Here is a 57,671-nt window from a genome sequence, read left to right on the forward strand (position 1 = left end):
CCTGCGGCCCGTGGACGCCGAGATTGTCGAGGGCGCGGGCACCGCAACGGTCGGCGTCCTGGCCGAACTGTTCCCCAGCCTCCTGCCGGCCGGCCGTCGTGTGTGCTGGAAGCGCCGTACGAAGGTCACCGCGAGTTCTGGGTCGCCGGTGGCGAGTCCGGACAGCAAGGCCTCGTCCGGGATGCGGCCCACTGGGAACCCAAACCCCTGCATACCCGTATATACGGACCGTCCCGGCCCGGGGATTCCCTGGCGACGGCGGAAGCCCACCTCCCCATTGTCAGCCCGAACCGGGACCGGCCGTGCCGTCCCGGGCCCGACCGCCGGCCCGCAGCCGGAGGGCCGCGCGCCTCAACACGGTGGTCGTCATGGTCACGGAGCGTGGCCGGACATGGCTCGCCGCACCCGGCGCAGGCGGCACGAAGTGGCCCACAAATATGACGCCTGATTGTCCTGCAGGCGTGCGCCACTGTCTGTGTACGGTCAGGTCATGTCCACGCTGCTCCCGCCTGCGGGCCCCCAACGCATGCTTGCCCTCGCCCAGTTGAGCAATTCCGTGGGTGACGGCGCGTACTACGTCACCTCGGCGCTCTACTTCACCCATGTCGTCGGTCTCGCACCCGCCAGGATCGGCCTCGGCCTCACCCTGGCCTGGGCGGTCGGCTCGGTCGTCGGGGTGCCGCTCGGCCGGATCGCGGACCGGCGCGGCCCGCGGGGCACGGCGGTGCTGCTCGCCCTCGCGACCAGCGCCGCGGTCGCGTCCTTTCTGGTCGTGCGGGACTTCGTGCCGTTCCTCGCGGCCGCCGTCCTCTACGCCACCGCGCAGTCGGGCCTCGCCGCCGCCCGGCAGGCGCTGCTCGCCGGCCTGGTCTCCAAGGAGGAGCGCACCCGTGCGCTCGCCCATCTGCAGTCGACGCTCAACGCGGGCCTCGCGGTCGGTGCCGCACTCGGCGGGCTCGCGCTCTCCGCGGCGACCCGCTCGGCCTATCTCGCGGTCTTCGCGATAGACGCCCTGAGCTTTCTGCTCTGCGCGCTCCTCCTACTGAGGCTGCCTGTAGTCGCGCCCGCCCCCTTGGTCCGCGGTGCAAAACTCGAAGTCCTTCGGGACCGGCCGTACGCCGTCGTGACGCTGCTCAACACCGTGCTGCTGCTGCGGATGCCGCTGCTCAGCCTCGGCCTGCCCCTGTGGATCACCGAGCGCACCGACGCCCCCGAGTGGCTGGTCTCCGGGCTCTTCATCCTCAACACCGGTGCGGTGATGCTCTTCCAGGTCCGTGCCGCTCGCTCGGTCACCGGACTGTCCACGGCAGCCCGTGCCCTCCGTCGATCCGGTGCGCTCATGCTCCTGACCTGCGGGGTCTTCGCGTTCTCGGGTGGCCGTTCGCCCTGGGTCGCGGTCGCCGCCCTGGTCGGCGGCTCGGTGCTGCTGGTCGCCGCCGAGATGCTCCAGTCCGCCGGTTCCTGGCAACTCGGCTTCGACCTGGCACCGGCGGGGCGCATCGGTGAGTACCAGGGCTTCTTCGGCACCGGCACCACCGTCGCCCGCACGCTCGGGCCGGTGATGCTCACCGGGCTGCTCCTGGGAATGGGCGCGACAGGCTGGCTGCTGCTCGGCGGTCTGTTCCTGCTGGCGTCGTACGCGTTGGGCCCGGTGGCGCGGTGGGCGGCGGGAACCCGCGGCGAGCACTCCCTCGCCGCCGCGGCTGCCCGGACCGTCTGACGCGCAGGCGTGCGTCCGACTGCCTCATCTGCGGCGAAAGGCCTGGCGATAGGCGCTGGGCGAGATGCCGACCGTGGTGGTCAGGTGCTGGCGGAGCGAGGCGGCGGTGCCGAAGCCCGCGTGGGCGGCGATGTGATCGACCGACAGATCGGTGGTCTCCAGGAGCCGTCTGGCGTGATCGACCCGCTGCCGGGTGAGCCACTGGCCCGGCGGCATTCCGACCTCGTCGCGGAATCGCCGGCAGAACGTGCGGAGGCTCATCCGGGCATGCGCCGCCAGCTCGGCCAGGGTGAGCGGCCGGTGCAGTTGTTGCAGGGCCCAGGCGCGGGTGGCGGCCGTGGTGGCGGCCGAGGGCTCCGGCACGGGGCGGTCGACGTACTGGGCCTGGCCGCCTTCGCGCCACGGTGGCACCACACAGAGCCGGGCCACCCGGTTGGCGACCTCGCTGCCGTGGTCGCGGCGCACCAGATGCAGGCAGAGGTCGACGCCGGCCGCGACCCCCGCCGCCGTGAGGATCTGGCCGTTGTCGACGAACAGCACATTGGCGTCCACCTGGACCTGCGGAAAGGTCTGCTGGAAGTGGTCGGCCTCGTTCCAGTGCGTGGTGGCCGGGCGGCCGTCGAGCAGTCCGGCGGCGGCGAGGACGTAGGAGGCGGTGCAGATCGAGACGATGCGGGCGTCGGCGGGCAGGAGGGCGAGAGCCTCGGCCAGTTCGTCGGGCAGCCAGTCCCGTTGATCGTCGGGCCCGCAGGTGAACGGCGGGATGACGAGGGTGTCCGCCGTGCGCAGCGCCTCCCTCCCGTGGGCCACGGTGATGGCGAAGTCCGCGCTGGTGAGGACCGGGTCGCCGGCCAGGCTGCAGGTGGCGACCTCGTACAGCGGCTCCCCGTCGGGCCCGGCCGCCGTGCCGAAGATCCGTACCGGAATGCTGAGTTCGAAGGGGTAGACGCCTTCGAGGGCCAGGACCACGACACGATGCATGGCAAGATTCTTTCAGATCATGGCAGTCATGCCACTCGTCGTCTGGCCCGGAGGACGAGAACCTTGATCCATACGGGCCGGAAGGGCCCAAGGAGAGCAGGGGGATGACGATGCGTGCGATCGGCCAGGACGGCTTCGGCGGGCCCGGCGTACTGAAGGTGATCGAGGCGGAGCGCCCGGCGCCGGGGCCGGCCGAGGTGCTGGTGCGGGTCCACGCGGCCGGGGTCAATCCGACCGACTCCTGGCACCGGGCCTCCGGCGGACTGGCCGGCGCCGTGGTCCGGCTCGGCTGGGACGTCTCCGGTGTCGTCGAGGAGGTCGGCCCGGGAGTGACCCTACTGGCCCCCGGCGACGAGGTGTTCGGCCTGCCGCGCCACCCGCTCCCCGCGGGCACCTACGCCGAGTATGTGACCTCCCCGGCCCGGCACCTGGTCCGCAAGCCCGCCGGGCTGACCCATGTGCAGGCCGCCGCGCTGCCGCTGGCCGCGCTCACCGCCTGGCAGGCCCTGGTCGACGTCGCCGAGGTGCGCCCCGGCCAGCGAGTGCTGATCCACGCGGCGGCGGGCGGCGTCGGCCACCTCGCCGTACAGATCGCCAAAGCCCGCGGCGCCCATGTGATCGGCACCGCCCGCTCGGCCAAGCACGCCTTCCTGCGCGGACTCGGCGCCGACGAACTGGTCGACTACACCGAGGCCGACTTCGAGACGGCCATCGAACCCGTCGACGTGGTCATCGACACGATCGGCGGCGACTACGGGCCGCGCTCACTGCGCACCCTGCGCCCCGGCGGCGTCCTGGTCTCGCTCGCCTCCCCGGCCGAGGCGTACCTGGCCGACGAGGCCGGCCCCCTCGGACTCCGCGCCGCCTTCATGATCGTCGAAGCCGACCGGGCGGGCATGCGGGAGATCGCCGCCCTTGCCGACGCGGGTCTGCTCCGGCCCGAGATCGACACCGTGCTCCCGCTCGACCAAGCCGCCAAGGCCCACGAACTGGGCGACGGCCGCCGCACCACCGGCAAGATCGTCCTCTCCCTCACCGACTGACGGAAAGACACTCCCACGATGACCACCTTCGTCCTCATACCCGGCGCCTGGCACGGTGCCTGGACCTACGAACCGCTGGCCCGGCAACTGCGCGAACACGGACACCAGGTCCACCCCCTCACCCTCACCGGGGTGGGGGACCGCCGGCACCTGCTCACCTCCACGGTGAACCTCGACACCCACATCGCCGACGTCGTCAACCTCCTGACGGACCAGCAGATCACCGACGCCGTTCTGGTCGGCCACAGCTACGGCGGCATGGTGATCACGGGCGCCGCCGACCGCGTCCCCGAGCGGGTGGCCGGACTGGTCTACGTCGACGCCATGGTCCCCGAGGACGGGGACTCGTGCTGGTCCCTCGTCACCGACCAAGAGCGCGCCTGGTACCTCGAAGGCGTGGGCGAGACCGGCTACACCAGCGCACCGCTGCCGTTCTTCGACCCCCGGGCCACCCCTCACCCGCTGGCTTCCCTGCTCCAGTCCGTCCGCTTGCAGGGCGGGCTCGACCGCTACCGCAGCAGGGACTACGTCTACGCCACCGGCTGGCCCGGGCGGTCCCCCTTCACCGCGCTCCACGAACGACTGCGGAGCGACCCCGCCTGGCGCACCCACGCCGTGGCCTCCGGCCACAACGTGATGCGGGACGCCCCTGACGAACTGCTGAAGATCCTGCTGACGGCTGCGGGGGAGTGATGAGGTAGCCGCCGGGGCGCGGAAGGAGGGGGGACCGGGGGCCGGGAGGCGGCCCCGGACCGTCGCGGCTCCCGCGCCCTGTTACTTTCTCTGGCGTGAGCAGGTCAAACGAATTCCCTCCAGGCCCGTACGGCGGTCCGCCAGGCCCGTACAGCAGTCCGCCGCCGGGTTCTCCTGTGGCTCCCGCGGCTCCCGCGGCTCCCGCAGCCCCCGGCGCCGCGCCCGAAGTCGCTGCCGAGCCCGCGGCCCGTAAGCGGAAGCTCCCCAAATCGCCCGTCAAGAAGCCCAATTGGGATGCCTGGTCGGCCGGGAAGTCAGTAGGCATGATCCTGCTGATGCTTCCGGTGCTGGCCGTGGTGGCCTTTGTCGCGCAGATCATCGAGGCGCTGTACTACGCGGCGGTGTGCCTCTTTTACGTGGTCACCAGCCCGTACTGGATCACCCGGACCATCTGGCGGGCCCTCCGCCCGGTGGAGACGGCGGAGCATGCGGCCCGCCGGGCCGAGGCCCGAGAGGTCATCAGCGTCACGTCGAAGGGCTGCGGCTGTGTGGTGGCCGTCCTGGCGATTCTCGCGGCGATCATCGTCGTGGTGGCGCTGGCCAACTACTGACCAGCGGCGGGTGAACGGGCCGCGGACCCGCAGCCCGGCCGAGCTCACGCTCACGCCGTGAGCTCGGCCAGGACCTCCTCCAGCCAGCGCACATGTGCGTCCAGCGCGCGGCCCTTGTAGTCATGGACGTGATCGAGGATCCGTGCCATCCGTGCGCGGTCCACCTCCGGCAGCCACGGCTCCTCGCGGATCTCCCGCGCCCGGAACCGCTCCGCCTGGGCGTGCCGGGCCGCCAACTCGGTGCGGACGAGACGTACCTGCTCCGCCTCGCTCAGGAAGATCGCGAAGGTGTAGCGGATCACGAATTCGGGGTCGCCGAAGTCGGGCGACGGCGTGTACGGCTCGGCGAGGCGCTCCCGCAGCACCAGCCGGCCGGCGTCCGTGACGCGGTACACCTTCGAGTCCGGACGCCCTTCGTTGCGCTCCACGGTGTAGTCGATCCAGCCGTCGGCGCACATACGGCCCAGCGTCCGGTAGATCTGGCTCTGCTGGGTACGCGGGCGGATCATCCGGCCCATCTCACTGTCCAGCCAGCGCTTCAGGTCGTAGCCCGTACAGGGACGCATCGCCACGAATCCGAGCAGCACATGCTCGATCTTCATCTCCGACTCATCACCTCTCACCTATGCCACTAGTCACCTATGGCACTCGGCATCTATGCTCTGCGCGCCCGGAGCCGTATCCGGGCGCGTCCCTGCCGTCAGGAGACCCTATGCCTCTGCCTGCGAGAGTCCTGCGCCGAGCGCGCAGGATCGTGCTGTCCCTCACCGTCGCCGCCACCGCCCTCGCCCCCGTGTCCGCCCAGGCCGATCAACCCGGCCAGCCCGCAAGCCGGACCCTCGTCGTGCGCACCGAGAACGGCTGGGTGCGCGGCGAGGCCACCGCCGACGGGCGGCAGTTCCTCGGCATTCCCTACGCCCAGGCGCCCGTCGGCGATCTGCGCTGGCGGGCGCCGCGGCCCGCCGCCGACTGGCACGGGGTCAGGGACGCCACCCGGTACGGCAACTACTGCGCGCAGAACACCTACTGGGCACCCGGCTACGAGAAGCGGCACACCACCGAGGACTGCCTCGGCGTCAACGTCTACACGCCGAGCCCGGCCGCCGGCCGCCACCGCGGCAAGCTCCCCGTCATGGTCTGGATCCACGGCGGCGGCAACATCGGAGGCGCCGGCCGCGACATCGTCCCCGACACCTTCGCCCGCCGCAGCAAAACCGTCGTCGTCACCCTCAACTACCGCCTCGGTGCCCTCGGCTTCCTCGCCCTCCCCGGCACCAAGGGCAACTTCGCCCTGCTCGACCAGCAGCAGGCGCTGCGCTGGGTGCGGGCCAACATCGGCCGCTTCGGCGGCGACCGCACCCGGGTCACGCTCGCCGGTGAGTCGGCGGGCGGCAGTGCGGTCTGCGCCCAGCTCGCCTCACCGGGCAGCCGCGGTCTCTACCGGGCCGCCATCATCCAGAGCGGCGCCTTCGGCGACTGCGCGGGCAGCACCCGTGAGGAGGCCGAAGCCGCCGGTACGGCCTTTGCCGCAAAGCTGGGCTGCGACCAGCCGGCGACCGCGGCCGACTGCCTGCGCGCCAAGCCCGTGCGGGAGATCCTCGACGCCCAGAGGGGCACCGGCCCCGACACCTGGCGCTACACCGTCGGCGGCCGCGAACTGCCGCTCCAGCCCGCGTACGCCTTCACCACCGGCCGCGCCTCCCACGTCCCCGTCATGAACGGAGCCAACAGCAAGGAGGGACTCGTCTTCGCCTACGACACCTTCGACCGCTGGGGCACCCCGCTGACCGCCGGCGCCTACCCGAAGGCCCTCACCTCCGCCTTCGGCGAGCGGACCGGGGCAAGAGCCCGCGACCGCTACCCGCTCAGCGCCTACGAACGACCTGGCTACGCCTACGCCGCAGCCTTCGGCGACCACCTCTTCGCCTGCCCGGCGCTACGGACCGGTCCGCGCCTCGCCCAGCGCGGCCGGGTCTACGGGTACGAGTTCGCCGACCGCACCTCCCCGCGGTTCGCCTCGCTCCCGCAGCATGCCGACTTCGACTTCGGCGCCACCCACGCGGCCGAGCTGAACTACCTGTTCAAGCCGTACGGGCGCCGAGCGGACCTCAACGCCGAGCAGCGTGCCCTGTCCGCGCAGATGACCGCGTACTGGGGCTCGTTCCTCCACGGCTCGGCACCGCGCGCCAACGGGCAGCAGGCCATGCCGGAGCAGGGCTCGCGGCCGGGCCGGGTGCTGCGGCTGCGCACCGCCTCCGAGGGCGGCAACGCGATCACGACGGCGCTGCGGGCCGAACACCGCTGCGACATGTGGGACGCGGCCGACTCCTGACAGGGATCAGGCAGTCGGCCCCGGAGCCGGGCGAGCGCGCTAGGGCTTTTCCGATCCTGACCCGTCGGACAGGCCCTGGCGTCCTTCGTGCTGGCGCGCGTCGTCCTCCGCGCGCGGCCAGTGCCGTCCCTCAAGTTCCTCGGCGCTGCGGTTGAGCCGGACCAGTACGTCCTCCAGCTCCCGCACCTCCTCGGCCGACCAGCCGGCGACCACCCGGGCCAGGCACGAGCGGTTGACTTCGCGGTCGGCGGCGAGCCGGTGCCCGCCCTCCTCGGTGATCCGCAGCTTGCGGGCCATACCGCCCTCGGGGTCCGCGACGCGTTCGGCCAGACCGCAGCGCAGCAGCGCCGCCGTCTGGCGGTTCACGGTCGAGGTGTCGAGCCCGAACGCCTCCGCCAACTGCCCGATGGACATGGGGCCTTGGGTGTCGATCCGGCTGAGCAGCAGATAGGCCGAACGTTCCAGACGCTCGGGGTCCCGCTCCCGGCGATTCATCACCTGGTGCCGCGAGAGCAGCATCAGCTCCCGCTCCAGTCTCTCCAGCACCACGCTTCCCGCTCTCCTTCCCGGCACTGCATCGTCCCGAGTCCAGGGCTCATAAGCTCCCGAGCCCAGGACTCATAAGCTCACGGGCCCCCGGGCCCTGGCCCGGATCCGCGACACAGGGGACGCAGGGACAACTCAGGCATTCCGGCCCTCGCCCGGCAATGTGCATGATACACATCCCGGTGCGATGTGCATGATGCACATCGTGTGTACTATGCATATCTGCCCATGGGTCCCCGGGCCGTTCCCCCAGACCCCGGACCCCGGACCCCGGGCATCGAGCGAGCCCGAGCCTGAACCTCTAGGCGGTATACGTGTCATCCCCTCACCGAGCCCTCCAGGCGCGTTCGCGCACCGGAGGCCCGATCGTCGCGGTGCTCGCGTTCGCGGGCATCGTCGTCGCCGTGATGCAGACCCTCGTGGTGCCGCTAATCGCCGAGCTGCCGCACCTGCTGCACACCACGACCTCCAACGCCTCCTGGGTGATCACCGCCACACTGCTCGCCGGAGCCGTCGCCACCCCCGTCATGGGGCGCCTCGGCGATATGTTCGGCAAACGGCGGATCCTCTTCTGCAGCCTCGGACTGCTCATCGTCGGCTCGCTGATCTGCGCGTTCACCTCGGATCTGGTGCCGATGGTGGTGGGCCGCACGCTGCAGGGCGGGGCGATGGGGGTGATCCCGCTCGGCATCAGCATCATGCGCGACGAGGTGCCCGCCGAGCGGATGGGCTCGGCCATGGCGCTGATGAGCTCCTCGCTGGGCGTCGGCAGCGCGCTCGGCATGCCGGCCGCCGCCTATGTGGCCCAGCACGCCGACTGGCACGTGCTGTTCATGGGGTCGGCCGGGCTGGCCGCGCTCGCGCTGCTGCTGGTCGCGCTGTTCGTCCCGGAGTCGCCGCTCCGCGCTCCCGGGCGCTTCGACCTCATCGGCGCGGTCGGGCTCTCCGCGGGGCTGGTCTGTCTGCTGCTCGGGATCTCCAAGGGCGGCGACTGGGGCTGGGGGAGCGGCACCACGCTCGGCCTGTTCGCGGCCTCGGCGCTGATCCTTCTCGCCTGGGGCGCCGTCGAACTGCGCGTGGAGCAGCCGCTGGTCGACCTGCGGACCACCGCACGCCGCCAGGTGCTGCTGACCAACCTCGCCGCGATCGCCATCGGCTTCGCGATGTACGCGATGTCGCTGGTGCTCCCGCAGCTCCTGCAGCTGCCGAAGGCCACGGGGTACGGGCTGGGGCAGTCCATGGTGGTCGCGGGGCTGTGCGTGGTGCCCGGCGGCATAGTGATGATCCTGCTCAGCCCGGTCTCCGCCAAGATCTCGGCGGCCCGCGGCCCCAAGGTCTCCCTGATGCTGGGCACCGTCGTCATCGCCATCGGCTATGTGTCGGCGCTCGGGCTGGTGCACGCGGTCTGGCAGACGCTGATCGTCTCCGCCCTCATCGGCGGCGGCATCGCACTGGCCTACGCGGCCATGCCCGCCCTGATCATGGGTGCGGTGCCCCCCTCGGAGACGGCCGCCGCCAACGGCCTCAACACCCTGATGCGCTCGATCGGCACCTCAACGGCCAGCGCGGTCCTCGGTGTCGTGCTCTCCCATATGACCCAGCCGCTGGGCGGTGTGCCGCTGCCGTCCATGGACGGATTCCGCACCTCCTTCATCATCGCCTGCGCGGCCTGCGTGGTGGCCCTGCTGATCGCGGCGTTCCTGCCGGGACGGGGCTCGGGCGCACATACCCCGTCAACTCCGCTGGCCGGTACGGCCGTTGGTGATACGGCCCCGGATCCGGCGGCTCCGGCCGAGACGGCCCTGGCCGAGACGGTCCCGGCTGACGCGGTCCCGGCCGAGGCGGTCCCGGTCGAGACGGTCCCCGCTGACGCGGTCTCGGCCGATGCCGTCCCGTTCGACGCCGTCCCAGCCGGGGCCGGGTTCCACGGCCTGGTGCGGGACGCCGACGGCGAGGTGCTGGGCGGCGCCGCCCTCACCCTCATCTCGACGGACGGACGGCAGCTGGGCCGCACGGTCTCCCGCCCCGACGGCCGGTACGCACTGGACGCCCCGACCGCCGGCCCGTACGTCCTCATAGCGGCCGCCGACGGCCACCAACCGCAGGCCGCCGCGGTCACGGCGGCGGCAACCCCGGTCCCGTACGGCATCGTGCTGCCCCGCGCGACCGGACCGGCCGGTTCGCGGGTGCGGGGCACCGTACGTGCCGGGGAGGGGCGCCGTCCGCTGAAAGATGCCCGGCTCACGCTGCTGGACGCCACCGGGGACGTGGTGCGCACCACCCTCACCGACGCCGACGGCGCCTACACCTTCACCGACCTGACCGCGGGTGAGTACTCCCTCATCGCCAGCGGCTACCCGCCCGTGGCCTCGGCGCTGACCGTCGAGGGCCGAGGCACGGACGGCTTCGACATGGAACTGACGCACCCCACGGCGCAGTAGGCGACTCACCGCACGGCCGGAATGCCATGACCGGCCGGACGGCTTACCCCTACACGGTCACTAACTGCCCACCACACCGGTCACCACCTGCTAACCACACCGGTCACCACCTGCCAACGCCCCCACCGACTCCGACTCTTACCTACAAGGAGCACCCCATGACCACCACCCCCGCCTCCCGCGCGGCCGAGATCCTCTCCCGGCCCGTCGCGCTGAACGGACTGACCGTCCCCAACCGCATCGTGATGGCGCCGATGACGCGCATGTTCTCCCCGGGCGGTGTCCCCGGTGAGGACGTGCGGTCGTACTACGCCCGTCGCGCCGCCGCGGGTGTGGGCCTGATCGTCACCGAGGGGACCTACGTCGGCCATGAATCGGCCGGGCAGAGCGACCGTGTGCCGCGGTTCCACGGCGAGGAGCAGCTGGCGGGGTGGGCGAAGGTCGCCGAGGACGTGCACGCGGCGGGCGGCACCATCGTTCCGCAGCTGTGGCACATCGGCATGGTGCGCAAGCAGGGCGATGCGCCCTACGCCGACGCCCCCGCCGTCGGCCCCTCCGGCATACGCGTCGACGGCACCGAGGGCACCGGCAAGGCGATGACCCAGCGCGACCTGGACGACGTCATCGGCGCCTTCGCCGAGGCCGCCGCGGCCGCCGAGCGCATCGGCTTCGACGGCGTCGAACTGCACGGCGCCCACGGCTACCTCCTCGACCAGTTCCTGTGGGCGAGGACGAACCGCCGCAGCGACGCCTACGGTGGCGACGCGGTGGCACGTACGAAGTTCGCGGCGGAGATCGTGGCCGCGGTCCGTGAGACCATCTCGCCCGACTTCCCGGTGATCTTCCGCTACTCGCAGTGGAAGCAGGAGGCCTACGACGCCAGGCTCGCCGAGACCCCGGAGGAGCTGGAGGCGATCCTGGCCCCGCTCGCCGCGGCCGGTGTCGACGTCTTCCACGCCTCCACCCGCCGCTACTGGAACCCGGAGTTCGAGGGCTCGGACCTGAACCTGGCGGGCTGGACCAAGAAGCTCACCGGCAAGCCCACCATCACCGTCGGCTCGGTCGGCCTCGACGGTGACTTCATCCGCGCGTTCGCCGGCGAGGGGGCCGCGGTCGGCAGCATCGACAACCTCCTCGACCGCCTGGAGCGCGACGAGTTCGACCTGGTCGCCGTGGGCCGCGCCCTGCTCCAGGACCCCCAGTGGGCGGCGAAGGTCCTGGGCGACCGGGCCGAGGAGCTGAAGCCGTACGACGCGTCCGCGGTGAAGACGCTGAGCTAGGCGTACCCCGCGGGCCCCGTCAAGGGGCAGCGGCCCCGGATGCGGGAGGGCACCGGTTCGCGCCGGTGCCCTCCCGCCGTTCCAGTTCGGCCTACGCACACGTGCGTACGGGCAGTTGGCAGGTCTTCGGACTCGCGGGCAAGTCTGCCGTGCAGACACCTACTGGCCGTCGCTTCCCGGACCACTGCGTGGGTCCATTGCGTATGACGGCGGTCGTTCCCGCTCACCGCTGCGGGGCAGTCCCGGATTCCCACCGGGTTCCCTCTTACGACGCGTCCGTCTGGCTGACGGTGCGAACCAGCTGCGGATCACAGACTAGCTGTACCGGCCCGGAGCGTTCGGCGCGCGCCGAGGTCAGCGGCGCGCGCTACACCAGCGCGATCACCAGCGTCTGGACCGGCGCCTGCCGTCTGTCCGGCGGTCAGCGCGCGGATGGTGCGCAAGGGGCCAGTGGGGTGGTCTTTGCGTCCGTGCCTTATCGAAACGGCGGTGAAGGGAAGGACAGAGGCTGATCACTGTCTCTGTCTTCAGGAGGATTCATGCGCATCCGCGCCACGCTCTTCGCAGTAACCCTGGCCGGCGCCGCTCTGCTCGGCGGTGCGGCCACCGCCGCCGCCGACCCCGGCCCGAGCGACTCCCGCCCCGGTTCGGGCTTCGAGGCGGACGTCTCCGACGCCCCCATGGGCAAGGACCCCATGGCCGCAGAATCGAAGGCGTCGGGTCGCGAGGCGGCGGATGACGGCGGGCTGCTCGGCCGCCTCGCGGGCATGTGACCTCGGGTTCTCTGAGTTCCGGGAGTTCCCCGAGGGTGTGAGCCGCGCCGGGCGCCGACGGGACTGTTCCGTCGGCGCCGCGGCGTTGCCGGTCGGTTGCTGACCGGCTGTCAGTTCTTGACCGGGACGATGGACATCAGCCCGCTGAAGTACGTGACCGGCACCGTGTCCGTCTTGTTGGTGGTCGTTCCGCTGCTGGTCGAGGACGTCTCGGAGGACGAGAGCCCCGCACCGAACGAAATGACCTTGTCGAAACTCGCGTTGATCTGACCCGACACCGCCTTCTCCAGGCCCTGCTGCCGGATCTGCTGCTCGCTCAGCGTCACCGAGGTGAACTTGACCTCCCGCTGGATCGAGAAGACATAACTGCGCTGCGCCGGATCCAGACCGGCGAGCGTCAGCTTGCCGACCAGATGCGTGGTGATCAGGATGCCGGGAGGCGTCCCGGTGGTCGCCGGGTTGCCCGCCGTGGCGGTGGAGTAGATCGAGGGATAGGTCACCCAGTGGGTGGACGAGCCGTCGACCACGATGTCCAGGGGTTTGTTCGCAGCGACCTTGCCGTTGAGGATGACGCTGGGCGCCGCGGGCACCACATTGTCCTGGCTGAGCACCGGCTTGCCGTCCTGGAAGATCGCGATGGCGAACCGGCCGCGCTCCCAGTCCGCCTCGCTGGGACCGAAACTGACCGGGGCGAAGCTGAACACGAACGACCGGTTGTCCGAGCCGATCGGCACGGGCGGCCGGGGAGTGGGCCGGGGCGCCGGAGCGGGAGGCTTCGGTGCGCCGGTGCCGCCGTCGCCGGAGCCGGTGTGCGTACCGGGCCCAGGGGTACCAGGGGTGCCGCCCGGGTGAGGGTCCGTTCCCCCGGTTCCCGGGGGCGTGGTGCCTCCGGTTCCGGTGCCCCCGCCCGGCGTACCGCCGCCCGGGGTCCCGGTGCCGCCGCCGGACGGAGTTCCGGGGCCGCTTCCCGTGCCGGGGGTGCCCGTCCCCGTGCCGCCGCCCGTCCCGGTGCCCGGAGCCGAGCCGGTGCCGGGAGTGCCGGGCGCACCGGGCGCACCGGGGTTCTTGCCCGCGAGGCCGGCCGCGTTGCTCGCGAGCGAGGTCAGCAGCGCGGCGATCTCCTTCTGCATCGACATGTCGCGGAAGATGTCGCCCTGGCCGAGGAGCTGCAGGGCCGCCGCCATGCCCACCGGGTCGGGAGCCTGCGGCGGCTGGACGATGGTCACGGCCGAGGCGGGCAGCCCCGAGGGCGTCGTGGAGACGACCACCTCCCGGCTCGCCGTGGACACCGGAGCGATCTGCGGGGCACTGTCCGGATCGGGCGACTTCTGCCAGTCCCAGAACCGGGTGTTGTCGATGACCTCCGCGGAGTTGCAGTGGCCGAGTTTGGCCTCCGCGAAGACCCCGCGCGTCGGCAGGCTGACCAACTGCTCGCTACGGGCGGGATCCACCTCCGGAAGGCGCACCCGCCCCTCGTCCGAGTCGTCGAACAGGGCCGGGTCGAGCGGGAAGGCCGTGGAGTCCCCGAGCACTTCCAGGGCGCGGTTCTCGACAGCCTGGAACAGCGGGCGCGTGGTGTCCCCGACGGTGAGGCGGCAGCCGGCCAGCTCCGTCCACCGGGCATTGGGGTCCTCGCCGAGCCGGATCAGCCGGTAGTAGTGCTCGCGGTTCTGCACCAAGTGCCTGCGCAGCCGGATCCGCAGCAGGTTCTCCTCGTCGCTGAGCCGCTGGAACGGGGTCGGCGCGGGCGCGGGCTCCGGCGCCTGACGGGCCGCCAGCGACCAGGTCGTCGACGGCTTCTGGAACAGCTTGCCGCTGGGCTCGTCGACCAGCAGGTGGGTGATGCCCGCGGTGTCCACGGCCGTGACGACCAGATGCTCCACGGCGACGTCGTCGTTCCTGCCCTCGGTGTGGGGCGGGGTCAGGGTCACCGAAATCGTCCGCAGATCCCGCCAGTTGACGCGCTCGTCGGGCCTGGGCACACCCGCGAGATCGACCATGGCGTGGGTGTGCTGGAAGTCGCCGGGATTCTGCAGATGGGTCGGATCGGGGTCCCAGTCGCTGTGCTGCGGACGGACCAGATTCGTCACCTTCTGGCCGCCGTCCGGCGCACGCTGGGTCAGGGTGACCGTCGTGGGCACCCGGTCCTGGAAGTTGGACAGGTCACCGATGGTGAAGCGGAACTGGAAGAGGATGAACTCGACACTGCCCGGGTCGGGCGGCACCGGGACCTCGGGCTGGAGTTCCTGCCAGGCCGCGTACTTCTCCACCGCATCGAATCCGCCGGCCAGCTGCGGATCGAGCAGCCCGGCCTGCAGCAGGCGCCGGTAGCGGACGATGACCAGCTCGTCGTCGAGGTTCGGAGACCCGGCGGGCAGCAGCACCGCCGGACGCACCGTGCCGCGCTCGACGAGCACCCGGAAGTGCCGCAGCACCTCGTAGTAGAGCAGGGTCATCGCATGCGCGTGATTGTGGTTGCGTACGGTCCGGGTCTGCGCGGTGGAGGTCTCCGCCTGCCGGGACTGCACGACCACCGTGCTGCGCATATCGCGTACGGAGGTGGAGTGCTGGCGGATCTGGTCGTGCAGGTTCTGCACGGTGTCCGCCGAGACACTGCGGTCGCCGGTCGTCGTGGCGTAGCCGCCGCCGATCGCGGCGGAGCCGCCGAACATGCCCATCGACGCCGCGCCCGCCGCGCCGGCCATCACCGAGCCGCCGCGCTGCCACTCGTTGACGGCGCCCTTGACCACCTCGTCGACCGTCCGGTCGCGGGTGAGCGCGTGCTCCAGGTCGTCCGTGAGGGCGATGTCCTCCAGCCGGCTGTCCGTCGAGGTGCGCGACCAGTCCACGACCGCGAGCTGCACCTGCTCGCCCGGTGCCAGCGGCAGGCTGTAGGTGACCTGGCCGAGCCCGTGCCCCACGGGGATCCAGGTGACGTCGTAGCTGATGACCAGGGCGATCGGCACCGGAACGCCGTAATCGGAGGTGCCGTCGGAGGTGCCGCCGCCGTTCCCGTCCGGTGCCGCGTACTGAGCGCCGTAGTCCAGGCGCGCCACGAGATCCGGGACGGTCACGATCTGGTGCACCTGGTACTGCTGGGTGGCCACATTGGAGGGCAGCAGGGTCTCGCAGCCGTCCTGCCCGATGAGTTCGGCCGGTACGTACGCGAACGAGGCCGGCGAGAGGTACCAGTCGAGGAGCGAGGGCGACTGCATCGCGGGGAAGCCGGTGGCGGAGCCGGTGAAGACACCGCCGCGGTCCACGCCGAGCCGCAGGACCAGCGCCTGCGCCCGTTCGTCGGCCTCCGTCAGGACGTCCACCGCGCTCTGCAGCGGACCGCCGAGGTACAGCCACACATGGGCGAGCCGGACCTCGGCGGTGGAGCCGTCGGGCCGCTCGGCCAGCAGCAGGACCTGCCGCCACAGCGGCGCCAGGTCCCACGAGAGGTACCCGGCGTGGTCACTGCCGAGCAGCCCCAGCGGGATGCGGACCGTGTTCGCGGCGCCGACGGAGACTCCCACGTCACCGCCGGAACCCTCCTCGGTGACGGTCAACTGCGCTTCGAGGAAGGCCAGCGCGCCGGAGACGGGGCCGCCGGTCCCGTTGTCGGAGAGAAACACACAGCAGCGGGCAGGGCCACCGGTGTCGTCGGTCGGAAATGCGATGTCCATGGTTCCCCCCATGACTTCGCGCCTGAACGAGAGAGCCGTAACGGCGGGCAGATCAGGCGACGGGAGGAACGTAACGTAAGGGAGGTCGATCGCTTCTCGAACTTCTTGTGGAGCATTTGGAGAGGGTGTGCAGGTCGTGACCGGCCTGCGACCGACCGCCCGGTATCCGGCCTGCGATCGCGCCGAACCGGCCTGCCGACGGGGCGGCCGCAGTGAGGCATTCCGTACCGCCGCCGCGCGCACGATCAGGCCAACTTCCCTCCCTGAAAGGAACGGCGCCATCGCTCCCACCAGCAGATCCGCGCCCGCATCGAGGGCGCGCCCGCCCGCATGCAGGGCTGGAATCCCCTCCGTGACCACTGCCTGAAAGGCGACTCGTTCGAACACTCGATCCCTATGCTGACGGCATGATCGATGTACCTCTTTCTGCGCTGGAAGTCGCGATGGTCCAAACGGGCACCCGAGCCGTGGAGACCCTGCGCGACACCACCGCATTCGCACAGGGAATGGAACGGCTGGGCTACCACCGGATCTGGTACGCCGAGCATCACCACTCACCCGCGATCGGCGCGTTCCCGCCAGTCGTGTTGACCGCGCACTCCGCCGCTTCGACCTCGGCCATCCGTCTCGGATCCGGCGGCGTACTGGCCCCCAACCACGCACCCATCACGCTCGCCGAGCAGTTCGGAACGCTGGCCGCCTTGAACCAGGGCCGCATCGATCTGGGTATCGGCCGCGGCCCCGGCACCTTCGACGAGGCCACCGCACGGGCACTGCGCCGCGGAGCCGGACCGACGACGGATGCGGAGTACCACGACGACGTGGCGGCGATCCTGTCCTTCCTGGTCGACGAGGTCGCGCTCGACCCGCTGCCGGAACCATGGCTGCTGGCGTCCAGCACAGCTGGTGCCGCGCTCGCCGCACGGCTCGGTCTGCCGATCGCCCTCGCGCACCACATCCGGCCGCAGAACACCCAAGCGGCGCTGGAACGTTACCGGGAGGACTTCGCCCCGTCCCGCTGGTGCGAGCGTCCTCGGGTGCTGATGTGCGTGGAGACGGTGTGCGCCGAGACGGAAGAAGAAGCCGAGTGGCGCGGCGGACCGATGAACGTCGTCAAGGCCGGGCTCCTCAAGGGCCTGAGCGAGATCCCCTTCCCGACACCCGAGGAGGCGGCCGCCCACCCCTTCACGGCGAACGAGCGACAGGCGCTGGCCGCCTTCCGCGCACAGCAAGCCGTCGGCACACCCGAGACCGTCGTACACCGTCTGGCACAACTGGCTGAGGAGACCGGGGCAGACGAACTGATGCTGACCACACCCGTCTACGACCTCCAGGACCGCATGCGCTCCTACGAACTCATCAAGAAGTACGCCGAGACGTCGGCGGCGTCGTAGGGACGGCGCGTCGTAGGGACGGCGCCGAGTCCGCGACCATCTCCCCTCAGCGGTCCGGTCCGGTCCGCCCCGGCCCGCGAACGCGGACTCCTCAGTCGCCTCGCCAGATGTTGTCGAAGGCGGCCTGCTCGATGGAGCGTTGTTGCCGGATGGCCTCCAGTTGCGTCAGCGCGTCGTGGACGGCGGCGAGCACGGTGTCCACGACGTCGTCGTCCACACCCGGAAGGTCGGCGGAGCCTTCCCTCTCCCTCTCCCTCTCCTTTCCGTCCGTGCCGTGGATCCCGACGGCCGCGGCAAGGGCGGCCAGGACGGGCTCACCCGAGGCCCAGCGGTGTGCCGCATCCCGGCGGTCCGATGAATCGGCCAGCACCGGCTGACTGGTTCGGAAGAGCAGCCCGCGGCGTTGCCGGCTGAGCAGCCCTTCCGCTTCGAGGGCCGCCAGATAGGCGGCGGACAGGCCGCGGCCTCTGCGCCATAGCCAGTCGTCGAGCGACTCGTACGGCGCTTCGCGGACGAGCGACGATGCGGCCTGATCCAGCAGGGGATCGGCGGTGGCGGGGAGGAGGCCCGGCACGATGTCTTCGCCGTCCAGGGTGATGGCCTGGGCATTGAGGAAATCGATCAGCTCGGCACCTGCGAGAGCGAGCGACAGGTCACCTTGTGCCACCGGCCGGCTGGGCGCCGCATCCATGGCGGTGATCATCAGGTCCCGTGATGTGGTCATGGATCTCTCCCGGAGACCAGCGCGACGAGCCCCTCACTCCAGCAGACCAGCTTCGGCCCGATCGCGCGCGCCGGGGGGAAGGGGAGAGCGGAGAGCCTCAAGTGAGGGGCCGCGACGGTACGTGTCCCCTGCCCGTCAGCAGCCCGATCCGGCCGGGGCGTCGCGGGCGAGGAAAAGCTGCCGAAGGGATTGCCGTGGTACGCATTGTGGCGAAGGGCGCCGATGTCGTCGTGTGCCTGACCTGGCGGGAAAGGCTGGCAGCGCGCCGCTGGGAGGTGCGGGTGCCGGCTTCGACGGTTCGCCGCCTGCGCTTGGAGCCGGACTGGTGGCGGGCGTTGCGGGGGGTGCGGGGCAAGGGCACGTGGTGGCCCGGCGGCCTTTGCGCGGGCTTACGGTGCGTTGAGAACGCATGGGACTTCGCCGTGGTCCGGCCCGGCGGTCCGGTGCTGTGCATCGAGCTGGCTGAAGACGCGCCCTTCCGGCGTCTGGCGGTATCCGTTCCCGATCCGCACGAGGCAGTACGGAGACTCCAGACGCAGGCCTTGCTTCGCTAGACGAAGGTGCCGACCTATTGCCGGTATCGACCTGTCCGCTCTCCGGTATCGATCTGTCCGTCGGTATCGACCTGCCGCTGGTGAAGTAGCCCGGCAGGCAGCTCAGCCGATGACCGGGCTTCGGCGCTCGATCAGGACCACGTCGCGCCATTGGCCGTTGCGGCGGCCGATGCGCTCGCGGGTGCCGATGACCCGGAACCCGGCTCGCTGGTGCAGGGCGAGGCTGGCGGTGTTCTCGGGGAAGACGCCGGACTGGATCGTCCAGATGCCGGCGGCTTCCGTGGAGGAGATCAGGGCGGTCAGCAGGGCCAGGCCGACGCCGCGGCCGCGGGCGTCGGGGTGCACGTAGAGGGAGTGCTCGACCACCCCGGCGTAAGCGCACCGGTCGGACACCGGTCCCACCGCTGCCCAGCCCACCACCTGGCCGTCGTCGTCCAGGGCGACGAGGCGGTGTTCGGGCAGCTTGGCCGCGTCGAAGGCTTCCCAGGTCGGAGCGGCGGTCTCGAAGGTGGCGTGCTGCTCGTCGATGCCGAGCTGGTAGATCGACAGTACGGCCGCGGCGTGCTCGGGCCGCATCGCAACGACGTGTGCGTCGGTGGCCGTACTCATGACGTCACCTCGATGCCGAGCTCGGTGAGCAGGCTGCGGATGCGCCGCTCGATCTCGTCCCGGATCGGCCGCACGGCCTCGGTGCCCTGGCCGGCGGGGTCGTCCAGCTTCCAGTCCAGGTACCGCTTGCCCGGGAAGTACGGGCAGGCATCCCCGCAGCCCATCGTGATGACCACGTCGGAAGCCTGCACCGCCTCGGCGGTGAGGACCTTCGGGGTCTGTGCGGAGATGTCGATGCCGGCCTCCCGCATGGCCTGCACCACGGCGGGGTTCACGGCGTCGGCGGGCGCGGAGCCGGCCGAGCGGACCTGGACCCTGTCCCCGGCGAGGTGGGTGAGGAAGGCGGCGGCCATCTGGGACCGACCGGCGTTGTGCACGCAGACGAACAGCACGGACGGCGTGGCGGGAGTGCTCATGAGGACACGGCGCTTTCTTCAGAAGGTCCGGCAGCAGGTCGGAGAGCAGACGGGGCGGGTGCGGCGAATTGCCGCTCGCCGTTCGGGACGACACCCTCGCCCCCGGATGCAGGTGCCGGGCGCCCGAAGGTGACGGCGGCCAGAACCAGGCCGACGCCGGCGCCGGCGAGCTGGGCGGCAAGGAACGGTGCTACGGAGGCGGGGGAGATTCCGGCGAAGGTGTCGGTGAACGCCCGGCCGATGGTCACCGCCGGGTTGGCGAAGCTGGTGGAGGAGGTGAACCAGTAGGCGGCGCCGATGTACGAGGCGACCGCTACCGGCGCCAGATGCGCACGGCCTGCCCGGGCCAGCCCGAAGATCAGCCAGACCAGTCCCGCGGTGGCGACCACTTCGCCCAGCCACAGATGGCCGGCGATCCGGTCGTGCGTCGACCACTGCACCGGTGGCCGCGCGAACATGGCGTTCGCGAGGACCGCGCCGCCGATGGCCCCGGCGATCTGCGCGGGCAGGTACGCGGCCACCTCCCGCAGGCCGGGGCCGTCGGCCGTACGGCGGCCGGTGAACCACGCGGCGAGCGTCACGACGGGATTGAAGTGCGCCCCGGAGGCGGGGCCGAGCAGGGCGATGAGCACGCCCAGGCCGAAGACGGTCGCCAGGGAGTTGGCCAGCAGCTGCACGCCGATGTCGCGGGTCAGCTCGGTCGCCTGGATCCCGGAGCCGACCACCACGGTCACCAGCGCCGCCGTGCCGAGGGCCTCGGCCGCCGCGCGCCGCGCCAGCGGCACCGAGGCGCTCACGCGGACACCTTCGCGGGCACGGCAGGGATCTGCAGCAGCGCGGACAGCTTCGTCAGGGCCTCCGGGAGCACCCAGTAGTACACCCAGGTGCCGCGCCGCTCGGAGCCGACCAGTCCGGCCTCGCGCAGCATCTTCAGATGGTGGGAGATGGTCGGCTGGGAGACGTCGAACGGGCCGATCAGGTCGCATACGCACGCCTCCCCGCCCTCGTGGGAGGCGATCAGGGACAGCAGCCGCAGCCGGATGGGGTCCGACAGCGCCTTGAACATGCGCGACAGCTCGGCCGCGTCCGCTTCCCCCAGCGGCTCGCGGACCATCGGGACGCAGCACGCCGCGTCCTGGCCGACCACCGGCAGATCACCTTGTTTCGACATGCCTCTATGTTGACGTCTGTCTAATCAGAGGGCAACCTCGACTGTATCGACAGATGTCGAAACAGGCTCTCTCGTCTCGGATGAACACCGCTCTCGGATGAGATGAACACCGCTCTCGGATGAGGAGACCGCCATGTCCCGAGTCCAGCTCGCCCTGCGCGTCGCCGACTTGGAAGGCTCGATCGCCTTCTACTCCAAGCTCTTCGGCGCCGAGCCCGCCAAGCGGCGCGCGGGCTACGCCAACTTCGCCCTCACCGAGCCCCCGCTGAAGCTCGTCCTCATCGAGGGCGAGACGGGTGAGGACACCCGCCTGGACCACCTCGGTGTCGAGGTCGCCACCACCGCGGTGGTCACCGCCGCCACGACCCGGCTGAAGGAAGCGGGCCTGGCCACGTTCGAGGAGAACGACACCTCCTGCTGCTACGCCCTGCAGGACAAGGTGTGGGTGACCGGCCCAGGCAGGGAGCCGTGGGAGGTGTACGTGGTCAAGGCCGACGCCGACACCCTGGAAAGGGCCGAGGCTCTGGAAAGGGCCGACACCGCCCCGGACGCCTGCTGCGGCACCACCGCCTGCTGCACCCCCGAGGAGCAGGCCGCCGACCCGTCCCGGACGCCGACCGCGGCGAAGGCGGCCGCTGGATGCGCCTGCGGCAGCTGACCGGCTACGGGCCGGGCCGTGCCGCGCCGGGCCGGCGTACCGCGGGAACAGGCCGTGACCGGCTGTTGTTTTCCCATGATGTGCTCCTCGCGAGATGTGCCCCTCGCGACACGGCACGAGAGGACTTAGGACGTCAGGAGGCATAGGAGGCATAGGAGGTGCCATGCGCTCCATCGCCGGCGGCGCTGAGCCGTCCCGCCGGTCTGTCCGCACCAGCGGGACGGAGGCCGAAGCCTGGCCGCTACCGCACCGACCCGAGGCCGTCCGCGAGGCCCGCCGCATCGTCGCCGAGACCCTGCGACGGTGGCAGGCGTCCCAGGAGACCACTGACCGGGCGGTGCTGGTGGTCTCGGAACTCATCACCAACGCCGTGGAACACGCCACGCCGCCGCTCACGCTCCGCTTGAGCCGTGCTGAGCGCACCGCCGAGATACGCATTCACATAGAGGTCACCGACGGAGGCCCGGCCGCCACGGAGGGCGACTGGACGGCCAGCTGCACCGCAGCCGAGCGCGGACGCGGCCTCACCATCATCGACCGCGTCGCCAACGCCCACGGAGACCGTTGGCAGACCGGACGCGCTTCCCACTGGGCCGATCTCACTGCCGCAGCGTGACGTCACCGCAGGGCCGCAGCGGAGGGCACGGCGCGAAGCCCGGCCGGAGGGCGCGGCACGGAAGGCCCGGCGCGAAGGCGGGCCCGGCGGCGGAAGGACGGGCCCGGCGCGGCAGGCGGGCCCGGAAAGCGGGCTCGGAAGGCGCGATGGGGAAGGCCAAAGGCGTACGTCGGCGCGGCGTACGCGCGGGTGCACTCGCAGACGCGCGATGCGCTTGCCGGGCGCATGATGGGCCTGGGGACGGTCTCGTCGCCGCCCGTGTCCGGCGTATCCGGTCGGCCACCCCTCTCCCCTCAGCGGCATCGAACCCTTCCCGGGAGTGGTGATGCGACTCTCTTTCCTCGAACCGCTCTACAAAGAGGCCGGCCCGTTCGCCTCGGTATATGTCGACACCTCGCGAGACAGCGCCGTTGCGGATCCGGATGCCGCGATCGCGCTGCGCTGGCGGCGTCTCCGGGACAATCTGACCGCCGAGGGCGCGGACCCGGACTCCATAGCCGCCGTGTCCGGGACCGTGGGCGACGATGTCTCGGTACCCGGCACCCACGGGCAGGCCCTGTTCACCGCGCACGGGAAGCTCATCCTGCAGGACGAACTGCCCCGCCCTCCCGCACAGAGCACCGCGCACTTCGGGCTGCTGCCCGACACCATGCCGCTGATCGTTCAGCACGCGCCCGAGATTCCGTATCTGGCCGTGCGCGTCCACTACACGGGCCGCCACTCAACCGACGCCGAAGGCACCGTCTACGTAGACGCCGAGGCAGGCGTCTGGCCCGGGGCGAAGGTCGCGCCCAGCGGCCGCATCCATGAAGAGGTCCCGGTGGCCGAATGGCCCTACACCGCGGAGCGACTCGGCCAGTACCTGGATTCGCTGGCCCGACAGGGCGGCTCGGAGACGCTGGCGCTCGCCGGTGACATCTGGGCCTGCGGCATCCTGGCCCACCGCCTCTCGAAGTTCCTGCGCGGCCAGCTCTCCGCCGTCGCGGCGGGCACCGCTCCACAGCCAGGACGGGCCCTGCTGGAGGACCAACTCGACCAGGTATTCGCCGGTCGCATGGCGGCGCACGACTACGCCCTCCTGGAGGCCTTTCTGGCCCAGCAGGCACACGACGGGGCATCCGCCGAGGGACTGGCAGCCACAGTGGCGGCCCTGCAGCGCGGGCAGGTCAAGGCCCTCTTCCTCAACAGCCGTCTTGAATCACCCCCGCTCCTGTGGGTGGGTCCGGAGCCCAGCCAACTCGCCCTCGCAGAGAACGAGTTGCGCTCGTACGGCGTACAGACGGTCCGTCAGGAGCGAGCCGCTGCCGCCCTGACCCGCGCCCTTGTCGGCACGGGAGCGGAACTGGTCCTCGTGCCGGAGGAACAGCTGACGCTGCACGAGGGGGTGGGTGTGCTCCTCCGTTACGCCGATCTCGCGCCACCCGTCTGACCGGAGGCGGTTCAAGTCGCCGTCGGCGCGATGGCGTAGGTGGGCGACGTTCCCGGCCACGTCGCGGAGTTCACGGGCGTGACGGGCGTGATGGGTGTGCACGGGTGTGACGGGCATGCACGGGCGTGACGGGCGTGCACGGTGCACCGTCGCGCAACCGGAGCCACCCCGGACCGGCCGCGGAGGCACACGGGCCTGAATCCCCCGAATTTCCCCCGTCGGACCGGGGAATGCATGACGCCGGCCGACCTTCCCGGAAAACCCTCTTCCCGGAAACCCTCCTTCCCAGCCGATCAACCGCACCCGAGGAAAGACAGGAGGGGACCGGCGCATGGCACGTCCCGCACGAGGCCGGCGGGAGGCGAACGGCGCCGACTGCCGGGCGCGGCGGCTCGCGGTCGTACTTCGCCTGGCCGCGGTGGCCGTTACCGCCGGGCTATGGGCGAGCCCGGCCTCCGCTACCCCGGCGCCGGAACACCTGCACACCACGAACCTGCCTGCACGGCAACGGACCCTTCCCCAACCTGCGCGAGGCCAGCCCCCTCGCCTGCCTGCGTGGCAACACATCCCTCGCCTGCCCGAACCGCCACGCATGGCGCCGAAGTCGACGCCCCAGGCGGGCAGCTGGGTCACCTGCAAAGTGGGCGCCTATGTGATGGCCGTACACGACATCCGTCCAACGGCCGGTTCCTTCCGCGCCGACCTTTGGGTGTGGGGCGTGTGTCCCGACCAAAGACAAGACCCCATGAAACTCATGGAGTTCACCAACGCCAATGAGATCACCAAGAGCCTGAAGGCCTCCGAGCGAACGGCACGCCATTCCTATACGTACATGAAGGTGACAGGCAGTTTCCGCGTCGATTGGGACGCCCGTTCCTTCCCCTTCGACCGGCACCGGCTGGTGATCGCCATGGAACCAGCCGACGACATCTACGACTCCCGGTACACGCCCGACCACGACAACAGCACGTACGCACCCGACGCGATTCCAGGCGAATGGAATGCCACATCATTCCGCCTCACCAAGAGCCGTCATATCTACCGCACGACATTCGGAGACCCGGCACTCGCACCACATCACGGCAGCACCTATGACCGGCTCCAGATACAGATCGACCTGGCCCGCACCGAATACAACAGCTTCGTCAAACTGACCGGCCCGGTATATGTGGCCTCGCTGATCACGTTGATGATCTTCATTCCGGCATTGGACTGCGTCGAGGTCATGCTCGGCCGGCTGGGGCTTCTGGGGGCGGTGCTGTTCGCGATCGTGCTGAACATGCAGCAGTCGTCAGCGACGATCGGTTCCGAGACGGCCCTGACCCTCACCGACAAAATCCACATGCTCGGCCTCGTATTCACCATCATCATGATCGGAATCAACGTCATCACCTGGACGATGTCCCGACACATCGACGTGCCACCCAACGACGAACGCCGCTGGGTGGCTATCACGGCAGTGATATACGCCCTGGGCAACGTAGCCCTCATCACCCGCGCAGCGATCTCGGGCTGAATTCCGCGCACGGCAACCGAGTGCGATCAGGCTGCCGGTCTCAGGCTGGCACGAGTGGCACGGATTACGCGATCACCGCGATGTACTCCGTCCCTGACGACGCCTGGTACCTGGAACCGCACCTCGTCCCGGATCAACGGGCCCTCGTGACCGCGGCCGTCCCCGACGAGGACCCGGCGCGCGTGCCGACGGTGTGTTTCGATCCCCAAGGGCGGAACCTGGACATCCCGTACGAGGTCATGCGCTGGTTGCTGGTTGCTGGTTGCTGGTTGCTGGTTGCTGGTTGCTGGTTGCTGGCTCTACGCGCGCTGAACCCACTTCGGTGTCCAGATCCCGCTGTCGGGGCGGCCGGGGTAGGCAGACGTGAGGTGGTTGCGCAGTGCGGTGAGGGCGGGGTGCGGGTTGTCGGCGCGCCAGATCAGTGAGTGCGGGTAGACCGGGGTGGGGTCGTGCAGGGGGATGCGCCGCAGGTCGTGGCCAGCAGGCCAGACCAGCGGGGTCTGCTCGCTGACGAAGGTCGCCAGTGTCGAGGAGTCTGCGATCGTGTCGAGGAGGGGCTCGATACCGAAGTTCGGGCCGGTCGATTCGATGGTGAGACCGAACGTGGCGGCGAGTTCCTCGTAGTAGGCGGCCCACTCGGTGCCGGGGAGGTTGCCGGGCATCCAGATCCGGCGCCCGGCGAGCTGGGCAGGAGCGATCGCGCGGGCGGCGGCGAACTCGTGGGCCGGTCCGGTGAACAGATGGAGCGGTTCGTCGAAGACCGGAGTGGCCTCGATGCCGTCGGGGAGGTGCCGGCCCGGCATGGTGACGGCGCGAAAGGTGGCGTCGATCGTCCCGGACCGGACGGCGGCGATGGCCGTGTCGGAGTCGAGCAGGGTCACGACATCGAGATCGGTCTCGGGATACGCGCGGTGGAAGTCGCGCAGCAGACCTGCCACTGAGAGCCGGCGGCCGATCACGTCGACACGCAACGCCCGGCGCCCCGGCCGCACGGAAGCGGCTGCCCGTTCCTCGGCTTGGAGGAGAGCCCGGGCGTAAGGCAGGAACGCCTGCCCGTCGATGGTGAGCCGGGCTCCGCGGGCCGTACGGCTGAACAGCGGCACACCGAGGTCCTTCTCCAGCACAGCGATGCGCTTGGAGACGGCTTGTGGGGTGATCGACAGGTTGGCGGCGGCTTCTTGGAACTGTCCCGCGTCCACGGCGGTGACAAAGGTGCGCACGGCAGTGAGGTCCACGCCGACCATCCTAGGCAGACAACCAATCGTTGAGTCTGCCCGGCCAAATGGTTGTTTGATTCCAGTGCGCCACGCTCGCTTTGATGTCTGTGGTCAACCTGCGGTTTTGCCGGCAGTCCGGCAGTCCGGCAGTCCGGCAGGAGGACCCCTGCCCGGAGGCCGGGGGGTGTCCGCCGGGCCTGCGCTTCAAGGCTCGGACTGATCGCGTACACGGGCGGTGCGACCCATTGGCCGCCCGCCGGCGTGACCGCACCGCGACGGGTCGAGTCGTCCGGCCATCTGCCGATGCCGGTGCGGTCGGCCACCGACAAGGCCACCATCGCGTCTCGGGACGGGATGGGGCTTCCCACTCACCCCGGAGGTGACTCACACATGCCGGATTCCTTCGTCCACCTGCACAATCACACCGAATACTCAATGCTGGACGGCGCGCAGAAGCTGAAGCCGATGTTCGGTGAGGTGGCTCGGCAAGAGATGCCCGCGATCGCCATGAGCGATCACGGCAACATGTTCGGAGCCTATGAGTTCGCGCAGGTCGCGAAGGGCTTCGAGGGGATCAAACCGATCATCGGCATCGAGGCGTACGTGGCGCCTTCCTCTCGCTTCGTCCGGAAGCAGGAGTTCTGGGGGCCGGGAGGCCGCCGCGCCACGAGCGCGGACGGTGAGGGGTCGAAGGACGTCTCCGGTGGCGGCCGCTTCACTCACCTGACCATGTGGGCGCGCAACAGCCAGGGACTGCGGAACCTGTTCTGGCTCAGCACGCAGGCCAGCTATGAGGGTCAGTTCCCTGCCGGAAAGCCGCGCATGGACCGGGAGTTGATCGCCGAACGGCCGGACGGCGTCATCGCCACCACCGGCTGCCCCTCCGGCGAGATCCAGACCCGCCTGCGGCTGAACCAGTATGACGGGGCGAAGGCCGCCGCCGCGGCCTACCAGGAGATCTTCGGCCGTGAGAACTACTTCCTGGAGCTGATGGACCACGGCCTGGACATCGAGCGTGAGGTCCGTGCAGGCCTGCTGCGCCTGGCCAAGGAACTGAACATCCCCCTCCTGGCCACCAACGACGCTCACTACGTCACCGAGGACCAGGCCGACGCTCACGACAGCCTGCTGTGCATCGGTGTCGGCAAGAACAAGGACGACCCGGGCCGCTTCCGCTTCAACGGCTCCGGCTACTACCTCAAGACAGCCGCCGAGATGCGCAGCCTGTTCTCGGAACTTCCGGAAGCCTGCGACAACACCCTGCTGATCGCCGAGCGCATCGAGTCCTACGACGAGGTCTTCGACTACGTCGACGAGATGCCGCAGTTCCCGGACGTGCCCCAAGGTGAGACCCAGGAGTCGTGGCTGCGCAAGGAAACCCTCAAGGGCCTGGCGATGCGCTACGGGGACCCGATTCCCCAGCACGTCATGGACCGCTTCGAAACCGAGATGACGGTCATCGGCCCCATGGGATTCAGCTCCTACTTCCTCGTCGTAGCGGACATCTGCCGCCACGCCCGGGACAACAGGATCTCCCTCGGTCCGGGCCGGGGTTCGTGCACCGGCTCGATCGTCGCCTACGCCACCCGCATCACCGAGCTGTGCCCCCTGGAGCACGGCCTTCTCTTCGAGCGGTTTCTGAACCCCGAACGCATCAACCCGCCGGACGTCGACCTCGACTTCGACGACCGCCAGCGCGACCGGATGGTCCACTACGTCACCGAGAAGTACGGCGGGGAGTACACCGCCATGGTGAACACGTTCGGCAAGATCAAGGCCAAGAACGCGATCAAGGACTCCTCACGCATCCTCGGCTACCCCTACGCCCACGGCGAGCGGATCACCAAGGCGCTCCCGCCGGACCAGAACGGCAAGCCCGCCCCGCTGGCTGCCATCTTCGACCCCTCCCACGAGCGGTATGCCGAGGCCGGCGAGGTCCGGCAGATGTATGACAACGAGAGGGATGTGAAGCGGGTCATCGACACCGCCCGCGGGGTGGAGGGCCTCACCCGCGGCACCGGCGTGCATGCCGCGGCGGTGATCCTTTCCAAGACAAGGCTCACCGACCGGATCCCGCTGCACATGCGTGCCTCGGACGGCGTGAAGATCACCGGCTTCGACTACCCGTCCTGCGAGGACATGGGCCTGATCAAGATGGACTTCCTGGGCCTGCGGAACCTGGGCGTCATCGACCAGGCCATCGAGAACATCCGCGAGAACCGGGGCATCAGCCTGGCCACCGTAGACCCCCAGGACGGCGACCCGTCCACCGTCGTGATCCCTCTCGACGACGCCAAGACATACCGGCTGCTGGCCGAGGGCAACACATTTGGTGTCTTCCAGCTCGACGGCGGCGGCATGCGCGTACTGCTGAAGCAGATGGAACCCACCCGGTTCGAGGACATCGCCGCGGTCAACGCCCTCTACCGGCCCGGCCCCATGGCGGCCAACGCGCACACCAACTACGCACACCGCAAGACCGGCCGCCAGGAGATCACCCCGATCCACCCCGAGCTGCGCGACGCCCTGGAGCCGATCCTCGGGAACACCTTCCATCTGCTCGTCTACCAGGAGCAGATCATGGGGATCGCCCGGGAACTGGCCGGGTACACCCTCGGCGGCGCCGACCTGCTGCGCCGTGCGATGGGCAAGAAGAAACCGGAGGTGCTGGCCGCGGAGTGGGACAAGTTCCACGACGGCATGCGCGGCAACGGATTCAGCGAGGAAGCCATCAAGGCCCTGTGGGACGTCATGCTCCCGTTCTCCGGCTACGCGTTCAACAAGTCCCACACCGCCGGCTATGGCCTCGTCTCGTACTGGACCGCCTACCTCAAGGCCAACTACCCGGCCGAATACATGGCCGCCCTGCTCACCTCGGTCGGCGACGACAAGGACAAGGCCGCTGTCTATCTCGCCGACGCCCGCAAGAACGGCGTCCGAGTCCTACAGCCCGACGTGAACGAGTCCGTCGCCGAGTTCACCGCCGTCGGCGACGACGTACGCTTCGGGCTGAGGTCCGTACGCAACGTCGGCGACAACGTCATCGGGGCCATCATCGACGCGCGCCGCCGGAAGGGGAAATTCAGTTCCTTCTCCGACTTCCTCGACAAGGCCGACCTGCCCGCACTGAACAAAAGGGCCGTGGAGTCCCTGATCAAAGCCGGCACCTTCGACTCCCTGAAACATTCACGCAAGGGCCTCACCGCCATTCACGAGGACGCCATCGACGCGATCATCCCCGTGAAGAAAGCAGCGAGCTTCGGGCAAGACGATCTCTTCGCCGATCTGAGCGACGAAGGAAGCAGCGGACCGGCCTTCGGCCTCGACTTCCCCATCGACGACGCAGAGTGGCCCCGCAGAGAGCTCCTGGCGACCGAACGCGAAATGCTCGGCCTTTACGTCTCCGCCCACCCGCTGGACGGAGCCGAGCACATCCTCTCCGGCGCCCGGGACTGTTCCATCGCCGAACTGCTCGCATCCGGCCGCACCAACGGGGATGTCCGGCTCTCCGGGCTGATCACCGGCATCCAGCTCAAGATGACCAAGCAGGGCAACGCCTGGGCCATCGTGAACCTCGCGGACCGTGATGCCGCCATCGAGGTGCTCTTCTTTCCCGCCGCCTACCAGCTTGTGCAGCACGCGCTGGCCGAAGACAACGTCATCTCCGTCAGGGGAAAGATCGAAGACCGGGACGGAACCGTGAACATCTTCGGCAGGGAACTCGCGGTACTGGACGTGTCCTCCGCCGAGCACGGCGGGAAACCCCCGGTGCGGCTTGCCCTCCCCTCCCACCGGATCACCGAACAGACCGTCAGAGAACTGAAACGCATCCTTGCGGATCACCCAGGCGACAGCCCAGTCCACCTCAGCGTCCGGGGCGCACGGAAGACCACCGTGTACGCCCTGCAAGCCAAGGTGGACGCCACCACCGTCGCCTCCGACGTGAAGGGCACGTTCGGAGCTGACGCGTGGGCGGGCCTCGCATGACGCCGAGGCGTGACGCCGAGCACCGACGAACGGCCGCCATCGAACTGCGTACCTCCGGGACGGCCTTTCCCTGCCCTCAGGGGCCCGCGGTGGGGCCCGCGGAGGGAGAGCTACTGGCACTGGTCGCCGCGGGGGGCAACTTTTGAAGAAGTGCAGGGGTCGGCCATTCAGCAGATTGTCGAATGTCTGCCGATTCTTGAATGTCTGCGGGTTCTTGAATGTCTGTCGACGGGTCCTTGAATTTCCCGGGGACCGGGGGCGCGGGAAATCAATTGCTGAAGTATTGCCAACTTTTCCGCCCCGGGGCCGAGGGGCCACCGAGGCGGAAAACGCTCGTCAGCTGACAGATGTCAGCTTTCAGTCGCCAGCTTTCAGCCGTCAGCCGTCATCCTTCGACCGGAGCGCCTCGGTCCGCGGGGAGTTCCTCGACCCAGGCCACCAGCTCAGCTGCCCCGGGGTTCTCGATATCCCCGAAGCGGACCTCCACACGGGGCGCGGAATCCGGCAAGGTGAACAGCACGGCGCGCCAGTCCGAGGGAACTTCCTGACCGATACCGGGGATGCGGTGGGTGGTCTCGGTGGCAGGCACACAGAGGAAGTAACTGCCCTCTCCGGTACGTGCCGCACTTGAGGTCAGGCGGAACAGCGCACGACCGTCCCACGTGTCCGAGAAATTGCGCTCGACGTTGTACAGAAGGAACGAGTTGGCCGCTGACGATGAGCGGGCGGGCGGCTGACGAACCGGGGCGGCGGCCGCGGCGGGTTCGACAGCCGCTCCTGCGACCAGTAACGCGGCAAACCCACCGACTAATACGGACGTCGTACGACGCACTGCACTCATGGATGCCTCCTCCATCTGGATGCGGGCACCAGCGTAGGGGAGCTGATTTCAGCGTCGGCTAATTCGGGCCAAGGGCCCACCACCCCTGAGGAAACCCGCCATGATCATCGAACGCATGGAAGGTTTCCTCAGGGACGGTGGACCCTGTTCACGATTTTCTGCGCGGTCCGCGGCAATCCGTTCATCGCCGTCATATCCAAGGGGAATTCGACGGAACGGGCCCGTATGATGGCGGCGTTGGGTGCCGAGGTGGTGCTGGTCGGCCAATCCCCGGGCCCCGTCCCGGGCGAGGTGTCCGGGCTGATCTGGAGCTCGTCGATGCGCGGGCAGCGGAGATCTCGCGGGAACGCGGTGCTTCCCGGGCAGAGCAGTTCCATCGTGGGGGCAACTGGCGCGCGCACTAGGCCGTGTCTCTTCGATCAAGTAGTTCGTTGTTCTGGGCATGCTCAGCAGGGGGATCTGACTGACGACGAGTGGGCCGTGCTGGAGCCGCTGCTGCCAGTGAGCAACAATCGGTGCGGCCGGTGGCGGGACCACCGGCAGGTGATGAACGGAATCATTCACCGACTCAGCACCGGGGTGCAGTGGCGTGAACTGCCCGAACGCTTCGGTCCGTGGAAGACAGCTTGGGCGTCCCCGCCGCACCCCGGACAGCGTGGGCGCCGACAAGGCGTACAGCAACCGCAAGATCCGCGCCTACCTCCGCAAGCGCGGCATCCGGCACGTGATCCCGGAGAAGAAAGATCACACGGCCGCCCGCCTGCGCCGGGGGTCGCACGGCGGACGGCACCCGGGCTTCAACAAGGACCGCTACAAAGATCGCAACACGGTGGAGCGGGCCATCGGAAAGCTCAAGCAGTTCAGGGCCGTCGCCACCCGCTACGACAAGCGCGGGTATGTCTATCTCGGCACCGTCGCCGCTGCCGCCCTCCTCCTTTGGCTCCGGTCGTGATCGGAGCCAGAACGCGGGCAAGGCGGTTGGTCGCCCTTGCGGGATGGTCCGCCGGCTCAGGAATCGAGCACGGCGGCGATGGCTTCGATCTCTACGAGCTGGCCGTCGTAGCCGAGTACGGTGACACCCATCAATGTGCTGGGCACGTCGTGGTCGCCGAACGCAGTCCGGACAACCCCCCACGCCGTCACCAGGTCCTCCCGCCGGTGGGAGGCAACGAGAACGCGGGTGCTGATGACATCGTGGAGTGACGCGCCGGAGTCTGCCAGAGCGATCTGCATATTCTCCACGGCCTTGGCTGCCTGCCCCGCGACGTCTCCGATTGCCGCGGTGGAGCCGTCCTCATTCAGCGGACATGCTCCGGCCAGGAAGATCAGCCGCGACTGGGCCGGGGCCGTGGCCGCGTAGGCGTACTCGGCAGCATCGGACAGGGACGCAGAGCGAATCAACGTGACGGCACGAGACACGGGCTTCCTTTCACAGTAGATCCGGGACACTCACGACCTTCTCAAAGATCGACTCCGCGTTCGACGGAATTTCGTGTCCGCCAACTCCCGTGATGGGCCACTGCCGTCGGCCGCCGAATCGATCTGCATGGTCAGCGCGTCAGCACCCGTCGCATGCTGGTCCCCCGACGAATCACTTGATCGAAGAGACACGCCCTAGTCCGGGACCGGCCGGGAAATCTGGCAGCCGTCGGAAGGGCGCGTCGACGGATTCGTGGACTTCGCGGATTTCGTGGACTTCTTGGGCTCCGGCGGCGCTTATGCCAGCGCGACGAAGACGCTCCAGGAACATGATCCCGCGATCCGCTGCTGCCTCGCGGAGCTCGTCGGCGCGGCGAGCCTGGCCGGGCGGAATGTTGCGGCGGAGCTCAAGCTGCTGGCGGGCGAGGTGCGCGGCAAGTGCCTCGCCGTCGTGATGAACGACTCCGGCCTGAAGCGCCTGTCGACGACGGATTTGCGGGAAGACGGCTGAGAGTTGACCGCCGCCCCGGTGCGGCCGATGCACGGCAGTTCTGGGGCGACGGGCATGGCCGGGGGGAGAGGAGCGGCATCTTTGGCCCTGGTTTACGGCCCCCTGATGCCTCGTCAGGGTCCTCTCAGGGGCCGCACAGGGATGCCCCGGATGACCCGACGATCTTGGGGTGTGAGGATCGTTATCAGTTCCTGAGACACCATCCCGGTTCCTCACCCTGTTCCTCCCTGACTGGAGATCGCATGCACCGCCGTTCCGCGAGACTTGCCGTGGCCGCCTTGACGGCCTGCACCGTGGCGTTCGGCGCGGTCGCCCCCGCGCAGGCGGCGAATGCATCTATGGGCAAGGCAGCTACGGACCTGGACCCCCGCGCGTTGCAGGAGGCGATCGCGGTGCACCCGGGTGAGGGCGCAGCCGGTGCCGTGGCACGGGTGAGCAAGGGCGGGCAGACGTGGCAGGGGGCATCGGGAGACGTTGTCACCGGCAAGCGGGTCAAGGACAAGGCCCACTACCGGATCGGCAGCATCGCCAAGTCATTTGAAGCAGTCGTGCTGCTGCAGCTTTCGGCCGAGGGCCGGGTGGACCTCGACCGGACGGTGCAGCACTACCTGCCGGGTCTGCTGCCGGACACATTCCAGCCCATCACCGTGCGGCAGCTGCTCAACCACACCAGCGGGCTGCCCCAGGACTTCGAGGGCGCACCCGTGCCGTCCCAGGACGAGATCATCAACAACCGCTTCGACTACTACACCTTTGACCAGGTGATCCAGCAGACGCTCCGGCCCGAGGGCAGGCCCTGGCCCGGTCCGCGGTTCACGCCCGGCGCCAAGCAGGAGTACAACTCCTTCGGCTACCGCGTCGCCGGGAAGCTCATCGAGGAGGTCACCGGCCACTCTCTCAAGCGAGAGATCACCGCTCGTGTCCTGACCCCGCTGAAGATGAACGACACCTTCGCGCCGGCCCACAACGCTCGAATACCTCGCCCGTATCTGCCGGGTTATGTGCCCAACGGCAAGGGCGAGCTGGTCGACGTCAATGAGCAGGGCGGCAACCCCTCCAGCATGATCTCGACAACCGCCGACCTCAGCCGCTTCATTACCGGCCTGTTCGACGGCCGCCTGCTGCGCCCTGCGCAGGCCGCCCAGCTGCGCGCGCTGCCCCGGGACTCGGACGGCAAGCTGCTTCCGTACGCAGACGGCTCCAACTGCAACATAGGTCCCGACAAGGGGTCTGCCTGCTACAGCATCGGCCTGATGTCCCTGCCGCTGCCCGACAGCTCGGTGCTGTGGGGCAAGACGGGCAGTGACCTCGGCTACATAAGCGGGGTCTTCGCCTCTCCCGACCTGAACCGGCACGGCGCCTACGGGGTAGGGACGGCGTCGTCCAGCAGTGGTGCCGCGTCCACCATCGCCCAGCGTCTCGCCCTCGCCGCCTTCAACGGCTGAGGTCGGACCGTCAGGCCCGGCGGGCTCACCGACAGCTTGCGGTTGCCCTTGAATTCGGCCAGCGCGGTTAGCACAGCCAGCACGGCCGCTAGGAACGATTCAGGCGCCTCCGTCTGCGTAGGAACGGCGAGTAGCCACAGAACAGAGCCTTGCGCAAACTCCCTGAGGCCTCAGGGATACGCGGTGGGGGCGGGGCGGGGCGGGGGCGGGGGCGGGGCTGTCCGGGGCAGCGGTCGAACATAAACCACTGGGCCGGGCTGCGCCTCCTGGTAAGACTGCGGTCATGGAGTTCTTCTGTTACCACCGCGATCGTTCAGGCTCCTTGGCACTGCGCAATGAGCTGTTGGAAGAGCACTGGTCCTACATGGACCGGTACGCGATGGAGATGATCGCCCGTGGCCCGACGCTCGTCGGCGATGTGCCGACCGGCAGCGTCCACATCGTCGACTTGCCCGATCCCTCCGCCGCCCGCGCGTTCGCCTTTGACGAGCCCGGCTACCAGGCTGGCGTGTACCGGGACGTGGTGCTGCGCCGGTGGCGCAACATGCTGGGCCGCACCATGTGGGAATTTCCCGGTGGTCGGATGGACGGCAACCGTTACCTGGTGCTCGGCTTCGGCGAGGGACAGGCGGCCGACCTCGCCCTGCCGCCCGTGGACCAGGACGAGTTGATCGCGTACGGGCCGCTGTTGTCCGACGACGGTGCCACTTGGCTGGGTACCGCCGCCCTGGTCCGAGCGCCGGCCCCGGACACGGCACGCGCTGTCCTGACCCATGACCGGTACACCGACATCGAGGTCCACAACTGGCAGTTCGGCGGCCGGTCGTGATGCATTCAGGCGTCGCCCGCGTTCTACCTCGTGGCGTCAGCCGTTGCCAGGCACAGGCCGTATAGCACCATCCGCCCTATAAACCGGAACGGGCCGGATGGCTCATGCCCCGCTGCAGCGGCAGCGGCGTCGGGGGAGGGGGCGGGGACGGTGTGAGCGGCGTACCCGGTCCCGCACGCTGCAGCAGCGCACGAAAGCACCCAACTGCGCGCTGGTGGCACAACCGCCCCGCCCCTCCCCGGAAGCCGAAGCTTGAAGCCGAACCTGAAGCCGAAGACGAAGCGGATGCAGAAGCCGATTCCGAAGCCGATTCCGAAGCCGATTCCGAAGCCGTGAAGGTGACCGCAGGGCGACGCCCCGGAGCCGTACGCGGAGATCGCCCGCGGAGGTTGCCAGGTGCATGGCATCGCGGGGGAGTTAGGCGGGGTCCCTCGGTCGGTGATCGCTTATGGGGGCGGTTACCATCGGCCTACGGCGAGCAATGGACCGGCGGCGTCAAGCGCGAACGCATGTCGCAGCGGTCATGGCTCCTGTGGGGCGTGTGGGGGACATGTCTTTCTTGGCGATACGGGGAGATCAGCGAAGGAAGGAGTAGGCATCGGCCGTGGCCTTGAACTCCAGGGCTCACAAGCAGCCCCGCAAGAAGCAACTCAAGCACCTGCGACGGGCTTCGGATGCCGTACTGGCACGCCTCGACCTGCCCGACGGGTGCGATATCGCCACACTGATGGAACAACTCAGCTCGGACAGAGGCCGCCCGATCCAGCTCGTACCGCTTCAGCTCGGCGCGGAGACTCCCTGCGGTATGTGGCTTGCGACGGACACCGTCGACGTCATCGTGGTCGAGGCGGACACCAGTCGTCTGCACCGGGACCACATCATCGCGCATGAGCTCGCCCACATGCTGTGCAGCCACGGCGACTCCGCCGAATTCAACGCCGCGGTGATGCGCGATCTGATGCCTAATCTGGATCCAGAGCGGGTGCGGGAGATGCTGGCGCGCACCAGCTATTCCACCGCGGAGGAGCAGGAGGCGGAGATCGTCGCCTCCCTCATCCTCGAACGCGTCACCCGGCCTCCGGTGGAGTCGGTGTGGAGTGTTCCGTCCGCCGATGCCGAGACCGTCGCGCGTATCGAGAACTCGCTCAATCCTGGGCCGGGTTCTCATGCCCAGTAGGTGTGGTGAAGGGAACCGTCACTCCGCGGTCTTAGGGGAAGGCTCATGAACGGGGTGAAGGCCGTCGTCTTCCCGGCATGCGCCGTCCTGTGCGCACTCGCTCTGCTCTACAAGCTGCGCGACCTGCGCCACCAGAGAAACGATCCGGCGCTGCGCGCGCTGCTCGTCGCGTTCTTCTGCAAGGGCATCTCCTTCACGCTCTCCACGCCTTCCGTCTCGCAGGCCGTGGACGCGAGACTTGGAGTGGCCGATATCGGGGCGCTCGGGATCCATCTCTTCGGCGGTGTCGCGTCCAGCGCCGCTTTCCTGGCGGCGATCGTCCATTGGGTGTACCCGCCCGAGGCCGCCCGGCGGCACGCCCTCATCCGGCTGCTCGTCGCCGCCCTGTGCGGCGTCGCCATGCTTGCCATGTGGTCGGCGACGGGAGCGGGTTCGGGACAGCGCAGCGCGCACTATCTGCTGCAGAACGCGCACCGTCCGCTGGTCGCCGCCTATCTGCTGCTCTACGTCAGCGCGTTCGGCGCCGGAATGATCGAGATCATCCGACTGTGCCGCCGCTACGGGCGGGTAGCCGGACGGCAGTGGCTGCGAAGGGGCCTGTACTGCACGGCGATCGGCGCGAGCGCATGCCTCGTCTACTGCCTCAACCGCCTGCTCTCGCTGATCGCCGTGCAGAGCGGACTGGACCCCCTGGAATGGGAACTGCTGACGCCGGTGGCCAACGGGACCGGCATCTTCTTCCTGGTAGCCGGACTCACCATGCCTTCCTGGGGGCCGACGGTCTCCGAATGGCGGCGGCTGGCCCGCAACTTCGTCACCTATCAGCGGCTGCATCCGCTGTGGCGGGCGCTGTACGAGGCCGTGCCGGACATCGCGCTCAATCCGGACCACGCCGGCCGCCTCGCCCGCTTCCTGCCCGGCGACATCAGCTACCGCCTCTACCGCATGGTCATCGAGATCCAGGACGGTCTGCTCGCGTTGCGGCCGTACATGCCCTCGGGTGCGGACAGCGGCGATCGGCAGTCGGCCGACGAGGCAGGGCCCACGAGCGACCGGCTGCACGCCATGGTGCAGGCCAAGTCGCTCGCCTCGGCACTGCGAGCGAAGCGGGACGATCGTCCGCCGGTCCGGACATCCGTGGCGCTCAGCCCGGAGGCGGCCAAGGGCGGGAGCTACACCGAGGAAGTCGACTGGCTGCTGCACGTCGCCCGTGCCTACACCGCGCTTCGATCCACTGAGAGGAAGAATCGATGAAGTACCGCCAGCTGGGCGACGACGGCCCCGAGGTGTCCGCGATCGGCCTGGGCTGCATGGGCATGTCGATCGCATACGGCGTCCCGGACGAGGAGGAGTCCCAGCTCACCCTGGACCGCGCCCTCGAAATGGGCATCACCCTCCTGGACACCGCCGACGCCTACGGGCAGGGCAGCAACGAGGAGTTGGTCGGCCGCTGGCTGCGCCGGCACGCCCATGAGCGCGACCGGGTGGTGGTGGCCACCAAGTTCGGACTCCGTCATGACGCCGCCACGGGCCGGGTCGGCGACGTCGACACCTCCGCCGACTACGTTCCCGTCGCCTGCCGGGCATCACTGCGCCGCCTGGGCGCCACGCACATCGACCTCTACTACGCGCATCGCCGCAACCCTGCCACGCCCGTCGAGGAGACGGTCGGCGCCATGTCCCAGCTGGTGGAGGCCGGGCTGGTACGTCACATCGGACTGAGCGAGGTCAGCCCCGCGACGCTGCGCAAGGCCCATGCCGTCCACCCGATCAGCGCGGTCCAGGTGGAGTACTCCCTCTTCACCCGCAGCGTGGTGGAAGGCGAACTGCTCGCCACCTGCCGGGAACTGGGCATCGCCGTCGTGGCCTACTCCCCGCTCGGGCGCGGCATGCTCACCGGTGCCGTAGCCTCCCGCGGCGACCTGGTACCGCAGGACAACCGCCGACGCTGGCCGCGGTTCGCGGACGAGAACATCCAGCGCAACCTGGCGCTCGTAGAGGCCGTACGGGAAGTCGCCGAGCGGATCGGCTGCTCGCCCGCCCAGGCCGCGCTGGCCTGGCTGCTCGCCCAGGGCGAGGACATCGTGCCCATCCCCGGCACCAAGCGCCGCCGCTACCTGCAGGAGAACGCCGCTGCCGTGGCGCTGTCGCTGACCGAGGCCGACCGCGATCTGCTGCGTCAGGCCGTACCCGAGGAGGCGGTGGCGGGCGAGCGCTACCCGGAAACGGCCCTGGAGCGGCTAGGGCACTGAGAGCGGATCCATCGGGCTTCCTTGGGCTCCCTTGTGGGCTTCCTTGGGCTCCCTTGGCTCTCTCGGGTGTGGCCGAGGAGCGGGGCGATCATCGGCCGGTTGGCCGTGAGCGCCTGGGGCGGGCCCGCGTCCGGCGGGATCATGCCTAGGACGACGCGGTGGGGTTCTGGCACGCCCATCTGCGGCATTGTCGTCTGGTGAGAGGAGAATGAGCGGCATGGGCATGGTGAAAGACATAGATGTCCGCGGTATGCAGCACTGCGAGACGACGGCGCTGGGCGTGCTGCTGCGGCATGAGGGACTCGACTTGTCCGAGCCCATGCTGTTCGGGCTTGGCTCCGGGCTGTCCTTCGTCTACTGGGACAGCAAAGGCATGGGCTTTCCCTTCTTGGGAGGCCGGGTCAAGCCGTTCGAGCTCACCAGGAACCTGGCCGCCGTACTCGGGGTTGAGCTGCTGGTCGGGGAGACCACCTCCCCGCGCAGGGCGTGGCAGAACGTGGCGGCACCCATCGACGCCGGTCGGCCGGTCGGCCTTCAGCTCGACAGCTACCACCTGGACTACTTCAGCACCAAGGTGCACTTCGGTGGGCACGTCGTGGCCATGTATGGCTACGACGAACAGGACGCCTACCTGGTGGACACCGACCCGCAGGGCGGAGCCGTCTCGACCAGCCTCGCCAGCCTGGCCAGGGCCAGAGCCGAGCGCGGCCCCATGACCGCCAAGCACCGCTCCTTCACCATCACAGCGCCCAGCAGCCTGACGTCACCGCAGGACCGGATCATCCCCGCGATCAAGACCTGCGCCGACGCCTTCCTGAACCCGCCCATCGCGAACCTGGGCCACCGGGGCATCGAGAAGACCGCCAAGCAAGTACCGAAATGGCTGCAGCGCAGCGACAATCCGCAGGAGGACCTGCCACGGGCGGCCGTCCTCATGGAGAGGGCCGGCACCGGCGGCGCCCTGTTCCGCAATCTCTACCGGGACTTCCTCGCCGAGTGTGTCCAGCTGATCGACAGCAGCCACCTGCGCACTGGCCACACCCTGTATACCGAGGCCGCCACCCTCTGGACACAGGTGGCCGCACTCATCGCGACAGCAGGCGGATCCGGCGACGCGAAGAACCTCATGCAGGCCGGCTCCGTCCTCCATGAGCTCTCGCGCGTTGAACGCGAAGCGATGCGGGCGCTCAGCATGCTCTAGGGACCTGTCCGGCGGGTCAGGTACGGATACCCAGGTACGGAGCCCAGGAACGGAGCCAGAGTTGTCCGCCGTCCGCTCCCGCAGGGCAGACGGCCAGCCGGCACCGCGTTGAGGCAGAGGCCGTCGAGGAGTGAGGTCAGGCGCTCGGTTTCGATGTCGATGTCGCGTCCGGGGCGCAGGGTGCCGGACTCGTCGAGCCGGGTGAGGACGCGGTACACCAACTTTCTCGTGCCGGTGGCGGTCTGGTACGGCGGGCATCCGGATCCACGACCTTTGGTTTGGCCTCATCGCGGGAGGCCTGGTGGTGCTGGCCCTCGTGCTCTTCGCCGTCGCCATTGCACTGAAGCGCAGGGGTCGGCTCGATCGGGCCCGCCGGTACGCGGACCCCGTCCTGCGTGCGACGTTGCATGCCGCCGCCCGCCGGGTGGAGCGCGGCTCCTTCCGTACGGGGCGGCGGGACGGCCGACGCGACGGCGAGGGGCGGGGCCGCGACGTGGCGGCGAGGCGGAATGCGCGGTCCTGACGGCCCAGGTCGCTGGCAGGCCGGAGGGCGCCCAGCATGGAAGATGAGGAGCAGAAGGGAGCCTGAGCCTTCCGGTAGGCCGTGTGGCGAAGCACAACACAGGGGATCACGTAGGCCCAGGGGATCACGTCGCGCCTGGCCGAAATGCCGCGTCGAAATGCCGCGTCGAGATGTCGAAACGTCGAAATGTCGAGTTGAAAGCGAGGGCTGACCACGACCGATCACGCCAATCATGTCGGGCACGCCGATCGCGTCGATCACACCGACTATGTCCTCCCGCTGGGTCGGCCGGTACGCACGGACCTGGAACTCGTGGGCGGCAAGGCCGCGAACCTGGCGGAGCTGGTGCGCGGGGGATTTCCCGTGCCTCCCGGGTTCGTGATCACCACGGCGGCGTACCGGCCCCCGGACCTCGCCCGGTTCGGCCCGGGCAGCGGCGAGGCAATCCGGCATACCATCGGCATCCGGCGTGCCAGCGACATCCGGCGTGCCATCGAGGCGGCCGAGGTGCCGGACGTGGTGGCGGACGCGGTGCGCGCCGCCTATCGGGAGCTGGGCGGCGGTGCGGTCGCGGTGCGGTCGAGCGCCACCGCCGAGGATCTGCCCGAGGCGACGTTCGCCGGTCAGCAGGACACCTTTCTCCACGTCATCGGCGAGCGGGAGTTGCTCGACGCGGTCCGCCGCTGCTGGGCGTCGCTGTGGAGCGACCGCGCCATCGACTACCGGCACAGCCACGGCGTCGAGCACGGCCGGGTGAAGATCGCAGTGGTCGTGCAGCGCATGGTGGCCGCCGAGTTCGCGGGGGTCGCCTTCACCAGCGATCCCGTGACCGGCGACCGGCACACGATGATCATCGATGCGACTCCGGGGCTCGGCGAAGCCGTGGTCTCCGGGCTGGTCACCCCCGAGCACATCGTGGTCGACAAGCGACGCTCGCGGGTGATCGGCCGCAGGGCGGGGCGCCACGAGGTCATCGTCCGGCCCCGCCCGGGCGGCGGCACCGAGCGGGTGGCCGGGCATCCCCCGGAGACGGACTTGCCCGCGCACGCCGTGCGGCGGCTCGTACGGATCGGCAGGGAGGTCGAGCGGCACTTCGGCCGGCCGCAGGACATCGAATGGGCCTGGGCAGGCGGTACGGCGTACGTCCTGCAGACCCGGCCGATCACTGCGCTGCCCGCGCCCGCGTGGCCCTCGCTGCCCGTGCGGCCGCCGGCACCGGCGCGGCGGCCCGTGCGGCGGTTGCAACGCATGGTGGCCGCGATCGTCGCGGAGGTCGTGCCGATCCGCCCGTACCCGATCGACATCACGGCATGGGCGGCTCCGCTGCTCGGCGCCATCGAGAAGCTGATCGCCTCGACCGGCGTCGCGCCTGCGCCACTGGGCCGGGTGTTCGTCGAGGAGGACGGTGTGGTGGTCCGCGTGGATCTGCCGCGACCGAGGATCACCTGGCGGGTGCTGACGGCGCCGGCGGCCTTCGTACGGGCGGCCCGCCGCTACGACCCCGCCCGCTGGCGCACCGATCCGCTGGTCGACGAGGTACAGCGGCGGGCGCAGGCACTGCGCGCACGGGACCTCGGCGGCTCCTCGTGGCCGGAACTGATGGCCCTGCTGAAGGAAGGGCCGGCGATCGCGGGCACGGCGCTGGAGCTGCGTCTGCGCTACTTCCCCCGCACGGTCCTGGCGCTGGCGGGGCTCTTCGCGTCCCTGTCCGTGCTGCGCCGACGCCGACTGATGGGGGCGCTGCTGTCCGGAGTGGACACCCTGACCACCGACGCGAACCGCGCATTGGAGGACCTGGCGACTACGATCCGGACGGATCCCGGACTCGCGGCGACCTTCGCACGCCACGACGCCGACGAGCTCCACGCCGCCCTGGGGCGGTCGGCACCCGCCTTCCTCTCCGCCTTCGACGCCTTCCTCGACCACTACGGGCACCGCGATACGACCACACCGCTGCTGGTCACCCAGCCGACCTGGCGTGACCGGCCGGACGCGGTCCTGGCCCTGCTGAAGGGACTCGCCGCCGAGCCCCCGCCGCCGACGGGGCCGCACCCCGCCGAGCGAGCCGAACAGGCGCTGCTCAGCCACCCCTTGCTCCGCCGGGCGCCGGGCTCGCTGCGCACGGCGGTGCGGGCGCTGCTGCGGCAGGCCCGGTGGTTTCAGCAGGTGCGCGACGACACGCGCTACCTGGCCGTGCTCCCGGTCCCGACGATGCGGCAGGTGCTGCTCGAAATGGGCCGGAGGCTGGTCGCGGCCCGAGTGCTCGACACCTCCGAGGACATCTTCCATCTGCGCCGAGACGAGCTGGAGCGCCTCGCGGACCGGCCCCCGGAGCCCCCGCTCGGCGACGATCTGCGTGAGCGCGCGACCCGGCGCAAGGCCCGCCGTGCCCAGCTCGCCGGTACGCCGCTCGTGCGCGCCCGGTGGACCGTCGAGGCGGGCGGAGACATCGTCCTGCGGGGAACGCCGGGCAGCGCCGGTGTGGCAGAGGGCCCGGTCCGTGTCGTCCACCGGGTGGAGGAGTTCGGGAGCCTGCGCAACGGAGAGGTCCTGGTGGCCCGCTATACGAGTCCCGCGTGGACGCCGCTGTTCCGCAGGGCGGCCGCCGTGGTCGTCGACACCGGCGGCGTCGCCTCCCATGCGGCGATCGTCGCGCGCGAGTACGGCATCCCCGCGGTCATGGCCACGGTCCACGCGACCACCCGCCTCACGGACGGCCAACGAGTCCGCGTCGACGGGGACCGAGGAGTGGTCCTGCTGGCCGAGTGAACCCGTACCCGTGGTTCGCACGCTGGAGGAGTCACCACGGTATGCGAGCGACCACGGGCGATGGCGAGCGGTCACGAGCAATGACGAGCCACGACGACCAACGACGACCAATGGCGAGTAATGACGAGCAATGACCGGTCATCCGCAAGGCGGTTCGTAAGGAAGATCCCGTGAAAGGTAGCGCTGCCACTGCTCCCGGGTGAGGGTGTTGCCGGTGGTCGCGCAGATCCGTCGGATCACCTTGTCGACATCCAGTCCCCACAATCGGGCGGAGCCATCGGCGCTGGCGGTCGCGAGAGTCTGTCCGTCGGGGCTGAGCATCACCGAACTGACGGTGCCGCTATGGCTGTTGAGGGCGTGTCCCACCGCTGCGGGGTGAGCGGGGTCGCTCACGTTCCACAGTCGGGCGGAGCCGTCGGCGCTTCCGCTGGCGAGCTGGTGTCCGTCGCGGCTGAAGGTGATCGAGTAGATGACTCCGGTGTGGCCGGTGAGGGGTTGGCCCAGGTGGCGGGGGTGGGCCGGGTCGGTCACCCGCCACAGGCGGATGGTGCTGTCGGCGCCGGCGGTGGCGAGGGTGTCGCCGTCCGGGCTGAACCCGACGGCGAAGACGGTGTCGGAGTGGCCGCTCAGGGGACGGCCCAGGGGCGTGGGGCGGGCCGGGTCGGTGATGTTCCACAGGCGGGTGGTGCGGTCGTTGCCCGCGGTGGCGAGGGTGTGTCCGTCGGGGCTGACGGCGAGGCAGTAGACCTTGCCGGTGTGGCCGGTGAGCGGCGCGCCCAACTGCCGCGGGCGGGCCGGATCGGTGACGTTCCACAGGCGGACGGTGCGGTCGTTGCTGCCGCTGGCGAGGAGGCGTCCGTCGGGGCTGAAAGCGACCGACGAGACGGTGTCGGAGTGGCCGCTCAGGGGGCGGCCCAGGGGTGTGGGGCGGGCCGGGTCGGTGACGTTCCACAAGCGGATGGTGCGGTCGTCGCTTGCGCTGGCGAGGAGGCGTCCGTCGGGGCTGAAGGCCACCGACTCGACGACGTCCGTATGGCCGGTGAGCGGGGAGCCCAACTGCCTGGGGCGGCCCGGGTCGGTGACGTCCCACAGACGCACCGTGTGGTCGTCACTGGCGGTCGCGAGGCGGTGCCCGTCGGGGCTGAACGCAACCGATTCAAGGTCGGCCAAGTGGCCGGTGAGGGGAGTCGGGGTCGCACTCCACAGCCGTACGGTGTGGTCGTTGCTGGCACTGGCCAGAATGCGCCCGTCGGGGCTGAACGCCACACCGCGGACGGTGCTGGAGTGGCCGGTCAGGCCGGGGAAGGGCTGGCCCAGCGGGGTCGGACGCAGGGGGTTGGCGACGTTCCACAGCCGCGCCATGCTGTCGTTGCTCCCGCTGGCCAGGGTGTGCCCGTCCGGGCCGAACGCGACGGAGTAGATGGTGCGGGTATGGCCGATGAGCGGTTGGCCCAGGGGCGTCGCACGGGCGGGATCGGACACGTCCCACAGGCGGACGGTGCGGTCGGCGCTGCCGCTGGCCAGGGACTTCCCGTCCGGGCTGAACGCCACCGACTTGACGGCACCGGCGTGGCCGGTGAGGGGATCGGCCACTGCGCGGGGACGGGCCCGGTCGCCGAGGTCCCACAACCGGATCGTCTGGTCCTCGCCGGCGCTGGCGAGCGTATGTCCGTCGGGGCTGAACGCCACCGAATCAACAGTGCCGACGTGGTCGGTGAGAGGGCGGCCGAGCGCGCGGGGACGCGCCCGGTCGCGGAGGTCCCAGAGGCGTACGGTCCGGTCCTCAGACGCGCTGGCGAGGGTGCGTCCGTCGTGGCTGTACGCCACGGACGTGACGGCGCCGGTGTGGCCGGCGAGGGAACGCTCCAGCGCCCGGGGGCGGGCCCGGTCGGTGACGTCCCACAGGCGGATGGCGCGGTCCTTGCCGGCGCTGGCGAGGGTGTGTCCGTCGGGGCTGAACGCCACCGTGTTGACGGCCCGGGTGTGCTCCGCGAGCGGGCGCCCCAGAGCCTTGGGGCGCCCGGCAGGGTCGGGCTGCTTGAGCTGCCCGTGCTGCCGGGGAGACGCCATGTCCTGCCGGGGAGACGCCATGTCCCACAGCCGCACCGTGTGGTCGTCACTGGCGCTGGCGAGGGTGCGTCCGTCGGGGCTGAACGCCACCGAGGTGACCTGATTGCCATGGCCGGTCAAGGGCATGGACAGCGGGACGTTCCCCGCCCCCACCAGGTCCGTGTACACCTCCTGATCGCCGGGCCGCATCTGATGGGCGATAAGGCTGAGCTGGGCGGAAAGGGAGACATCGACGTTCCGCAGTTGGTCGGACTCCGCCGTGACCTGGTTGAAGACGGCGGTGTCGCGCTGCTCGAACGCGTACAACGCGGCGCCGGAAGCCAACAGGGCCAGCACCGCGAGCAGAGCGACCGCGGTGCGACGGAGAACGGTGGCACGGCGCTTCTGCCGCCCGGCGGCTAGCAGGAACGCCTCAGCGGTGGGGTTCACCTCGTTCGGATGGGCAGCCGCCCACGTACGCGCGGCTTCCAGACGGCTGCCCCGGTAGAGCGCCGTGGCGTCCCGACGGTCGCGGTCCCAGTCGGCGGCCGCGTCGTCCAGGTCCTGGCGGATCAGATTGCCGGCCCGGTCGGTGTCGATCCAGGTACGCAGCCTCGGCCAGGCACGCAGCAGGGCGTCATGGGTGATTTCGACCGTGTGCTGTTTGAGAGTGAGCAGCCGGCCCTTCGCGAACGCGTCGAGCACTGCGGTGGCCCGGGCGGAATCGATCCCTTCCACGAGATCCCTGCGTGCCCTGCGCCGGGGGATGTCATCGCTGCCGTCACCGATCTTGACCAGACGGAGGAAGAGCGTACGGGCCATGTCCCGGTCGGCGGGCGAGAGGCGGGTGTACACGTCCTCCGCCGTGTTGGCGACGGCGTGATGGATGCCGCCCGTCGCCCGGTAGCCGTCCACGGTCAGGATGTGACCGTGCCGCTGCTGCCAGACGGTCCGCAGCGCGTGGGCGAGCAGCGGCAGCCGCCCGGCCTCGTACCCGACCGCATCGCCCGCGACGCTGACCGCGCCCAGGTCGCGGAGCAGCACCTCCACCAGGCCGGGCTCAAGCTGCAGACCCACGTCCTGGGCCGGGTACTGAATGGCTTCGCGCAGTTCGTCGGATGTCATGGGCCCGACGAAGACCTGGTCGGTCTGGAGCGCGGCGCGCAGCAGCGGGTGGTCGGCACAGGGGCCGTAGAAGTCGGCGCGCAGACCGCAGACGACGAGGGCGACGGGGGCGTGGGGGAGAGGGCGGCTGAGGTCGCCGTGGCCCTCGTGGTGGAGGTCGCCCTGGCCCTCGTGGTGGAGTTCCCGGTGGGGTGTGCCGGGGGTGTCGCGATGGAGGGCGCGCCCGGGGCCTCGTTCGGCCAGCCGGCAGACCAAGTCGACGAAGTCGCGCCGTTCTTGATCGTCCGTGCACAGGGTGAACAGTTCCTCCAACTGGTCGACGATCACGACCAGCCGGACGCCCGACCTGCGCAGCATGGCCACGCACTCCTCGGGCCCGCCGGTCACGGTCGCGGCCACGGTCTCCGGGTCCGCCCGCAGAGCCGCCGCGAGAGAGGCCGTGAAGGCCGTCAGCGGACGGGCGGTCGGGGTGAACACCAGACGCGGCCAGTGCCGGGAGCCGGGCAGGGCGCTGCCTGCCAGCGCCGACACCAGCCCCGCCCGTAAGAGCGACGACTTGCCGGCCCCGGAAGGAGCGACCACCATCAACGGGCCCCCGTCGTGGAGGCGACCGTCCAGCCGGGCGGTCAGCCCGGCGATCAGCCGGTCCCGCCCGAACAACCACCGCGCGCTCTCCGGCCCGAACGCCGCCAAGCCCGGGTACGGGCACTCGTCCACCACCGTGCCCGAATCGACCCGGCGGATCCGGCGCACACCGTCGTGACTGTGTATGTGGACGTCCCGACCAGCCTGGTTGACCTGCGCGTTGCCGGCCGCCTGCGCTTCAAGGTGAATCCGCTCGGCGAAGGACGGACGCTCACCGGAAGACGGACGCCCCTCGGAGGAAGACGGATGCCCCTCGGAAGACGGACGCTCACCGGAGGACCGCTGTACATCCTCAGAAGCATCCTCGGGCGGCTCCCCCATGACGCACCCCCGTCACCCGAATCACTCGGAGTGACTCAGGCTAGCCAGGGCCGTACGACACGTACAGAGAGCGTCCGGTCAAGAAAGAGAGCGTCCGGTCAAGAATCCGAGGAGGGGGAGAGGAGGGGGAAGTGAAGCGGCGGTAGGGACGCAACCGTGGGCAGGCCGGTGCCCGGTGACATGGCATGGCAGTGGCCCCGCCGACACCATGGTGTCGTCACCGGCAGGCTGAAGGGATCGAGAATGTTCCGTAAGGTGCTGGTCGCCAATCGTGGTGAGATCGCGATTCGCGCGTTCCGTGCGGGCTACGAGCTGGGCGCGAAGACCGTTGCCGTCTTCCCGCACGAGGACCGCAATTCACTGCACCGGCTCAAGGCCGACGAGGCATATGAGATCGGCCAGCCGGGGCACCCGGTACGGGCCTACCTCTCCGTGGAGGAGATCGTCCGTGCCGCGCACCGGGCGGGAGCGGACGCGGTGTACCCGGGCTACGGGTTCCTGTCCGAGAACCCCGACCTGGCGCGCGCGTGCGAGGAGGCGGGCATCACGTTCGTCGGGCCGAGCGCGGAAACGCTCGAACTGACCGGGAACAAGGCGCGCGCGGTGGCCGCCGCCCGCGCGGCCGGCGTGCCGGTGCTCGGCTCCTCGGCGCCCTCCAGCGACGTGGACGAACTGGTCCGTGCCGCCGACGACATCGGCTTTCCCGTGTTCGTCAAGGCGGTCGCCGGCGGCGGCGGGCGCGGAATGCGCCGTGTCGAGGACCCCGCGATGCTGCGCGAGGCCATCGAGGCGGCGGCCCGCGAGGCGGCCTCCGCGTTCGGCGACTCCACCGTCTTCCTGGAGAAGGCCGTCGTCGACCCCCGTCACATCGAGGTGCAGATCCTCGCCGACGGGCGGGGCGATGTCATCCACCTCTTCGAACGCGACTGCTCGCTGCAACGCCGGCACCAGAAGGTGATCGAACTCGCGCCCGCCCCGAACCTCGACCCCGCGCTGCGCGAACGGATCTGCGCCGACGCGGTGCGGTTCGCCCGGCAGATCGGCTACCGCAACGCGGGCACCGTGGAGTTCCTGCTCGACCGCGACGGGAACCATGTCTTCATCGAGATGAACCCGCGCATCCAGGTCGAGCACACGGTGACCGAGGAGGTCACCGACGTCGACCTCGTACAGGCGCAGCTGCGCATCGCCGCCGGCGAGACGCTGGCGGGCCTCGGCCTCACGCAGGACAGGGTCGTCCTGCGCGGTGCCGCGCTGCAATGCCGCATCACCACCGAGGACCCGGCCAACGGCTTCCGCCCGGACACCGGCCGCATCAGCGCCTACCGATCGCCCGGCGGCTCGGGGATCCGGCTGGACGGCGGCACCACGCACGCCGGTACGGAGATCAGCGCCCACTTCGATTCCATGCTGGTCAAACTCACCTGCCGGGGCCGGGACTTCGGCACCGCCATCGGCCGGGCCCGGCGCGCCGTGGCTGAGTTCCGCATCCGCGGCGTGGCCACGAACATCCCGTTCCTGCAAGCCGTGCTGGACGACCCGGACTTCCAGGCAGGGCGGGTCACCACGTCGTTCATCGAACAGCGGCCGCATCTGCTCACCGCGCGCCACTCCGCCGACCGCGGTACAAAGCTGCTCACCTACCTCGCCGACGTGACGGTGAACAAGCCGCACGGCACACGGCCCGAGCTGATCGATCCGGTCACCAAACTGCCGCCCACACCCGCCGGCGAACCGCCCGCCGGCTCCCGGCAGCGGCTCGCCGAGCTCGGCCCGGAAGGCTTCGCCCGGTGGCTGCGCGAGTCCCCGGCCATCGGAGTCACAGACACCACGTTCCGCGACGCCCACCAGTCGCTGCTCGCCACCCGGGTCCGCACCAAGGACATGCTCGCCGTCGCCCCCGTGGTGGCGCGGACCCTGCCGCAGCTGCTGTCCCTGGAATGCTGGGGCGGCGCCACGTACGACGTCGCCCTCCGCTTCCTCGCCGAGGACCCCTGGGAGCGCCTGGCCGCACTCCGCGCAGCCGTACCGAACATCTGCCTGCAGATGCTGCTGCGCGGCCGCAACACCGTGGGCTACACGCCGTACCCGACCGAGGTGACCGACGCCTTCGTGCAGGAGGCCGCGGCCACCGGTGTCGACATCTTCCGGATCTTCGACGCGCTCAACGACGTCGGGCAGATGCGGCCCGCCATCGACGCCGTACGGGAGACCGGAACGGCCGTCGCCGAGGTCGCTCTGTGCTACACCTCCGACCTGTCCGACCCGTCCGAGCGCCTGTACACGCTGGACTACTACCTCCGCCTGGCCGAGCAGATCGTGGCCGCCGGCGCCCACGTCCTGGCCATCAAGGACATGGCAGGGCTGCTGCGCGCTCCGGCCGCCGAGAAGCTCGTTACGGCCCTGCGCCGCGAGTTCGACCTGCCGGTGCACCTGCACACCCACGACACCGCGGGCGGCCAGCTGGCCACCTATCTCGCCGCGATCCGGGCCGGCGCGGACGCGGTGGACGGCGCGGTGGCGTCCATGGCCGGTACCACCTCGCAGCCGTCGCTGTCGGCCATCGTGGCGGCGACCGACCACTCCGAACGGCCCACGGGACTGGACCTGAAGGCGGTCGGCGACCTGGAGCCGTACTGGGAGAGCGTCCGAAGGATCTACGCGCCGTTCGAGGCGGGCCTGGCCGCGCCGACCGGCCGCGTCTACCACCACGAGATCCCCGGCGGGCAGCTCTCCAACCTGCGCACCCAGGCGGTCGCGCTCGGCCTGGGCGACCGTTTCGAGGACATCGAGGCCATGTACGCCGCCGCCGACCGCATCCTCGGCCGGCTGGTGAAGGTCACCCCGTCGTCCAAGGTGGTCGGCGATCTCGCCCTGCATCTGGTCGGCGCCGGGGTGACACCGGAGGACTTCGAGGCGCGGCCGAACGAGTTCGACATCCCCGACTCCGTCATCGGCTTCCTGCGCGGCGAGTTGGGCAATCCGCCCGGCGGGTGGCCCGAGCCGTTCCGCACCAGGGCGCTGGAGGGCCGCGCCGCCCCCAAGCCCGTGCAGGAACTGACCGTGGACGACCGCAGGGGACTGGACAAGGACCGGCGCGCGACGCTCAACCGGATGCTGTTCCCCGGGCCGGCCCGCGAATACGAAACACACCGTCAGGCCTACGGCGACACCAGCGTGCTGGACAGCAAGGCCTTCTTCTACGGGCTGCGTCCCGGCAAGGAGTACGCCGTCGACCTCGAACCCGGCGTACGGCTCCTGATCGAGCTGGAGGCCATCGCCGAGGCCGACGAACGCGGGATGCGCACGGTGGTGTCGAACCTGAACGGCCAGCTGCGGCCGATCCAGGTACGCGACACCGCGGCGGCCGCCGACGTCCCGGTGACCGAGAAGGCCGACCGGTCCAACCCCGGGCACGTCGCCGCACCGTTCGCCGGAGTGGTGACGCTCGCGGTGGCCGAGGGCGACGAGGTGGCGGCCGGCACCACGGTGGCCACCATCGAGGCGATGAAGATGGAGGCCGCGATCACCGCCGCGAAGGCCGGGCGGGTGGCCAGGCTCGCCATCAACCAGATCCAGCAGGTGGAGGGCGGAGATCTCCTCGTCGAGATCGCCTGAGCGGCCTCGCGTCGCGGTCGGCGCGGCGATGTCCGATCCCGTCGCACGCAACGGTGCGAGTTCCGGACGCAGGCGCAGGCGCAGGCGCCGGACTGGGCTCCGGGCGATCACCCGTGCGCCGTCTTCACCGCATGGGGAAGATCGCGCACGTGGTGGTGGCGTGTGCGTACAGCTTGCCGTCGTCGACGCCGATCACCTCGGCTTCGGCGGTGCCGAGCGTGCGCCCGACGTGGACGGCGGTGCCGGTCGCCCGGAGCCTGCCGGTAAGCGCGGTCACCGGCCGGATGAGATGCACGTTGAGCTGCGCGGTCGTGTAGCCCGTACCGGCGGGCAGACGGCTGAAGACCGCGGAGCCGAGCGCCGAGTCCAGCAGGGTGGTCAGATAGCCGCCGTGCACGGTGCCCATCGGGTTGTACAGATGCTCGCCGGCGCCGCCTTCGAAGACCGCTCTGCCGGGCTCGGCGCCGACGAGCGTGAAGCCGAGCGTGTGGGAGATGGGTGCCTGCGGCGGCGAGACCTCATGGGCACCGCTCCTGCGCTCCGGGGCCGTCACCCTGACCGGCCCGAGCACGCTGCGACGGGCCTTTCCCACCTGGTTCTCCGGCTACCTGCTCCGCACCACCTCTGCCACAGGTCCACACGCCTGAAGGCGGCGGAGCCTACGAGAGTTCCTTCCGCATCAACGTGCACATGGTTTCGCGGAGGCGCAACGATCCATCAGGGGCTTGCTCCTCCCACGAGTCCGGCCGACGGTCGTACGCGACATAGCCCAGGCGTTCGTACAGCGCACGCGCCCGGGGGTTGTCCTCCTCCACCGCCAGCTCGGCCTGCCGCAGGCCGCGGTTCCTGATCCGCAGTTCCGCGGCTTCGACAAGGAACGTGCCGATCCCGTGCGACTGCAACGCGGGGTGGACGGCGAGCTGCCACAGCGTGCCGACGCCCTCCGCAACCTGGTAGTCGACGCCGCCCTTCGCCACAGGGATGTCCGTAGCGGCGCAGACCGCGAGGTAGTCGACCTCACCGGCCCGAGCACGCGCCAACTGCCTGGCGACACCGGCCAGATGGTGGTCGGACCCGGCCCACCCGCACGACGCCAGGTCCCTATGCGCCAGATCACGGACTGACAGCTTCAACACCACGCTGATCACCTTCAGCACCTCCGACAGCCAGCATCCTCGCCGGCTGTACAGGGGCGCAAAGCCGTTTCCTCAGCCGTGGTAGGCCAGGCTCACGGCCAAGGCAGCCACCGGCAGGCAGAAGAACACCGCCCAGGGGCCCAACTGGTAGTCACGGACTCGCAGATGGGCCCAGAGCGCACCCAGGAAGTACAGCACGAGACCGGCGGCGGCGAGCGTGCCCAGCACCGGCGCAGCGAACCCGGCCAGCAGCCCCAGCGCGCCCGCCGCCAACAGCGCGCCCAGCGGGCGCATCCAGGAGCGAGGCACGCGCAATTTGTCTGCCTGGCTCTTGGGGTACTCGTGACCGATGAAATTGGCGATCGCGGCCAAGCCGTTGACGGCCGAGGTGAGCAAAGTGACCACGAGGTAGACGGCGAACACGAAAGTCTCCTTCTGCGCGAGAACGACGGGCGGTTGTCCGCCTCTAGGACGGGGGAGCCCCCGAGAAACGTGACATGCCGTTCGCCGCTGGCCGGAACCTGTGTGTCAGAACCATGTGGAACACTCGCGTCGTTGTCCGAGCAAAGGATCGAACAAGCCGGAAACTCAGGAAACTCAGGGGGATTGCTTTTCATGGGCGTGAGCATCGGATTCATCGGCGCGACAACGCAGGAGCTGGACAGGGCAGAGCGAGAACCGAGTTGGGCCGATGAATACGTCTACGCGCTCTACGACAGCGACGCCCTCTCAAGGGGGGATCGTCCGCACGGCGGCCCGGACAAAGCGTGGGCCGGCGTTCAGTTCCTGCTCGAAGAGGCGGATGCGGGGCTCGATTTCCTTATGGACGGGTTCCAGATCCTGGAGGACGGCACCCTGTTCGGCTGGACCGCGGAGCAGATCCAGAGCGTGGCATGCGAGCTCCGGGCGACCCCGTGGGAGCGGCTCGCGGCCCACTACGACCCGGAACGGATGACGAAGGAACGGGGAGGATACCCACCCGGCGAGCTGGACTGGCTCGAACGCTCCTATGAGGAAACCGTCGCGTTCTTCGCCGAGGCAGCCGCGGGCGGATACGGGGCGTTCATGAGCTTCAGCTTCTAGGCGCTCCCGATGGGGCAGACCGGCGTACGACTGGATGCGCAGGGCCGTGCCGGACCGATGCCCTTGGCCGACCGATGCTCTTGGCCGACCGATGCTCCTGACCGGCCACCTCTGCCCCCTGACTCCCCTCCCGCCGCCCTCAACGTCAAGGGACACGGGCTCAGTGCCGCCCGCGATCGCGCAGCGCGACCCAGGCCGGTACGAGAAGCAAGGCCAGCGCGGCGGTCCAGGCGGCGATGTTCAGGTCCGGGCTCAGCGCCGGCGCCAGATCGGGCGCCACACGGCAGGCCTTGTTATCGGTGCCCCACAGCACACAGGCGAAGTGGGCGCGTGCGGTGAAGGCGGCGGCCGGCAGCAGCAGTCCCGCGCCGAGGGCGCCGAGAACCCCGTGCAGGGCGCGCAGTTCGCCGGGCGCGTGTCGCCATGCGACGACGAAGCCGACGGCGAGCTGCAGCAACACCGCGCACGCCACCGCGTAGAAGGTGAAGACCGCACCGATCCACACGATCGGCCCGGGGAGGACCACGGCGCAGAACAGATGCCACAGCCACAGGCCCAGCCCGGCGGCGGCGCCGAACACCACGCCCTGTGCCAAGGCCCGCAAGGGCCGCAGCCGCGGCGGAGCGACGATTGCCGCCGAGTTCTCCGCCGAAACGGGCTGCAGCAGAAACCGTTCCGGTCCTGCGCCGGGCGTTCCGGCGCGGGCGCGCCCGTCGAGCCGTTCGCCGAGCCGTCCGCCGAGACGGGCGGCCAGCGGGAGCCCGGCGGTGAACGCCACCAGAGCGATGACCCACCACGGCGGCGCCATCACGACGGCCGTGGAGAACACGAACCCAAGGTGGTCCAGCGGCGTCGGCAGCAGATTCAGCGGCCGTGGCAGCGGCAACAGACCGAAGCCGGGCGTACGGGCGGCGTAGGCCTGCCCCAGCCAGACGCTCAGCAGCGCGACGCCGACCGCGCACCCCGCGACGACCAGCAGCAGCGGGCGCCGGCCGGCCAGCACAACGGGCGCCCACGCACGGGCCGTCGCGGCGTTCCACCGCACGAATCCATAGCCGACGACCCCGAGGATCAGCCACCACGACAGGTGGACCGGCAGCGAGTTGGCGATGCCGAGGGCCAGCGCGGTGTGGTGCGAACTGTCCCCGAAAGTACCCACGATGAGTCCGGCCGCCATGGCGAGCCCGGTGCGATGCGCGCCGGCCCAGCGACCGTGGTTCAGCCGTGCGGCCAGCGTCACGCGCCAGATGCCCATCGCCACGCCACCGCCCAGCAAGACGGCGGGCACGACGGCGGACAGCGGGCTGCTGGGGTCGGCGAGATGGGTCGCATCCTCGGTCCACTGCGCCTCCTGCTGGTAGACGAGCGAGCAGGTCAGAGCCAGGGCGAACGCCTCCCGGGGGCCGAAGTCGAACAGCAGCCGGGTGTCGCTCAGTGCCGCCAGCCGCTTTCCGGCCGTGGGATGCGAGCGCAGGTAGGCAGGCCGGCGGCGGCCGCCGCCCTGCTCATGGCCGTGCTGGGCGGCGAGGACGCGTCGTAGCGAGTGGGCCCCGCGGGTCCACACGGCGACCCGGGCGTCCGCGTACAGCTCGCGGCTGCGCAGTACCGCGGTGCTGGTGAGGACGACGGTGGCCGCGAGTGCGCACTGGGCGAGGACGAACAGCAGCTGGTAGAGCAGCCCTCCGGGCATCAACACCGCCGCGACCAGCAACGCCACCGGTGCGGTGACGGCCAGGGGAGCCGCGAGTGCGGCGACGAACAGCCGGGAGCAGATGAGCGTGAGGAAGGCGACGTCGACATCCCGGTTGCGCAGGTGCGCCAGTTCGTGCAGGACGATGGCGCGGAAGGCCTCAGGATCCCGCCGATGCAGTTGCAGCAGTCCCGCACTGAGCATCACATAACGCCGACCGACCCGGCCGAAGGCGAGCCCGGTGGGGCGCAGATCACGCCAGGCGACGACGAAGCGCACCCGGCACCGCAGCTCGGCGAGCGCCACCAGCTCCTCCAGCGTGCCGCGGATGTCCGCGAATCCGTCGGCCGGTAAGGGACGCAGACGGCGCCGGCGGAGCCGGTAGCCCGGCAGCAGCCAGTACACGATGCCGACGACCAGCCACAGTGCTCCCAGGGCGGCCAGTTCGACGGCGGTCCTGTTGCCGAAGTCCGGGAACAGGCATCTGCGGCTGATCTCGCCGGGATCGGCGGCCATGTCCTCGAAGTTCTCGGCCGCGCATTCGAGGGCGTGGGAGATGCTGTCCACATCGCCGCCGAGCCCGAAGTAGGCCGCCGTGCTGAACGCCCCGCCGATGGCCACCGCCATGGCTGTCGACGTGCTGAGGATCAGCAGCGCGAACCGCAGCGAGGTCCCCGACGGCATGCGGAACGGATGCGGCATGCCCACCGGAGCGCCGGTCGGGGGAGCCGGCGCGGCGTTCATGGGGTGTTCTCTTCCCGGTCCGGTTCCGGCAGCGCCTGTACCCCGCCGACGATGGCGTCCGCCAGCAGTCCCGCCTGCGCGGGCGGCAACCCCAGGGCGGCGGCCCGGTCGTAGGCGATCCGCCGCAGCCGCGCCAGCTCCTCGGCCCGGGAGGTCTGCGGAGCGTTCGGCTCCACGGCGCGTACGGCGCCGGGCGCGGCGAACGGATTGTCCGCACCGCCGTCCCCGCCACCGTCCCGTCGCGTCCGCCGCCGTCGCCACCAGCCCCGCCGGCGCTCCTGGCGCATGACGTCGGTGACGATGTTCCCCGCAACGGCCGCCGCGACCGGCAGCGCGAACTGTGTCAGCGTGCCGATGACGACGGCATCGATGCCGATCCCCAGGGGTTCCTGCCGGGCCTTCCGTTCCACCCGCCCCAGACCGTCGAAGTAGGCCTCGGCCGTCTCCTCGAAGAGCGCCAGCTCCTCCGGAGCCAACCGCCGCACGGCCTCCCGAGCCAACTCCCGGCCCCGCTGCGCCTCACCGTCCCGCACCCCGCCCACTGGCAGCCCCCGTCCCCTGTTCGCCAGTCTTCCCGTGGAGTATCGGCCCCCAACTCACCCCACAGTCAAGCTATTTGGCGCCTATGTCGTACGGGAACCCTCCCGTCCCGTACGCGCGGGTCAGGTCGTCCTGGGGATCTGCTGGGTGATGCAGTGGACGCCGCCACCGCCCCAGGCGAGCGTGGTGGCGGGAACGCCGACGACCTGCTTCGTCGGGAAGAGGGACTGGATGATGCCCAGCGCCGCGGTATCGGACGCCGGGAGATCGGCCGTCGGCACCACGACACCGGTGGCGGTGGGGTAGTAGTTGGTGTAGCTGAAGGTGATCACCTCGTCCGTGCCCACCGTGAACTTGGGCAGTTGATCCATCTCCGTCAGCTGGAAGCCGCGGCCCCGGGCATCCGTGCTGGCCTGCAGCACGCTCTTGTTCTCGCTCAGGCGCGCGTGGTTGGGGTCACCGGTGTCGGACGGCAGATTGATCAGCAGGCGGGCCGGTCCGGCGTAGGCGGCGACCAGATCGACGTGCCCGTTGGTCACGGTGTCCCCGTACATCCCGTACGGCAGCCAGATCATCTTGCTCGCCTGATAGGCGTCCAGCAGCACGGCCTCGATCTGGGCCTTGGTCATGTCGGGGTTGCGGTTGGGGTGGAGCAGACACTCCTCGGTGCCGATGATCGTGCCCTGGCCGTCCTGGAGGAGCGCGCCGCCCTCGAAGACCATGCCGACGGGCAGCCGGGGCACCCGCAGGTGGTCGCAGACGCCTGTCGGGAGATCGTCGTCCTTGTCGTGCGGAAACTTCTCTCCCCAGCCGTTGAACCGGAAGTCGAGGCCGAGGAGCCGCCGCCCGCTGGGGTCGACGCCGAAGACCGGCCCGTTGTCGCGCGGCCAGCAGTCGTTGATCGGGTACTCGATGACATCGACGGTCGGACCGACCTGCTGCCGTACGAAATCCCCCATCCCGGTGTTGGCCACCATGGTGACCGGCTCGAACTGCGCGATGGCCCGGGCCACTTCGGCGACCTCGCTCTGGACGGCCGGGAGCCTCTGCCCCCAGTTGTTGCCGGCGTCCCAGGGGAAGGCCATGATGCAGCCCGCGTGCGGTGCCCACTCACCGGGCACGGTGTAGGCGGTGCCGTCGTAGGTGGCGGCGTTCGCGCGCCCGGTGCTGACCTCGGCGAAGGCGGCCGTGGTGGCGGCAACCGCAGAGGCCGCCATGAAGCCCCGTCGGCTGAGCCCAAGGTTCCGGGTCGGTCGGGGTGCGTTGCTCATGCTTGCTCTCCTCACGTGACGTTCTGGGACTCGGGCTCGGCCGCGCTCTCGGCGTGCTCACGGCCTGTTCGGGGGGCGCCTTCCGTGCCGTTCTGCAGCT

46 protein-coding genes, 1 pseudogene and 1 riboswitch (1 of these 48 running past the window's edge) are annotated in these 57,671 nt (G+C 70.0%); of the genes and pseudogenes, 27 read left to right on the forward strand and 20 right to left on the reverse strand.

The features are described from left to right. Nucleotides 1–490: 490 nt before the first annotated feature. A complete protein-coding gene (locus tag ACWD6P_RS20620; RefSeq protein WP_451445567.1) occupies nucleotides 491–1,720 on the forward strand; it encodes an MFS transporter in 1,230 nt (409 codons plus the stop codon). Between the two features lie 24 nt (nucleotides 1,721–1,744). Here the strand turns inward: ACWD6P_RS20620 and ACWD6P_RS20625 are convergent, their stop codons facing one another. Further along, the gene (locus ACWD6P_RS20625; RefSeq protein ID WP_451445568.1) at nucleotides 1,745–2,701 is read right to left on the reverse strand and encodes a GlxA family transcriptional regulator; all 957 of its coding nucleotides are present in this window, start codon (nucleotides 2,699–2,701) and stop codon (nucleotides 1,745–1,747) included. A 110-nt stretch (nucleotides 2,702–2,811) separates the two neighbouring features. Here ACWD6P_RS20625 and ACWD6P_RS20630 point away from each other — a divergent pair, with 110 nt between their 5' ends. From ACWD6P_RS20630 to ACWD6P_RS20640, 3 genes are all read left to right on the forward strand, one after another. Continuing rightward, on the forward strand, nucleotides 2,812–3,744 hold the full coding sequence (locus ACWD6P_RS20630) for an NADP-dependent oxidoreductase (RefSeq protein ID WP_451445628.1): 933 nt from the start codon (nucleotides 2,812–2,814) through the stop codon (nucleotides 3,742–3,744). Nucleotides 3,745–3,762: 18 nt separating this feature from the next. After that, nucleotides 3,763–4,437, forward strand: coding sequence for an alpha/beta fold hydrolase (locus ACWD6P_RS20635; RefSeq protein ID WP_451445569.1), 675 nt, complete (start codon nucleotides 3,763–3,765; stop codon nucleotides 4,435–4,437). 323 nt (nucleotides 4,438–4,760) lie between these two features. Further along, nucleotides 4,761–5,048, forward strand: coding sequence for a hypothetical protein (locus tag ACWD6P_RS20640; RefSeq protein ID WP_451445570.1), 288 nt, complete (start codon nucleotides 4,761–4,763; stop codon nucleotides 5,046–5,048). 50 nt (nucleotides 5,049–5,098) lie between these two features. Here ACWD6P_RS20640 and ACWD6P_RS20645 read toward each other — a convergent pair whose 3' ends face one another. After that, entirely contained in the window at nucleotides 5,099–5,650 is a 552-nt protein-coding gene (locus ACWD6P_RS20645) for a PadR family transcriptional regulator (protein ID WP_451445571.1), read from the reverse strand. A gap of 110 nt (nucleotides 5,651–5,760) precedes the next feature. On the opposite strand from ACWD6P_RS20645, the gene ACWD6P_RS20650 reads away from it, so the two are divergent. After that, nucleotides 5,761–7,380 carry a carboxylesterase/lipase family protein gene (locus tag ACWD6P_RS20650; protein ID WP_451445572.1) on the forward strand — a complete coding sequence of 540 codons (1,620 nt, stop codon included), beginning with the start codon at nucleotides 5,761–5,763 and terminating at the stop codon, nucleotides 7,378–7,380. 39 nt (nucleotides 7,381–7,419) lie between these two features. Here ACWD6P_RS20650 and ACWD6P_RS20655 read toward each other — a convergent pair whose 3' ends face one another. Next, nucleotides 7,420–7,899, reverse strand: a complete 480-nt coding sequence (locus ACWD6P_RS20655) for a MarR family winged helix-turn-helix transcriptional regulator (RefSeq protein ID WP_451445629.1) — start codon at nucleotides 7,897–7,899, stop codon at nucleotides 7,420–7,422. Between the two features lie 434 nt (nucleotides 7,900–8,333). Between ACWD6P_RS20655 and ACWD6P_RS20660 the strand changes: the two genes are divergently transcribed. The 3 genes from ACWD6P_RS20660 (at nucleotide 8,334) to ACWD6P_RS20670 (ending at nucleotide 12,420) form a co-directional block, all read left to right on the forward strand. After that, complete coding sequence (locus ACWD6P_RS20660; RefSeq protein WP_451445630.1) at nucleotides 8,334–10,367, forward strand: MFS transporter; 2,034 nt, start codon at nucleotides 8,334–8,336, stop codon at nucleotides 10,365–10,367. Between the two features lie 158 nt (nucleotides 10,368–10,525). Next, nucleotides 10,526–11,647 carry an NADH:flavin oxidoreductase gene (locus tag ACWD6P_RS20665; RefSeq protein ID WP_451445573.1) on the forward strand — a complete coding sequence of 374 codons (1,122 nt, stop codon included), beginning with the start codon at nucleotides 10,526–10,528 and terminating at the stop codon, nucleotides 11,645–11,647. Between the two features lie 100 nt (nucleotides 11,648–11,747). After that, nucleotides 11,748–11,964, reverse strand: a riboswitch (cobalamin riboswitch). A 222-nt stretch (nucleotides 11,965–12,186) separates the two neighbouring features. After that, nucleotides 12,187–12,420 carry a hypothetical protein gene (locus ACWD6P_RS20670; RefSeq protein WP_451445574.1) on the forward strand — a complete coding sequence of 78 codons (234 nt, stop codon included), beginning with the start codon at nucleotides 12,187–12,189 and terminating at the stop codon, nucleotides 12,418–12,420. Between the two features lie 110 nt (nucleotides 12,421–12,530). Here ACWD6P_RS20670 and ACWD6P_RS20675 read toward each other — a convergent pair whose 3' ends face one another. Next, the gene (locus ACWD6P_RS20675; protein WP_451445575.1) at nucleotides 12,531–16,091 is read right to left on the reverse strand and encodes a hypothetical protein; all 3,561 of its coding nucleotides are present in this window, start codon (nucleotides 16,089–16,091) and stop codon (nucleotides 12,531–12,533) included. Between the two features lie 407 nt (nucleotides 16,092–16,498). Between ACWD6P_RS20675 and ACWD6P_RS20680 the strand changes: the two genes are divergently transcribed. After that, nucleotides 16,499–17,485: an LLM class flavin-dependent oxidoreductase gene (locus tag ACWD6P_RS20680; RefSeq protein WP_451445576.1), complete on the forward strand. Its 987-nt coding sequence runs from the start codon at nucleotides 16,499–16,501 to the stop codon at nucleotides 17,483–17,485. A gap of 91 nt (nucleotides 17,486–17,576) precedes the next feature. Here ACWD6P_RS20680 and ACWD6P_RS20685 read toward each other — a convergent pair whose 3' ends face one another. Beyond that, the gene (locus tag ACWD6P_RS20685; protein WP_451445577.1) at nucleotides 17,577–18,209 is read right to left on the reverse strand and encodes a GOLPH3/VPS74 family protein; all 633 of its coding nucleotides are present in this window, start codon (nucleotides 18,207–18,209) and stop codon (nucleotides 17,577–17,579) included. Between the two features lie 194 nt (nucleotides 18,210–18,403). Here ACWD6P_RS20685 and ACWD6P_RS20690 point away from each other — a divergent pair, with 194 nt between their 5' ends. After that, a complete protein-coding gene (locus tag ACWD6P_RS20690) occupies nucleotides 18,404–18,763 on the forward strand; it encodes a hypothetical protein (protein WP_451445578.1) in 360 nt (119 codons plus the stop codon). Between the two features lie 102 nt (nucleotides 18,764–18,865). Here the strand turns inward: ACWD6P_RS20690 and ACWD6P_RS20695 are convergent, their stop codons facing one another. The 4 genes from ACWD6P_RS20695 to ACWD6P_RS20710 are packed head-to-tail and all read right to left on the reverse strand — an operon-like array spanning nucleotide 18,866 to nucleotide 20,959. Then, a complete protein-coding gene (locus tag ACWD6P_RS20695) occupies nucleotides 18,866–19,372 on the reverse strand; it encodes an N-acetyltransferase family protein (protein ID WP_451445579.1) in 507 nt (168 codons plus the stop codon). Next, nucleotides 19,369–19,788: an arsenate reductase ArsC gene (locus tag ACWD6P_RS20700; protein ID WP_451445580.1), complete on the reverse strand. Its 420-nt coding sequence runs from the start codon at nucleotides 19,786–19,788 to the stop codon at nucleotides 19,369–19,371. Before ACWD6P_RS20700 ends, ACWD6P_RS20695 begins: the two co-directional genes overlap by 4 nt. Continuing rightward, a complete protein-coding gene (locus ACWD6P_RS20705; RefSeq protein ID WP_451445581.1) occupies nucleotides 19,785–20,585 on the reverse strand; it encodes an aquaporin in 801 nt (266 codons plus the stop codon). The genes ACWD6P_RS20700 and ACWD6P_RS20705 overlap by 4 nt, the downstream gene beginning before the upstream one ends. Further along, nucleotides 20,582–20,959, reverse strand: a complete 378-nt coding sequence (locus tag ACWD6P_RS20710) for an ArsR/SmtB family transcription factor (protein ID WP_451445582.1) — start codon at nucleotides 20,957–20,959, stop codon at nucleotides 20,582–20,584. Before ACWD6P_RS20710 ends, ACWD6P_RS20705 begins: the two co-directional genes overlap by 4 nt. A 133-nt stretch (nucleotides 20,960–21,092) precedes the next feature. On the opposite strand from ACWD6P_RS20710, the gene ACWD6P_RS20715 reads away from it, so the two are divergent. The 4 genes from ACWD6P_RS20715 to ACWD6P_RS20730 all read left to right on the forward strand — a co-directional run bounded on the left by ACWD6P_RS20715 (nucleotide 21,093) and on the right by ACWD6P_RS20730 (nucleotide 25,178). Beyond that, on the forward strand, nucleotides 21,093–21,617 hold the full coding sequence (locus ACWD6P_RS20715; protein WP_451445583.1) for an ArsI/CadI family heavy metal resistance metalloenzyme: 525 nt from the start codon (nucleotides 21,093–21,095) through the stop codon (nucleotides 21,615–21,617). 163 nt (nucleotides 21,618–21,780) lie between these two features. Next, nucleotides 21,781–22,233: an ATP-binding protein gene (locus ACWD6P_RS20720; RefSeq protein ID WP_451445584.1), complete on the forward strand. Its 453-nt coding sequence runs from the start codon at nucleotides 21,781–21,783 to the stop codon at nucleotides 22,231–22,233. Between the two features lie 325 nt (nucleotides 22,234–22,558). Next, entirely contained in the window at nucleotides 22,559–23,662 is a 1,104-nt protein-coding gene (locus ACWD6P_RS20725; RefSeq protein ID WP_451445585.1) for a baeRF2 domain-containing protein, read from the forward strand. A 331-nt stretch (nucleotides 23,663–23,993) separates the two neighbouring features. Next, nucleotides 23,994–25,178: a hypothetical protein gene (locus ACWD6P_RS20730; RefSeq protein WP_451445586.1), complete on the forward strand. Its 1,185-nt coding sequence runs from the start codon at nucleotides 23,994–23,996 to the stop codon at nucleotides 25,176–25,178. Nucleotides 25,179–25,477: 299 nt separating this feature from the next. Here the strand turns inward: ACWD6P_RS20730 and ACWD6P_RS20735 are convergent, their stop codons facing one another. Then, complete coding sequence (locus ACWD6P_RS20735; RefSeq protein ID WP_451445587.1) at nucleotides 25,478–26,413, reverse strand: LysR family transcriptional regulator; 936 nt, start codon at nucleotides 26,411–26,413, stop codon at nucleotides 25,478–25,480. 372 nt (nucleotides 26,414–26,785) lie between these two features. Here ACWD6P_RS20735 and dnaE point away from each other — a divergent pair, with 372 nt between their 5' ends. Continuing rightward, nucleotides 26,786–30,382, forward strand: a complete 3,597-nt coding sequence (dnaE, locus tag ACWD6P_RS20740) for a DNA polymerase III subunit alpha (protein ID WP_451445588.1) — start codon at nucleotides 26,786–26,788, stop codon at nucleotides 30,380–30,382. Nucleotides 30,383–30,767: 385 nt separating this feature from the next. Here dnaE and ACWD6P_RS20745 read toward each other — a convergent pair whose 3' ends face one another. After that, nucleotides 30,768–31,223: a hypothetical protein gene (locus tag ACWD6P_RS20745; protein WP_451445589.1), complete on the reverse strand. Its 456-nt coding sequence runs from the start codon at nucleotides 31,221–31,223 to the stop codon at nucleotides 30,768–30,770. Between the two features lie 459 nt (nucleotides 31,224–31,682). Here ACWD6P_RS20745 and ACWD6P_RS20750 point away from each other — a divergent pair. Next, nucleotides 31,683–32,175: pseudogene (locus ACWD6P_RS20750) on the forward strand (transposase). A 56-nt stretch (nucleotides 32,176–32,231) separates the two neighbouring features. Here ACWD6P_RS20750 and ACWD6P_RS20755 read toward each other — a convergent pair. Further along, complete coding sequence (locus ACWD6P_RS20755; protein ID WP_451445590.1) at nucleotides 32,232–32,642, reverse strand: RidA family protein; 411 nt, start codon at nucleotides 32,640–32,642, stop codon at nucleotides 32,232–32,234. A 253-nt stretch (nucleotides 32,643–32,895) separates the two neighbouring features. On the opposite strand from ACWD6P_RS20755, the gene ACWD6P_RS20760 reads away from it, so the two are divergent. From ACWD6P_RS20760 to ACWD6P_RS20800, 9 genes are all read left to right on the forward strand, one after another. Next, nucleotides 32,896–33,153, forward strand: a complete 258-nt coding sequence (locus ACWD6P_RS20760) for a hypothetical protein (RefSeq protein WP_451445591.1) — start codon at nucleotides 32,896–32,898, stop codon at nucleotides 33,151–33,153. A 269-nt stretch (nucleotides 33,154–33,422) separates the two neighbouring features. Next, the gene (locus ACWD6P_RS20765; protein ID WP_451445592.1) at nucleotides 33,423–34,598 is read left to right on the forward strand and encodes a serine hydrolase domain-containing protein; all 1,176 of its coding nucleotides are present in this window, start codon (nucleotides 33,423–33,425) and stop codon (nucleotides 34,596–34,598) included. Between the two features lie 283 nt (nucleotides 34,599–34,881). Next, nucleotides 34,882–35,427, forward strand: a complete 546-nt coding sequence (locus tag ACWD6P_RS20770; protein ID WP_451445593.1) for a YciI family protein — start codon at nucleotides 34,882–34,884, stop codon at nucleotides 35,425–35,427. Nucleotides 35,428–36,031: 604 nt separating this feature from the next. After that, complete coding sequence (locus ACWD6P_RS20775; RefSeq protein WP_451445594.1) at nucleotides 36,032–36,604, forward strand: toxin; 573 nt, start codon at nucleotides 36,032–36,034, stop codon at nucleotides 36,602–36,604. 45 nt (nucleotides 36,605–36,649) lie between these two features. After that, nucleotides 36,650–37,858 (forward strand): MAB_1171c family putative transporter, encoded by a 1,209-nt coding sequence (locus ACWD6P_RS20780; protein ID WP_451445595.1) that lies wholly within the window; start codon nucleotides 36,650–36,652, stop codon nucleotides 37,856–37,858. Further along, nucleotides 37,855–38,856, forward strand: coding sequence for an aldo/keto reductase (locus ACWD6P_RS20785; RefSeq protein ID WP_451445596.1), 1,002 nt, complete (start codon nucleotides 37,855–37,857; stop codon nucleotides 38,854–38,856). Before ACWD6P_RS20780 ends, ACWD6P_RS20785 begins: the two co-directional genes overlap by 4 nt. Before the next feature lie 217 nt (nucleotides 38,857–39,073). Continuing rightward, the gene (locus tag ACWD6P_RS20790; protein WP_451445597.1) at nucleotides 39,074–40,057 is read left to right on the forward strand and encodes a BtrH N-terminal domain-containing protein; all 984 of its coding nucleotides are present in this window, start codon (nucleotides 39,074–39,076) and stop codon (nucleotides 40,055–40,057) included. A gap of 301 nt (nucleotides 40,058–40,358) precedes the next feature. Beyond that, nucleotides 40,359–40,580, forward strand: a complete 222-nt coding sequence (locus ACWD6P_RS20795) for a hypothetical protein (protein WP_451445598.1) — start codon at nucleotides 40,359–40,361, stop codon at nucleotides 40,578–40,580. Between the two features lie 312 nt (nucleotides 40,581–40,892). After that, nucleotides 40,893–43,349 (forward strand): PEP/pyruvate-binding domain-containing protein, encoded by a 2,457-nt coding sequence (locus tag ACWD6P_RS20800; RefSeq protein ID WP_451445599.1) that lies wholly within the window; start codon nucleotides 40,893–40,895, stop codon nucleotides 43,347–43,349. A gap of 138 nt (nucleotides 43,350–43,487) precedes the next feature. Here the strand turns inward: ACWD6P_RS20800 and ACWD6P_RS20805 are convergent, their stop codons facing one another. Then, nucleotides 43,488–47,276 carry an nSTAND1 domain-containing NTPase gene (locus ACWD6P_RS20805; RefSeq protein WP_451445600.1) on the reverse strand — a complete coding sequence of 1,263 codons (3,789 nt, stop codon included), beginning with the start codon at nucleotides 47,274–47,276 and terminating at the stop codon, nucleotides 43,488–43,490. A 456-nt stretch (nucleotides 47,277–47,732) separates the two neighbouring features. Between ACWD6P_RS20805 and ACWD6P_RS20810 the strand changes: the two genes are divergently transcribed. Beyond that, nucleotides 47,733–51,107, forward strand: coding sequence for a pyruvate carboxylase (locus ACWD6P_RS20810; protein WP_451445601.1), 3,375 nt, complete (start codon nucleotides 47,733–47,735; stop codon nucleotides 51,105–51,107). A gap of 124 nt (nucleotides 51,108–51,231) precedes the next feature. Here ACWD6P_RS20810 and ACWD6P_RS20815 read toward each other — a convergent pair whose 3' ends face one another. The 3 genes from ACWD6P_RS20815 to ACWD6P_RS20825 form a co-directional block, all read right to left on the reverse strand. Further along, nucleotides 51,232–51,699: a PaaI family thioesterase gene (locus ACWD6P_RS20815; RefSeq protein ID WP_451445602.1), complete on the reverse strand. Its 468-nt coding sequence runs from the start codon at nucleotides 51,697–51,699 to the stop codon at nucleotides 51,232–51,234. A gap of 67 nt (nucleotides 51,700–51,766) precedes the next feature. Further along, on the reverse strand, nucleotides 51,767–52,255 hold the full coding sequence (locus ACWD6P_RS20820; RefSeq protein WP_451445631.1) for a GNAT family N-acetyltransferase: 489 nt from the start codon (nucleotides 52,253–52,255) through the stop codon (nucleotides 51,767–51,769). Nucleotides 52,256–52,315: 60 nt separating this feature from the next. Further along, nucleotides 52,316–52,666 (reverse strand): DoxX family protein, encoded by a 351-nt coding sequence (locus tag ACWD6P_RS20825; protein ID WP_451445603.1) that lies wholly within the window; start codon nucleotides 52,664–52,666, stop codon nucleotides 52,316–52,318. A 192-nt stretch (nucleotides 52,667–52,858) separates the two neighbouring features. Here ACWD6P_RS20825 and ACWD6P_RS20830 point away from each other — a divergent pair, with 192 nt between their 5' ends. Beyond that, complete coding sequence (locus ACWD6P_RS20830) at nucleotides 52,859–53,326, forward strand: DUF1877 family protein (RefSeq protein ID WP_451445604.1); 468 nt, start codon at nucleotides 52,859–52,861, stop codon at nucleotides 53,324–53,326. A 160-nt stretch (nucleotides 53,327–53,486) separates the two neighbouring features. Here ACWD6P_RS20830 and ACWD6P_RS20835 read toward each other — a convergent pair whose 3' ends face one another. From ACWD6P_RS20835 to ACWD6P_RS20850, 4 genes are all read right to left on the reverse strand, one after another. Next, entirely contained in the window at nucleotides 53,487–55,760 is a 2,274-nt protein-coding gene (locus ACWD6P_RS20835) for a M48 family metalloprotease (protein WP_451445605.1), read from the reverse strand. Further along, entirely contained in the window at nucleotides 55,757–56,293 is a 537-nt protein-coding gene (locus tag ACWD6P_RS20840) for a hypothetical protein (protein WP_451445606.1), read from the reverse strand. Before ACWD6P_RS20840 ends, ACWD6P_RS20835 begins: the two co-directional genes overlap by 4 nt. 129 nt (nucleotides 56,294–56,422) lie before the next feature. Continuing rightward, a complete protein-coding gene (locus tag ACWD6P_RS20845) occupies nucleotides 56,423–57,571 on the reverse strand; it encodes an agmatine deiminase family protein (protein ID WP_451445607.1) in 1,149 nt (382 codons plus the stop codon). A gap of 11 nt (nucleotides 57,572–57,582) precedes the next feature. Further along, nucleotides 57,583–57,671, reverse strand: the end of a protein-coding gene (locus tag ACWD6P_RS20850; protein ID WP_451445608.1) for an APC family permease. The gene runs 1,480 nt beyond the window's last position; 89 of the gene's 1,569 nt are visible here — the last part of the coding sequence; the start codon falls outside the window, past its right edge; its stop codon occupies nucleotides 57,583–57,585.

It is taken from the genome of Streptomyces sp. NPDC002446, from assembly GCF_053595675.1.

Coding starts and splice junctions, on each gene's coding strand:
- ACWD6P_RS20620 (WP_451445567.1), top strand. CDS start 491: ATGTCCACGCTGCTCCCGCCTGCGGGCCCCCAACGCATGCTTGCCCTC.
- ACWD6P_RS20625 (WP_451445568.1), bottom strand. CDS start 2,701: ATGCATCGTGTCGTGGTCCTGGCCCTCGAAGGCGTCTACCCCTTCGAA.
- ACWD6P_RS20630 (WP_451445628.1), top strand. CDS start 2,812: ATGCGTGCGATCGGCCAGGACGGCTTCGGCGGGCCCGGCGTACTGAAG.
- ACWD6P_RS20635 (WP_451445569.1), top strand. CDS start 3,763: ATGACCACCTTCGTCCTCATACCCGGCGCCTGGCACGGTGCCTGGACC.
- ACWD6P_RS20640 (WP_451445570.1), top strand. CDS start 4,761: ATGATCCTGCTGATGCTTCCGGTGCTGGCCGTGGTGGCCTTTGTCGCG.
- ACWD6P_RS20645 (WP_451445571.1), bottom strand. CDS start 5,650: ATGAAGATCGAGCATGTGCTGCTCGGATTCGTGGCGATGCGTCCCTGT.
- ACWD6P_RS20650 (WP_451445572.1), top strand. CDS start 5,761: ATGCCTCTGCCTGCGAGAGTCCTGCGCCGAGCGCGCAGGATCGTGCTG.
- ACWD6P_RS20655 (WP_451445629.1), bottom strand. CDS start 7,899: ATGCTGCTCTCGCGGCACCAGGTGATGAATCGCCGGGAGCGGGACCCC.
- ACWD6P_RS20660 (WP_451445630.1), top strand. CDS start 8,334: ATGCAGACCCTCGTGGTGCCGCTAATCGCCGAGCTGCCGCACCTGCTG.
- ACWD6P_RS20665 (WP_451445573.1), top strand. CDS start 10,526: ATGACCACCACCCCCGCCTCCCGCGCGGCCGAGATCCTCTCCCGGCCC.
- ACWD6P_RS20670 (WP_451445574.1), top strand. CDS start 12,187: ATGCGCATCCGCGCCACGCTCTTCGCAGTAACCCTGGCCGGCGCCGCT.
- ACWD6P_RS20675 (WP_451445575.1), bottom strand. CDS start 16,091: ATGGACATCGCATTTCCGACCGACGACACCGGTGGCCCTGCCCGCTGC.
- ACWD6P_RS20680 (WP_451445576.1), top strand. CDS start 16,499: ATGATCGATGTACCTCTTTCTGCGCTGGAAGTCGCGATGGTCCAAACG.
- ACWD6P_RS20685 (WP_451445577.1), bottom strand. CDS start 18,209: ATGACCACATCACGGGACCTGATGATCACCGCCATGGATGCGGCGCCC.
- ACWD6P_RS20695 (WP_451445579.1), bottom strand. CDS start 19,372: ATGAGTACGGCCACCGACGCACACGTCGTTGCGATGCGGCCCGAGCAC.
- ACWD6P_RS20700 (WP_451445580.1), bottom strand. CDS start 19,788: ATGAGCACTCCCGCCACGCCGTCCGTGCTGTTCGTCTGCGTGCACAAC.
- ACWD6P_RS20710 (WP_451445582.1), bottom strand. CDS start 20,959: ATGTCGAAACAAGGTGATCTGCCGGTGGTCGGCCAGGACGCGGCGTGC.
- ACWD6P_RS20715 (WP_451445583.1), top strand. CDS start 21,093: ATGTCCCGAGTCCAGCTCGCCCTGCGCGTCGCCGACTTGGAAGGCTCG.
- ACWD6P_RS20720 (WP_451445584.1), top strand. CDS start 21,781: ATGCGCTCCATCGCCGGCGGCGCTGAGCCGTCCCGCCGGTCTGTCCGC.
- ACWD6P_RS20725 (WP_451445585.1), top strand. CDS start 22,559: ATGCGACTCTCTTTCCTCGAACCGCTCTACAAAGAGGCCGGCCCGTTC.
- ACWD6P_RS20730 (WP_451445586.1), top strand. CDS start 23,994: ATGGCACGTCCCGCACGAGGCCGGCGGGAGGCGAACGGCGCCGACTGC.
- dnaE (WP_451445588.1), top strand. CDS start 26,786: ATGCCGGATTCCTTCGTCCACCTGCACAATCACACCGAATACTCAATG.
- ACWD6P_RS20745 (WP_451445589.1), bottom strand. CDS start 31,223: ATGAGTGCAGTGCGTCGTACGACGTCCGTATTAGTCGGTGGGTTTGCC.
- ACWD6P_RS20770 (WP_451445593.1), top strand. CDS start 34,882: ATGGAGTTCTTCTGTTACCACCGCGATCGTTCAGGCTCCTTGGCACTG.
- ACWD6P_RS20780 (WP_451445595.1), top strand. CDS start 36,650: ATGAACGGGGTGAAGGCCGTCGTCTTCCCGGCATGCGCCGTCCTGTGC.
- ACWD6P_RS20785 (WP_451445596.1), top strand. CDS start 37,855: ATGAAGTACCGCCAGCTGGGCGACGACGGCCCCGAGGTGTCCGCGATC.
- ACWD6P_RS20790 (WP_451445597.1), top strand. CDS start 39,074: ATGGGCATGGTGAAAGACATAGATGTCCGCGGTATGCAGCACTGCGAG.
- ACWD6P_RS20810 (WP_451445601.1), top strand. CDS start 47,733: ATGTTCCGTAAGGTGCTGGTCGCCAATCGTGGTGAGATCGCGATTCGC.
- ACWD6P_RS20830 (WP_451445604.1), top strand. CDS start 52,859: ATGGGCGTGAGCATCGGATTCATCGGCGCGACAACGCAGGAGCTGGAC.
- ACWD6P_RS20835 (WP_451445605.1), bottom strand. CDS start 55,760: ATGAACGCCGCGCCGGCTCCCCCGACCGGCGCTCCGGTGGGCATGCCG.
- ACWD6P_RS20845 (WP_451445607.1), bottom strand. CDS start 57,571: ATGAGCAACGCACCCCGACCGACCCGGAACCTTGGGCTCAGCCGACGG.